The sequence below is a fragment of the Gordonia sp. 852002-50816_SCH5313054-c genome, from assembly GCF_001665925.1.
GTDB classification, from domain to species: Bacteria; Actinomycetota; Actinomycetes; order Mycobacteriales; family Mycobacteriaceae; genus Gordonia; species Gordonia jacobaea.
In genome coordinates this window covers 1-56803 of sequence record NZ_LZTE01000068.1, presented here as the reverse complement: position 1 = coordinate 56803, position 56803 = coordinate 1, and the positions used below count along the sequence as shown (strand labels likewise).

At 65.7% G+C, this 56803-nt stretch carries 55 protein-coding genes, 1 tRNA gene and 1 pseudogene (1 of these 57 cut by a window edge); 35 read left to right on the top strand and 22 right to left on the bottom strand.

Annotated elements, in window-relative coordinates; all coding sequences use genetic code 11:
- Positions 1-1131: the 5' portion of a prolyl oligopeptidase family serine peptidase gene (locus tag A5788_RS17835; RefSeq protein ID WP_064869011.1), read on the bottom strand. 927 nt of this gene lie to the left of the window's left edge; only the first 1131 of its 2058 coding nucleotides appear in the window; the start codon lies at positions 1129-1131; its stop codon lies off the left edge, out of view.
- 160 nt (positions 1132-1291) lie between these two features.
- Between A5788_RS17835 and A5788_RS17830 the strand changes: the two genes are divergently transcribed.
- Entirely contained in the window at positions 1292-3835 is a 2544-nt protein-coding gene (locus tag A5788_RS17830) for an AAA family ATPase (RefSeq protein WP_064869008.1), read from the top strand.
- 118 nt (positions 3836-3953) lie between these two features.
- On the opposite strand, the gene A5788_RS17825 is transcribed toward A5788_RS17830, so the two are convergent.
- Both A5788_RS17825 and A5788_RS17820 read right to left on the bottom strand, forming a co-directional pair.
- Positions 3954-5147 (bottom strand): oxidoreductase, encoded by a 1194-nt coding sequence (locus A5788_RS17825; protein WP_064869156.1) that lies wholly within the window; start codon positions 5145-5147, stop codon positions 3954-3956.
- Positions 5144-5746 carry a TetR/AcrR family transcriptional regulator gene (locus A5788_RS17820; protein ID WP_064869004.1) on the bottom strand — a complete coding sequence of 201 codons (603 nt, stop codon included), beginning with the start codon at positions 5744-5746 and terminating at the stop codon, positions 5144-5146. The genes A5788_RS17825 and A5788_RS17820 overlap by 4 nt, the downstream gene beginning before the upstream one ends.
- A 116-nt stretch (positions 5747-5862) precedes the next feature.
- Between A5788_RS17820 and lpdA the strand changes: the two genes are divergently transcribed.
- On the top strand, positions 5863-7248 hold the full coding sequence (lpdA, locus tag A5788_RS17815; RefSeq protein WP_082937874.1) for a dihydrolipoyl dehydrogenase: 1386 nt from the start codon (positions 5863-5865) through the stop codon (positions 7246-7248).
- A gap of 84 nt (positions 7249-7332) precedes the next feature.
- Here the strand turns inward: lpdA and A5788_RS17810 are convergent, their stop codons facing one another.
- Complete coding sequence (locus A5788_RS17810) at positions 7333-8187, bottom strand: universal stress protein (protein WP_049697622.1); 855 nt, start codon at positions 8185-8187, stop codon at positions 7333-7335.
- A 150-nt stretch (positions 8188-8337) separates the two neighbouring features.
- Between A5788_RS17810 and A5788_RS17805 the strand changes: the two genes are divergently transcribed.
- Complete coding sequence (locus tag A5788_RS17805) at positions 8338-9222, top strand: DNA-3-methyladenine glycosylase family protein (RefSeq protein WP_064869154.1); 885 nt, start codon at positions 8338-8340, stop codon at positions 9220-9222.
- A 44-nt stretch (positions 9223-9266) separates the two neighbouring features.
- On the opposite strand, the gene A5788_RS17800 is transcribed toward A5788_RS17805, so the two are convergent.
- The gene (locus tag A5788_RS17800) at positions 9267-9959 is read right to left on the bottom strand and encodes a DUF2848 domain-containing protein (protein ID WP_064869001.1); all 693 of its coding nucleotides are present in this window, start codon (positions 9957-9959) and stop codon (positions 9267-9269) included.
- Between the two features lie 130 nt (positions 9960-10089).
- Between A5788_RS17800 and A5788_RS17795 the strand changes: the two genes are divergently transcribed.
- A complete protein-coding gene (locus A5788_RS17795) occupies positions 10090-11421 on the top strand; it encodes an MFS transporter (protein ID WP_064868998.1) in 1332 nt (443 codons plus the stop codon).
- On the opposite strand, the gene A5788_RS17790 is transcribed toward A5788_RS17795, so the two are convergent.
- Entirely contained in the window at positions 11393-12034 is a 642-nt protein-coding gene (locus tag A5788_RS17790; protein ID WP_049697625.1) for a GntR family transcriptional regulator, read from the bottom strand. The two genes, A5788_RS17795 and A5788_RS17790, sit on opposite strands and share 29 nt — an antisense overlap.
- Before the next feature lie 80 nt (positions 12035-12114).
- Between A5788_RS17790 and A5788_RS17785 the strand changes: the two genes are divergently transcribed.
- From A5788_RS17785 to A5788_RS17765, 5 genes are all read left to right on the top strand, one after another.
- A complete protein-coding gene (locus tag A5788_RS17785; RefSeq protein ID WP_197494484.1) occupies positions 12115-12942 on the top strand; it encodes a carbon-nitrogen hydrolase family protein in 828 nt (275 codons plus the stop codon).
- A gap of 173 nt (positions 12943-13115) precedes the next feature.
- A complete protein-coding gene (locus tag A5788_RS17780; protein ID WP_064868992.1) occupies positions 13116-14114 on the top strand; it encodes an ABC transporter substrate-binding protein in 999 nt (332 codons plus the stop codon).
- The gene (locus A5788_RS17775) at positions 14114-14956 is read left to right on the top strand and encodes an ABC transporter permease (RefSeq protein ID WP_064868989.1); all 843 of its coding nucleotides are present in this window, start codon (positions 14114-14116) and stop codon (positions 14954-14956) included. Before A5788_RS17780 ends, A5788_RS17775 begins: the two co-directional genes overlap by 1 nt.
- On the top strand, positions 14953-15693 hold the full coding sequence (locus tag A5788_RS17770) for an ABC transporter ATP-binding protein (protein ID WP_156525547.1): 741 nt from the start codon (positions 14953-14955) through the stop codon (positions 15691-15693). Before A5788_RS17775 ends, A5788_RS17770 begins: the two co-directional genes overlap by 4 nt.
- Complete coding sequence (locus A5788_RS17765; RefSeq protein WP_064868983.1) at positions 15690-16793, top strand: LLM class flavin-dependent oxidoreductase; 1104 nt, start codon at positions 15690-15692, stop codon at positions 16791-16793. Before A5788_RS17770 ends, A5788_RS17765 begins: the two co-directional genes overlap by 4 nt.
- 78 nt (positions 16794-16871) lie before the next feature.
- Here A5788_RS17765 and A5788_RS17760 read toward each other — a convergent pair whose 3' ends face one another.
- Both A5788_RS17760 and A5788_RS17755 read right to left on the bottom strand, forming a co-directional pair.
- Positions 16872-17528: a class I SAM-dependent methyltransferase gene (locus A5788_RS17760; protein WP_064868980.1), complete on the bottom strand. Its 657-nt coding sequence runs from the start codon at positions 17526-17528 to the stop codon at positions 16872-16874.
- Between the two features lie 9 nt (positions 17529-17537).
- Entirely contained in the window at positions 17538-18098 is a 561-nt protein-coding gene (locus tag A5788_RS17755; RefSeq protein WP_064868978.1) for a carboxymuconolactone decarboxylase family protein, read from the bottom strand.
- A gap of 26 nt (positions 18099-18124) precedes the next feature.
- Here A5788_RS17755 and A5788_RS17750 point away from each other — a divergent pair, with 26 nt between their 5' ends.
- On the top strand, positions 18125-18592 hold the full coding sequence (locus A5788_RS17750; RefSeq protein ID WP_064868975.1) for a MaoC family dehydratase: 468 nt from the start codon (positions 18125-18127) through the stop codon (positions 18590-18592).
- A 17-nt stretch (positions 18593-18609) separates the two neighbouring features.
- Here the strand turns inward: A5788_RS17750 and A5788_RS17745 are convergent, their stop codons facing one another.
- Both A5788_RS17745 and ramB read right to left on the bottom strand, forming a co-directional pair.
- Entirely contained in the window at positions 18610-20007 is a 1398-nt protein-coding gene (locus tag A5788_RS17745) for a lipase family protein (RefSeq protein WP_082937873.1), read from the bottom strand.
- Positions 20008-20249: 242 nt separating this feature from the next.
- Positions 20250-21671 carry an acetate metabolism transcriptional regulator RamB gene (gene ramB / locus A5788_RS17740; RefSeq protein ID WP_049697635.1) on the bottom strand — a complete coding sequence of 474 codons (1422 nt, stop codon included), beginning with the start codon at positions 21669-21671 and terminating at the stop codon, positions 20250-20252.
- Between the two features lie 59 nt (positions 21672-21730).
- Between ramB and A5788_RS17735 the strand changes: the two genes are divergently transcribed.
- From A5788_RS17735 to A5788_RS17720, 4 genes are all read left to right on the top strand, one after another.
- Complete coding sequence (locus A5788_RS17735; RefSeq protein ID WP_064868972.1) at positions 21731-22498, top strand: hypothetical protein; 768 nt, start codon at positions 21731-21733, stop codon at positions 22496-22498.
- A gap of 513 nt (positions 22499-23011) precedes the next feature.
- Positions 23012-24298, top strand: coding sequence for an isocitrate lyase (gene aceA, locus A5788_RS17730; protein WP_005209419.1), 1287 nt, complete (start codon positions 23012-23014; stop codon positions 24296-24298).
- A 177-nt stretch (positions 24299-24475) separates the two neighbouring features.
- Complete coding sequence (locus A5788_RS17725) at positions 24476-25369, top strand: 3-hydroxybutyryl-CoA dehydrogenase (protein WP_064868969.1); 894 nt, start codon at positions 24476-24478, stop codon at positions 25367-25369.
- Between the two features lie 201 nt (positions 25370-25570).
- Positions 25571-26392 (top strand): hypothetical protein, encoded by an 822-nt coding sequence (locus A5788_RS17720; protein WP_049698014.1) that lies wholly within the window; start codon positions 25571-25573, stop codon positions 26390-26392.
- 117 nt (positions 26393-26509) lie between these two features.
- Here the strand turns inward: A5788_RS17720 and A5788_RS17715 are convergent, their stop codons facing one another.
- Positions 26510-27043 carry a helix-turn-helix domain-containing protein gene (locus tag A5788_RS17715; RefSeq protein WP_064869150.1) on the bottom strand — a complete coding sequence of 178 codons (534 nt, stop codon included), beginning with the start codon at positions 27041-27043 and terminating at the stop codon, positions 26510-26512.
- A gap of 102 nt (positions 27044-27145) precedes the next feature.
- Here A5788_RS17715 and A5788_RS17710 point away from each other — a divergent pair, with 102 nt between their 5' ends.
- Positions 27146-28357 carry a benzoate/H(+) symporter BenE family transporter gene (locus A5788_RS17710; protein WP_064869149.1) on the top strand — a complete coding sequence of 404 codons (1212 nt, stop codon included), beginning with the start codon at positions 27146-27148 and terminating at the stop codon, positions 28355-28357.
- 36 nt (positions 28358-28393) lie between these two features.
- On the opposite strand, the gene A5788_RS17705 is transcribed toward A5788_RS17710, so the two are convergent.
- Together A5788_RS17705 and A5788_RS17700 are read right to left on the bottom strand one after the other, a co-directional pair.
- Positions 28394-29251, bottom strand: a complete 858-nt coding sequence (locus A5788_RS17705) for a polyphosphate kinase 2 family protein (RefSeq protein ID WP_064868966.1) — start codon at positions 29249-29251, stop codon at positions 28394-28396.
- Positions 29244-30041 carry a TetR/AcrR family transcriptional regulator gene (locus tag A5788_RS17700; RefSeq protein ID WP_231894135.1) on the bottom strand — a complete coding sequence of 266 codons (798 nt, stop codon included), beginning with the start codon at positions 30039-30041 and terminating at the stop codon, positions 29244-29246. The genes A5788_RS17705 and A5788_RS17700 overlap by 8 nt, the downstream gene beginning before the upstream one ends.
- Positions 30042-30093: 52 nt before the next feature.
- Here A5788_RS17700 and A5788_RS17695 point away from each other — a divergent pair, with 52 nt between their 5' ends.
- The 5 genes from A5788_RS17695 to A5788_RS17675 all read left to right on the top strand — a co-directional run bounded on the left by A5788_RS17695 (position 30094) and on the right by A5788_RS17675 (position 34403).
- The gene (locus A5788_RS17695; RefSeq protein ID WP_152930014.1) at positions 30094-31434 is read left to right on the top strand and encodes a DUF445 domain-containing protein; all 1341 of its coding nucleotides are present in this window, start codon (positions 30094-30096) and stop codon (positions 31432-31434) included.
- Between the two features lie 72 nt (positions 31435-31506).
- On the top strand, positions 31507-32037 hold the full coding sequence (locus A5788_RS17690) for a helix-turn-helix domain-containing protein (protein ID WP_064868964.1): 531 nt from the start codon (positions 31507-31509) through the stop codon (positions 32035-32037).
- Positions 32038-32047: 10 nt separating this feature from the next.
- Positions 32048-32365, top strand: a complete 318-nt coding sequence (locus tag A5788_RS17685) for a DUF2516 family protein (RefSeq protein ID WP_064868961.1) — start codon at positions 32048-32050, stop codon at positions 32363-32365.
- 94 nt (positions 32366-32459) lie between these two features.
- The gene (locus A5788_RS17680; RefSeq protein ID WP_064868958.1) at positions 32460-33293 is read left to right on the top strand and encodes a MerR family transcriptional regulator; all 834 of its coding nucleotides are present in this window, start codon (positions 32460-32462) and stop codon (positions 33291-33293) included.
- A gap of 30 nt (positions 33294-33323) precedes the next feature.
- Positions 33324-34403: an alpha/beta fold hydrolase gene (locus tag A5788_RS17675; RefSeq protein ID WP_064868955.1), complete on the top strand. Its 1080-nt coding sequence runs from the start codon at positions 33324-33326 to the stop codon at positions 34401-34403.
- A 24-nt stretch (positions 34404-34427) separates the two neighbouring features.
- Here A5788_RS17675 and A5788_RS17670 read toward each other — a convergent pair whose 3' ends face one another.
- Complete coding sequence (locus A5788_RS17670; protein WP_197494482.1) at positions 34428-35510, bottom strand: UDP-N-acetylmuramate dehydrogenase; 1083 nt, start codon at positions 35508-35510, stop codon at positions 34428-34430.
- 70 nt (positions 35511-35580) lie between these two features.
- Here A5788_RS17670 and A5788_RS17665 point away from each other — a divergent pair, with 70 nt between their 5' ends.
- The 6 genes from A5788_RS17665 to A5788_RS17640 all read left to right on the top strand — a co-directional run bounded on the left by A5788_RS17665 (position 35581) and on the right by A5788_RS17640 (position 40510).
- Positions 35581-36075: a DUF2505 domain-containing protein gene (locus A5788_RS17665; RefSeq protein WP_049697646.1), complete on the top strand. Its 495-nt coding sequence runs from the start codon at positions 35581-35583 to the stop codon at positions 36073-36075.
- A gap of 87 nt (positions 36076-36162) precedes the next feature.
- Positions 36163-36672 carry a DUF2505 domain-containing protein gene (locus A5788_RS17660; protein WP_005209386.1) on the top strand — a complete coding sequence of 170 codons (510 nt, stop codon included), beginning with the start codon at positions 36163-36165 and terminating at the stop codon, positions 36670-36672.
- 91 nt (positions 36673-36763) lie between these two features.
- Positions 36764-37465: a class I SAM-dependent methyltransferase gene (locus A5788_RS17655; RefSeq protein ID WP_231894134.1), complete on the top strand. Its 702-nt coding sequence runs from the start codon at positions 36764-36766 to the stop codon at positions 37463-37465.
- Between the two features lie 44 nt (positions 37466-37509).
- On the top strand, positions 37510-38304 hold the full coding sequence (locus A5788_RS17650; RefSeq protein ID WP_064869147.1) for a carbon-nitrogen hydrolase family protein: 795 nt from the start codon (positions 37510-37512) through the stop codon (positions 38302-38304).
- A gap of 76 nt (positions 38305-38380) precedes the next feature.
- The gene (locus tag A5788_RS17645) at positions 38381-39556 is read left to right on the top strand and encodes an LmeA family phospholipid-binding protein (RefSeq protein ID WP_064868951.1); all 1176 of its coding nucleotides are present in this window, start codon (positions 38381-38383) and stop codon (positions 39554-39556) included.
- A gap of 150 nt (positions 39557-39706) precedes the next feature.
- Entirely contained in the window at positions 39707-40510 is an 804-nt protein-coding gene (locus tag A5788_RS17640; protein WP_064868948.1) for a hypothetical protein, read from the top strand.
- A 61-nt stretch (positions 40511-40571) separates the two neighbouring features.
- On the opposite strand, the gene purU is transcribed toward A5788_RS17640, so the two are convergent.
- Entirely contained in the window at positions 40572-41465 is an 894-nt protein-coding gene (gene purU / locus A5788_RS17635; protein WP_064869143.1) for a formyltetrahydrofolate deformylase, read from the bottom strand.
- 27 nt (positions 41466-41492) lie between these two features.
- Here purU and deoC point away from each other — a divergent pair, with 27 nt between their 5' ends.
- Positions 41493-42170 carry a deoxyribose-phosphate aldolase gene (deoC, locus tag A5788_RS17630; RefSeq protein ID WP_064868945.1) on the top strand — a complete coding sequence of 226 codons (678 nt, stop codon included), beginning with the start codon at positions 41493-41495 and terminating at the stop codon, positions 42168-42170.
- Positions 42171-42327: 157 nt separating this feature from the next.
- Here the strand turns inward: deoC and A5788_RS17625 are convergent, their stop codons facing one another.
- Positions 42328-43305, bottom strand: coding sequence for an NAD(P)/FAD-dependent oxidoreductase (locus A5788_RS17625; protein ID WP_064868941.1), 978 nt, complete (start codon positions 43303-43305; stop codon positions 42328-42330).
- A 16-nt stretch (positions 43306-43321) separates the two neighbouring features.
- Complete coding sequence (locus A5788_RS17620; RefSeq protein WP_231894124.1) at positions 43322-44173, bottom strand: class I SAM-dependent methyltransferase; 852 nt, start codon at positions 44171-44173, stop codon at positions 43322-43324.
- 48 nt (positions 44174-44221) lie between these two features.
- Here A5788_RS17620 and A5788_RS17615 point away from each other — a divergent pair, with 48 nt between their 5' ends.
- Complete coding sequence (locus A5788_RS17615) at positions 44222-44827, top strand: helix-turn-helix domain-containing protein (RefSeq protein ID WP_064868934.1); 606 nt, start codon at positions 44222-44224, stop codon at positions 44825-44827.
- Positions 44828-44905: 78 nt separating this feature from the next.
- The gene (locus tag A5788_RS17610; RefSeq protein ID WP_156525553.1) at positions 44906-46150 is read left to right on the top strand and encodes a L,D-transpeptidase; all 1245 of its coding nucleotides are present in this window, start codon (positions 44906-44908) and stop codon (positions 46148-46150) included.
- Between the two features lie 21 nt (positions 46151-46171).
- Here the strand turns inward: A5788_RS17610 and A5788_RS17605 are convergent, their stop codons facing one another.
- Entirely contained in the window at positions 46172-46972 is an 801-nt protein-coding gene (locus A5788_RS17605) for an SDR family NAD(P)-dependent oxidoreductase (protein WP_231894123.1), read from the bottom strand.
- 90 nt (positions 46973-47062) lie between these two features.
- Here A5788_RS17605 and A5788_RS17600 point away from each other — a divergent pair, with 90 nt between their 5' ends.
- The 3 genes from A5788_RS17600 to A5788_RS17590 all read left to right on the top strand — a co-directional run bounded on the left by A5788_RS17600 (position 47063) and on the right by A5788_RS17590 (position 50230).
- Positions 47063-48181 (top strand): ROK family transcriptional regulator, encoded by a 1119-nt coding sequence (locus A5788_RS17600; RefSeq protein ID WP_049697654.1) that lies wholly within the window; start codon positions 47063-47065, stop codon positions 48179-48181.
- Positions 48182-48288: 107 nt separating this feature from the next.
- Entirely contained in the window at positions 48289-49113 is an 825-nt protein-coding gene (locus A5788_RS17595; RefSeq protein ID WP_197494476.1) for a transglutaminase-like domain-containing protein, read from the top strand.
- A 4-nt stretch (positions 49114-49117) separates the two neighbouring features.
- Positions 49118-50230 (top strand): zinc-binding metallopeptidase family protein, encoded by a 1113-nt coding sequence (locus tag A5788_RS17590; RefSeq protein ID WP_049697655.1) that lies wholly within the window; start codon positions 49118-49120, stop codon positions 50228-50230.
- Positions 50231-50237: 7 nt separating this feature from the next.
- On the opposite strand, the gene otsB is transcribed toward A5788_RS17590, so the two are convergent.
- From otsB to A5788_RS17575, 4 genes are all read right to left on the bottom strand, one after another.
- The gene (gene otsB, locus A5788_RS17585; protein WP_064868931.1) at positions 50238-51017 is read right to left on the bottom strand and encodes a trehalose-phosphatase; all 780 of its coding nucleotides are present in this window, start codon (positions 51015-51017) and stop codon (positions 50238-50240) included.
- Positions 51014-52537, bottom strand: coding sequence for an alpha,alpha-trehalose-phosphate synthase (UDP-forming) (locus tag A5788_RS17580; RefSeq protein WP_049698023.1), 1524 nt, complete (start codon positions 52535-52537; stop codon positions 51014-51016). Before A5788_RS17580 ends, otsB begins: the two co-directional genes overlap by 4 nt.
- Positions 52538-52660: 123 nt before the next feature.
- On the bottom strand, positions 52661-52822 hold the full coding sequence (locus A5788_RS24100; RefSeq protein ID WP_005172211.1) for a hypothetical protein: 162 nt from the start codon (positions 52820-52822) through the stop codon (positions 52661-52663).
- Between the two features lie 104 nt (positions 52823-52926).
- Entirely contained in the window at positions 52927-54366 is a 1440-nt protein-coding gene (locus tag A5788_RS17575; RefSeq protein WP_064868929.1) for a threonine/serine ThrE exporter family protein, read from the bottom strand.
- A gap of 4 nt (positions 54367-54370) precedes the next feature.
- On the opposite strand from A5788_RS17575, the gene A5788_RS17570 reads away from it, so the two are divergent.
- From A5788_RS17570 to A5788_RS17560, 3 genes and pseudogenes are all read left to right on the top strand, one after another.
- A tRNA-Thr gene (locus A5788_RS17570) sits at positions 54371-54445 on the top strand.
- Positions 54446-54583: 138 nt separating this feature from the next.
- Positions 54584-56170 carry a carboxylesterase/lipase family protein gene (locus A5788_RS17565; protein WP_231894122.1) on the top strand — a complete coding sequence of 529 codons (1587 nt, stop codon included), beginning with the start codon at positions 54584-54586 and terminating at the stop codon, positions 56168-56170.
- Positions 56171-56301: 131 nt separating this feature from the next.
- Positions 56302-56803 (top strand): annotated as a pseudogene (locus A5788_RS17560) (hypothetical protein); the annotation flags it as partial.

Here is a 56803-nt window from a genome sequence, read left to right as displayed (position 1 = left end):
ATCGGTGTCGAGCACGGAAATCGTTGCCAGGCCCGGTAATCCGGCTACCTCGACGGGCGACCACTCGCCTACGGTCAGCACCGTGATCGACGTGTGTACGTCGTGCAGCGTCGTGATGATCAGGTAGTTCTTGGTGAACGTGAAGTCGACGAGGCTGGTGTGGCCATCCGGCTCGAAGAGCACTGTGGCGTCGCGGTTGCCGTCGAGGTAGGCCTGATAGTCGAAAGTGAGGAGTGTGCCGGGCGCGTACGTCGGACCGTCGGGACCCGTCGGCGACCATTCCGAGCGCGTCATGACCAACAGCCAGTCGCGTCGTACGCCCGCGTACGCGTCGGTGGGGACGTCGATGAGGACGAGCTCGCCGTCACGGTTCTCGAAGAGCAGAGAGTTGAAGAAATCCGTTGCGCGAGAGACAAAATGACGTTCGAAGCCGGGGGTGTCGTCGTAGACGGCTCGAATCGAGATGTCTGACGGTTCGCCGGTGAAGACGGTGACGGCGTCATCGAGAGGGGTGCCGCGAGTCCAGCGTTTCGCGATGCGCGGGTATCCCGATTCGGTCAGCGAGCTGTGCCCGTCGGGTGCGGTACCGAAGTCGGTGCCGACGTAGACGTTGTCCTCGTCGATCCAACTCACCGTCGACTTGTTCTCGGGGAGCGTGAATCCGTCGGTGACCCAGGTGCGTGTGGTGAAGTCGAATTCGCGCACCACCGCGGCGTCGGCACCGCCGCGCGACAGCGAGATCAGCACTCGCCGATAATCGGGGCGCAGCGCCGTAGCGCCCTTCCACACCCAGTTCTCGTCCTCGGACTTGGCGAGTTCGTCGACGTCGATCAACACGTCCCACTCGGGATCGTCGGTGCCGTAGGAGTCGAGGGTCGTGCGGCGCCACAGGCCGCGCGTATTGGAGGCGTCGCGCCAGAAGTTGTAGAGGTAGTCGCCGCGGCGTCGAACGTAGGGGATGCGGTCGTCGGTATCGAGCGCCTCGAGAGTCTGTTCCTCGATCTCGGCGAACCGCTTCGACGCGGTCAGCCGGTCGACGGTCGGGGCGTTGTGCTCGCGCACCCAGTCGAGCGCGGAGTCGGAGGTGACCTCCTCGAGCCACAGGTAAGGGTCGGTGCTCTCGGATGTCATCGGTGCGCAACCTCTCGTCGGGGACGTCTGGCGTGGTCGATCGTCCGCTCTCACGGACCTACTGGCCAAAATAGCGCGCCCGTGTATTCGGATCGGCGCGCTGCTGGTCGGCGGTGTCGGCGGCGTGTCGATACGGTCGGGCGTGGATAGGCTCGAGAGGGTGAGCCGTTCCGTCGAGCACGTGTCTGCCCCTGTGCGTCGCAGTGCAGAGCCCGATCAGATCTCCGTGCGCGGGGCTCGGGTGAACAACCTGGCCGATCTCGACGTCGACATCCCGCTGCGCGCGCTGGTGGGAATCGCGGGGGTGTCCGGATCGGGCAAGTCGTCGCTGGCTCTCGGGGTGCTGTACGCGGAGGGGTCGCGGCGCTACATCGAGGCGCTGTCCACCTACACCCGACGCCGCATGGCGCAGGCAGCGCGCGCGAACGTCGACTCCGTCGAGCACGTACCGGCGGCGCTCGCGCTGCGACAGCGACCTGCGCCACCGGGAGTGCGTTCGACGTTCGGTACGTCGAGCGAGTTGCTCAACGTGCTGCGCCTGATGTTCTCGCGCCTGGCGTCGCACAGATGTCCCAACGGCCACTACGTGCCCCCGACGATCGACGTCGCAGCCGAACGGCCGTTCTTCTGCCCGGTCTGCGGCGCGCAGGTCGACGCTCCCGGCGCCGAGGATCTCGCCTTCAACTCGCGTGGCGCGTGCCCGACGTGCGGGGGGACCGGCGTCGTACGGACCGTCGACGACGACGCGCTCGTCCCCGACCCCGACAAGACCCTCGACGAGGGCGCGGTGGTGCCGTGGAACATGTTCGGGTTCAACGTGCAGCCTGCCATCGCCCGCGAGTTCGGGGTCCGCACCGACGTGCCCTGGCGCGACCTCACCGACGACGAACGCGAGATCGTGCTCGACGGACCGGAGGAGAAGAAGCACATCACCGTCACGTCGAAGAAGGGCGTGCACGATCTCGACTTCACCTTCCGCAATGCCCGGCTCACGGTCACCGAGGAGCTCAAGCGTGCTGACAACGAGAAGCGGCTGGCTCGGGTGAGCCGTTTCCTCACTGTCGGAACGTGTCCCGCATGTGACGGCACACGACTGAGCGACGCTGCGCGGGCACCACGGATCGGCGACGACAATCTGGCGGATATAACCGCGCTCTCGCTCGACGATGTACTCGCCTGGGCGCCAGGGGTTCCGGCAACACTGCCGTCCGAGATGCGGGAAATGGCACAGGGACTCGTCGACACGCTGTTCGGTATGGCGCGGCGGCTCGTCGAGTTGGGACTCGGCTATCTCACCCTCGATCGCGCGGGTGCCACGCTGTCGACGGGCGAACGGCAACGGGTACAACTCGCGCGGGCGGTGCGCAATCGGACCACCGGCGTGCTCTACGTGCTCGACGAGCCGTCGATCGGTCTGCATCCCGCGAACATCGAGGGTCTGCTCGGTGTGATGAACGACCTTCTCGCCGATGGTAATTCGGTGGTCTTCGTCGACCATGACGTGCAGATTCTGCGTCATGCGGAATGGCTCGTCGAGATCGGACCCGGATCGGGAAGTGACGGCGGCAGGGTCATCGCACATGGGACGGTGCCAGCGGTTTCCGACGACCCGGATTCGCGCCTGGCCGGATTCCTCACCGGCGCGGAGGAAGTGGTGGTTCGTGCGCAGAGTCCGCGCGACGAGGTGTTCGCGCTCGGGACATTCCATCTCGAGACGTCGGCGATCCACACCGTCGAACCGCTGGCCGTCGACATCCCGCGTGGTCGGCTCGTTGCCGTCACCGGGGTGTCGGGTTCGGGCAAGACCACGATGGTGCTCGAGTCGTTCGTGCCCGCGCTGGCGGCGTTGTCGACCGATCCTGCAGGGCGGCTCCCGCGCCACGTCGTCGAACTCGGTGTGCCGGAGCTGCCCTCGGGCAAGAGATTTCATCCCCAGGTGGTCGACGCGACGCCGATCGGAATCAACGTACGGTCAACTGTCGCAACTTATTCCGGTGTGATGGACGATCTCCGTCGGGCCTACGCCGACACCGACACCGCACGTGCTGCGGGTTTGACCGCTTCGGACTTCTCCTACAACACCGGATCGCTCTCGTGCCCGAGATGTGAAGGTACCGGCGAGGTCTCACTCGACGTACAGTTCCTGCCCGACATCGACATCGTGTGCCCCGAGTGCAAGGGGAGCCGGTTCGCGCCGCGCGCGAGGGAGTTCACCCGCGACGGAGTATCGCTTCCGGTGCTGCTCGGCTACACCATTCGCGACGCCGCCGACGCAGTATCGGGTCTGGCGCGAGTGACCAAGCGGCTCAAGGCTCTTGACGAACTGGGACTCGGCTACCTGACGCTCGGCGAATCAACCCCGGCGCTGTCCGGCGGCGAGGCGCAGCGTCTGAAACTGGTGAATCAGTTGCACCGCGACCAGTCCGACACGGTGTTCGTCCTCGACGAGCCGAGCGTCGGGCTGCATCCGCTGGACGTGCGCACGCTGCTACAGGTGCTGACCCGACTGACCGAGCGCGGCGCGACGGTCATCGTCATCGAGCACGACCTGGACGTGATCGCCAACGCCGACTACGTCATCGACATGGGTCCAGGGGGCGGCGAGGCGGGCGGTCGGATCGTCGCGGTCGGCACACCCGCAGAGGTGGCGAGCAGCTCCGCGTCGATCACCGGCCGCTACCTCGCCGAGCACCTGCGGGGCTGAGGGGTGGTCTCGACAAGCTCGACCAGCGGTGGGGCGCTCGGCCGGCGGTGGTCTCGACAGGCTCGACCAGCGGATAACGCTCGACCAGCGGTGGGCGCTCGATAAGCGGAGGGCGCGGTTACACGCGCAGCGGGCACCGCGTGCGCGAGTAGATGGTCGGCATGCACAGGTTGCAGTGCGTGCAATGCGAGCGCACGGTGGGGTCGTCGGCGATCCGCAGCGGTAGGTCGGGTTCGCGCAGCAGGGCGCGGCCCATCGCGAGAAAGTCGAAGCCCTCGCCCAGCGCGGCGTCCATCGTCGCGCGGTCGGTGATACCGCCGAGCAGGATTATCGGCAGGTCGATGCTCTCGCGCAGCCGGCGAGCGAGCGGCATCAGGTAGCCGGGGTGATAGTCGTAGTGCTTGAGGAAGAAGGGGCCCGCGGCCTTCAGTCCCCACCGCATCGCGCCGTGGAAGGCGTCGGCGAAAGCCTCGCGCGGTGCGTCGCCGTGGAAGAGGTACATCGGGTTCAGCAGTGAGCTGCCTGCCGTCGGCTCGATCGCGTCGAGGTGGCCGTCCGATTCCAGAAGTCGCGCGACCTCGCATGCCTCGTCGACGTCGAATCCGCGCCACCTCCCGACGCCGCCCACGCCGTCGTACATGTTGAGTTTCACCCAGACGGCTGCCGAGTCGCCGACCTCGTCACGCACCGACTCGACCACTTCGCGCGCGAGCCGCGCACGGTTGACCAGCGAGCCGCCGTACCCGTCGTGTCGATGGTTGAGCAGCGGTGAGAGAAAGCAACTGATGAGATAGTTGTGGCCGCAATGGATTTCGAGTCCGTCGAATCCCGAGTCGACCGCGATGCGCGCCGCCCTCCGGAACGATGTGCGGAGTTCGGCGATGCGGTCAGCCGAGATCTTTCGTGTCACCGACATCCCCATCGGCGCCGGAATGCGTGACGGACCAAGCGCTTTCGCGCGATTCGACGCCGAGTTCGCGACCGGCCCCGCGTGGCCGAGCTGTGCAGCGGCAAGCGCGCCTTCGGCGTGGATGGCGTCGGTGAGTCGACGCAAGCCAGGTTGCGCCTCGGGACGCATCCAGATCTGATGTCGATCGGTCCGACCCTCGGGGCTGACCGCGCAGTACGCAACCGTGCTCATGGCGACGCCGCCCGCCGCGACTTCGCGGTGGAACTCGACGAGATCGTCGGTGACGAGCGCGTCGGGCGTCGCGCCCTCGAACGTCGCACATTTGATGAGTCGGTTGCGCAGCGTCAGCGGCCCAAGGCGTGACGGCTCGAAGGGGCCGGAGGTCGACGACGAGCCGTTCACGAGCTGACCGCGGCCGGGTTGGTGACGGTTGCCGGTGTACACGGCTGACCGAGCCCGGCCACGACGAACTCGGTCAGCGACGTCACGGCGTCGTCGGACAGCGGACGTTCGGCGGAGAAGCTTGACAGGATCAGCTCGAAGGCGAGTGCCCAGCGTCGTCGAGCCTGGTTGTGGCCGAGGGCACCGACCATCGCGACCAGCATGTCGGCCCACCGGTCGAGGTCGAACCACGCACCGTGCCAGGGTGCCTCCGGATTCGCGTGGACGAACCGCGCGAGCAGCTGCAGATGCAGGTGGCCGGCGGGATCGTGTTGAATCTCGACAAACGGCGAGATCACGACGTCGACCAGTGCTGCCACCGAGGCGCGCGAGGTGTCGATCGACATGAGCTGATCTGCCCAGAGCGGCGTGAGGCGCGCCTCGAGCAGTGCCGTCGCGAGTTGATCCTTCGATCCGAAGTGGTAGTGAACGGCTGCCGGATTGGCTCCCGCGCCCGCGCAGATGGCGCGCGCCGAGACGGCGTCGTAGCCGTCGGTGAGGAAGAGGCGCTCGGCTGTCCGCAGCAATTGCTCGCGGGTGGGTGACGTGGACACGCTCATTCGGCGATTCAATCAATGATTGAACGACGCGGTGGCCGATTCGCCGGAACGGTCGATTCGGGTCAGTAAGGGGGACGTTCTGCGCGCAGGCTGGCCCTAGTCGTAGGCTGACAGTCGTGGCTGATCACTTTGAAACAGTTGTCCTGGGAGCAGGTCCAGGTGGGTACGTGGCCGCGATCCGGTCCGCCCAGTTGGGCATGAACACCGCCATCATCGAAGAGAAGTATTGGGGCGGTGTCTGTCTGAACGTTGGATGTATTCCGTCCAAGGCATTGCTGCGCAATGCCGAACTCGCCCATATCTTCAACCATGAGTCGAAGACGTTCGGGATGTCCGGGGATGTGACGTTCGACTTCGGCTCGGCATTCGACCGCAGTCGCAGCGTGGCCGACGCGAGCGCCAAGGGTGTGCACTACCTGAACAAAAAGAACAAGATCACCGAGATCGAGGGGTACGGCACCTTCGTCGACGCCAAGACCATCAAGGTCGGCGACCGCGAGATCACCTTCGACAACGTCATCATCGACACCGGCTCAGTGGTCAAGCTCCTGCCCGGCGTCGAGCTTTCCGACAACGTGGTCACCTACGAGACCCAGATCCTCACCCGCGATCTGCCGGGCTCGATCGTCATCGTCGGAGCAGGCGCGATCGGCATGGAGTTCGGCTACGTCCTCGCCAACTACGGCGTCGACGTGACGATCATCGAGTTCCTCGACCGCGTGCTCCCCAATGAGGACATCGACGTGTCCAAGGAGATCGCCAAGCAGTACAAGAAGCTCGGCGTGAAGGTCCTCACCTCCACCGGAGTGCAAACCGTCACCGACAACGGCAACGACGTCACCGTCACCTACAAGGACGCTAAGGGCAACGACGGCGAGGTCACCGTCGACCGCGTGCTGATGTCCGTCGGCTTCGCTCCCCGCGTCGAGGGCTTCGGCCTCGAGAACACCGGCGTCGAACTCACCGAACGCGGCGCCATTGCGATCGACGACTTCATGCGTACCAACGTCGACGGCATCTACGCGATTGGCGACGTCACCGCGAAGCTCCAGCTCGCACACGTCGCCGAGGCCCAGGGCGTCGTCGCTGCGGAGACCATCGCGGGCGCCGAGACCATGACCCTCGGCGACTACCGGTTCATGCCCCGCGCGACGTTCTGCCAGCCGCAGGTCGCCTCGTTCGGACTCACCGAACAGCAGGCCAAGGACGAGGGCTTCAACGTCAAGGCCACCACCTTCCCGTTCAGTGCGAACGGCAAGGCACGCGGCATGGGCGAGACCGCAGGCTTCGTCAAGCTCCTCACCAACGCCGACACCGACGAGCTCCTCGGCGCACACCTCGTGGGCGACAACGTCTCCGAGATGCTGCCCGAACTCACGCTCGCACAGAAGTGGGACCTGACCGCCAAGGAACTGGCCCGCAACGTCCACACCCACCCGACCATGAGCGAAGCAATGCAAGAAACGTTCCATGGCGCGATCGGGCACATGATCAACCTGTAGAAGACCTGCAGCACAACGGAATTCACGCGAGCCGGGACCGACGACGATGTCGGTCCCGGCTCGCGTCTCTTCAGCGACGAGACGTCACGGCACGATGATCAGCGGGCACTGGGCCGAATGCAGAACCCGTTGGCTCGTCGACCCCAATAGAAGCCCGGTGAATCCGCCGCGACCCCGGCTGCCCACGACGACGACATCCGAGTCGGCCGACGCCTTGGTGAGTGCGGCAACCGGAGCGTCGTTGACGATTTGCGTTGTCACCCGCAAGCCGGGCAGGCGTCGTCTGATCGCTTCGACGGGCACGGCGAGCGTGCCTTCGATCTGGTGTTCTGCGGTGGTGAACGCCTTGTGAGAGTGATCGAAACCCGTTGCGTCCCATGCCGAGAGTACGAGCAACTCGGCCGCTCGGTCGGTCGCCTCGTGCGCCGCCCAATCGAGTGCCTCGAGCGATTCGGGAGAACCGTCGACGCCGACGGTAACCCGACCGGTGGGTTCGACGTCGTTGCTGGTTTCGCGGATCACCGCGAGGGGGCACACCGAATGCGACGTCAGCGCTGACGCCGTGGACCCGATGAAAGCCGCTGTGAGACGGCCGGTTCCGGATGCGCCGACAGCGACCATCGACGACGTCCGTGAGCGCGAGAGCAACGCGCCACGTGGCGAACCGGTGACGATGTGCGTGCGCGGTGCGAGGTCGGGGTCCTCATGGAAGGCGACGTCTGTCGCCGCGTTGAGCGCGGCCTTGGCGCCGAGACGCGCGGCGTCGAAGAATGCCTCGGGCACCGCGAACTCGATCAGCGGGGGCGATGCAGGCTCGATCGCGAACACGATGTCGAGGGTGGTCTGATGGATAGATGCTGTGTGCGCTGCCCAGCGCGCCGCTGCCAATGCGCTCGACGATCCGTCGATGCCTACGGTGATGGGTTCCGAGTACCTCATACTTCGAGTGTGCGCTGGTCAGCGATGCCGATCGTGAGGCTTACGTCCCATCCGGATCGGGTCGCACGCCCCCGATGACGGGCAGTGCGCCCGCGCAGCGATGTCGGACCCGACGACTACAGTCGAGGTGGCGCAGGCGAGGAGAAACCGATGAGCAGGGGCGAGGCCACACGTTCGTGGACGCCGCAGCAGCCGGTCGACATCCGCGCCACGCTCGGACTCCACCGACGAGGTAGTGGCGACCCGGCTTTCCGGTACGGCGCCGACGGTTCCATCTGGCGCGCGGTGCACACTCCCGACGGCCCGGGCACGCTGGCGATCGCCTCCGACGGTTCGACGATCCGCGGGCGCGCCTGGGGACCTGGCGCCGCATGGCTACTGGAACAGATGCCGGACATGCTCGGCGCCTCAGATGACCCGGCCGCCCTGGTGCCGCGAGACGATGCCGTCGCTCGATTGGTCGCGGCGTCGACAGGTTTGCGCATCGGTAGCACCGGCCGCGTGTGGGAGGCGCTTGCAGCGGCGATCCTCGAGCAGAAAGTCGTCGGGACCGAGGCGTGGCGGGCGTGGCGGCACATACTTCGACGCTTCGGCGAACCAGCCCCGGGTCCCGTCCCGCGCGACATGCGCGTGCCACCCCCGCAAGCCGACTGGACCCGGATTCCGGTGTGGGAGTGGCATCGCAGTGGCGCAGAACCAGTGCGCATGCGCACCATCAGAGGTGCTACCGCCCTCGACGTCGAACGTCACCACGACAAGTTGGACGTGCTCCGCGGAGTCGGCCCGTGGACGGTTGCGGAAACCCGTGCGCGAGCCGTCGGCGACGTCGATGCCGTGCCGGTAGGCGACTACCACATCCCCGCTCTCATCGGCCATACGCTGATCGGCGAGAAAGTCGACGACGCCGGGATGTTGGAACTGCTGGAACCCTATGCGGGCCAACGCTATCGGATCGTGCGCATGGCAGAACTTCACGGCACGTATGCGCCGCGCCGAGGGAACCGGATGTCGGTCCGCGACTATCGGGAGCTGTGATCGGTTGTCAGGCAGTGAGTTTGGGGGTAAGCAGGGTTCGGGTGTCAGCCAATGGGTTCGGGCATGCGGGCAACGCGGTACCCGCACTCGATCGTCGCGCCCGTGGCCTCGTCGGTCATCGCGACCCGCCACGAATCGGCGAACTGGTCTATCCCCTCAACCATCGGAATGGTTCCCGAGATCACAATCGTGCCTTCGCGCAGCAACTTTCGTTCCGCGAGGACGTCGAGCCAGTAGTCCGGCGACAGCAGATCGCCGAGGGTGCCGGACTGGATCAGGGTGTCTGCGGTGTCGCTTCCGTGCCCGACCCACGCCGACAAGGTGATGTCATCTAAGTGGTCTGCGACGTCGGACAGGCGCCACGCCGCTGTACCGAGCACGTCTGGTGACGCGTTCTTGCTCCACGCGACTCCGTGAACTTCGAGTTCTCGGTCGGTGTGGTCGCATGCGACGGTGAGCAAGACGTCGTCACGGGTGTTGCCGGTGACGATCAGGGCCCACTCCGCTTCGCCGGAGGTGCGACCGTGCTGCACGGCGACCTCGTCGGTCTGCTGCGCGAGGTACGGCGAGATCGGGTACAGCGACGGAGTCACTGCGGGTGCAGGTACTCCGAGCTCGGCGAGTTCTGCGATGTGGCTGGCAACGGCGGCCTGGTCGCGGCCCGCGTAGCCGGCATTGCACACGACCTGCGGTTCTACGGCGACCGACGATCCATCGGGGAGCGTAAATGTGAGCATGTGGGTCGGAGTCCTTTCGTAAACAGCCTGTTTCGATAGCGCCGAAACACTTGCGCATACGTCTTGTATACAGCAAGTATGGGAGGCACGTCACACGACGACAGTCCGCGACAACGAATGGAAACTACCGATGACCGATGCTGTCACCGATAAGAAGTCGCTGGTCAAGGCGTTCGCTGCCAGTCTGACCGGCACCGCGCTCGAGTGGTACGACTTCGCTGTCTACTCCGCGGCGGCCGCGCTGGTGTTCCCGAAAGTCTTCTTTCCCGATAGCGATCCGCTGACCGGCACCCTGCTCGCGTTCTCGACGTACGCGGTTGGCTACGTGGCCAGGCCCGTCGGCGGTTTCGTCTTCGGCAGACTCGGCGACGTGATCGGGCGTAAACGCCTGCTCGTGATCACGCTGCTGCTGATCGGTGCGACCACCTTCGTGATCGGACTGATCCCCTCCTACGCGGCGATCGGGGTCGTCGCCCCGATCATCCTTGTCATCATGCGGTTCGCACAGGGAGTTGCGGTGGGCGGCGAATGGGGTGGTGCGGTGCTGCTCTCCAGCGAGTACGGCCCGCCGGAGAAAAGAGGCTTCTGGTCGTCGGCAGCACAGATCGGTCCGCCCGCGGGAAATCTCCTCGCCAACGGTGCACTCGCGCTATTGACCCTCACCCTCACCGAGTCCCAGTTCGAGTCGTGGGGCTGGCGAATCGCGTTTCTGCTCTCGGCGGTACTTGTCGCTTTCGGACTCTGGATTCGACTGCGTCTGGAAGACACACCGGTCTTCAAAGCGCTCCAGGACAGCGATGATCGTTCCGATGCCCCGGTGAGTGAAGTCTTCCGTACTCAGACCAAACCGCTTGTCTCGGCGATACTCTCGCGCATTGCGCCGGATGTGATGTACGCGTTGTTCACCGTCTTCTCCATCACCTATGGGGTCAACAAGCTGGGATTCGACCGTGGAGACGTGCTCATCGCGATTCTCATCGGATCGGCATTCCAGCTCGGCCTCATTCCGTTGGCAGGGGCGGCGTCCGATCGCGTGAACCGCCGACTGCTGTACGCCATCGCGGCCGTTGGCGGCGTCGCGTGGAGTGTTCTCTTCTTTGCGCTCGTCCGCGGAGACTCGCTGCCGTTGCTCATCCTCGGCGTGACGGTCGGACTGGTGTTCCACTCGTTCATGTACGGACCGCAGGCTGCGTTCGTGACCGAGCAGTTTCCGGTTCGGTTGAGGTCGACGGGAAGCTCGTTGGCGTACACGATCGCCGGAGTGTTCGGCGGCGCACTGGCGCCCCTGATCTTCACGTTCCTGCTCGACAAGACCGACAACTGGGTGCCGATCGTCGGGTACATCGGTCTCGTCGGTGTGCTGACTCTCATCGGACTGGCGATCGGGCGAGACCCGGACCGCGCTGAAGCCGAGGATGCGTCCCTGCGGAGAATCAACCCCGCAGCAGTGCCTGCAGAGTGATCTCCAGATGCGCGTCTATGGCATTTCCGACGGCCGATTCGTCTCCGGATTCAAGCGCGTCGACGATCGCGCCGTGTTCTCGGCAGACCGACTGTTGCCGATCCGGCGTCGTGGACAACGCCGTCAGGCCGGCACGGAGCTGACGCGACCGCAGCCCGGCGTAGGTCGTCGACAGCAGCTCGCTTCCGGCTGCGTCGATGAGTGCCATGTGGAACGAACCGTCGAGATCGATGAATTGTTTCGCCGCTTCATCGCTCGGCGCGTCGGCAAGTTGATGCTGGTCAGCCAGGATCGCGCGCATCTGAGCAACCGGCGCCGACTTCGCGCGCAGTGCGATCGACGCCGCGTGGCGCTCCAGCACGCCGCGCAGATCCATCAATTCGCGCAACTGGCGGCCGGACATCGGCGGGACGTGCGCGCCACGTTTCGGCACCAACTCGACGAGGCCCTGGGCCTGCAGCATCAGCAATGCCTCACGGACCGGCGTGCGGGAGACCCCGATCTGCGTCGCCAGGTCTTGTTCATTGAGAAATGCACCAGCGGCCGCGGGCGACGTGAGTACGACGTCGCGCACGTACTCGTATGCCTTGTCCCGGCCGGACGGACTTTGCATACCTCATGTATACCCCATCTATAACCCGTGGTCGCGGACCTATCCAGGAGGATCCAATGAGAACAACATCAAACCCGCAACTGCGCATCGGACTCGCACAGGTCAACAGTGGCACCGACCCGGCCGCGAATTTGAGGATCATAAAACGTCACGTCAGCGATGCCGCAGCACGCGGAGTTGATGTCGTCGTCTTTCCGGAGGCCATGATGTGCCGATTCGGGGTCCCCCTTGCCGAGATTGCAGAGCCGATCTCCGGGGACTGGGCGCGTGCTGTCGACGAGATCGCGTCGGAGGCAGGGGTCACGGTCGTCGCAGGCATGTTCACGCCGGGCGACGGGCCGAGAGTGCGCAACACCCTGTTGATCACGGGACCCGAAAACCGCACCCACTACGACAAGATCCACCTCTACGATGCGTTCGGATACTCGGAATCCGACACCGTGTCGGCCGGTGATCACCTGGTCACCGCGCAGGTGAAAGGCGTGACCATCGGATTCGCGACCTGCTACGACATTCGGTTCCCGGCGATGTTCCAAGAGCTTGCGGCCGCGGGGGCCGACCTCGTGGTCGTGTCGGCGTCCTGGGGTGCGGGCGAGGGCAAGGTCGATCAATGGACGCTCCTGGCACGGGCAAGGGCGCTGGACTCTACGACGTTCGTCGCGGCATGCGGACAGGCCGACCCGGCGGCAAGCGGCGAAATCATCACCGGCACTGCGCCTTTAGGTGTCGGACACAGCGTGGTCTGTGACCCTTCCGGGGCGGTGATCGGTCAGCTCGGCAGCGGCCCCGACCTGTTGGTTGCCGATATCGATACGGCGGCAGTCCGACGCGTGCGCGAGGCGCTGCCCGTCCTGCGCAACCGCCGACGCATTGATGCCTCGATGATCGGCAGTGCTGTGCCGAGCTGAACCAACGGTTCTTTCGGTCGCGGTGAGTGAAAATGTTTGCGGCGCAGCTGAGCTGGGCCGATGCGACCGGCCTCCGTGTCCGGCAGCGGCGGTGATTGGTGTGATCGCTACACCGGCGCCGACAATTCTTCCCAACATCGACGCCCACGGGGGTGGTCTGGGAAGGAAGAACTGTGTCGAGGAAACGTTGGGGCGCACTGGCCGTCGGACTCATAGCTGCGCTGTCGCTGTCGGTGAGCGCGTGCTCGTCCGACGATTCAGGAAGCGGTACGCAATCGGCGTCGGCGCAACGCATCACGCTGACCGTCGGCGATCAGGTCAAGCAGACGCAGTCGCTCCTGGAGGCGTCTGGTGAGCTGAAAGACCTGCCCTACGACATCGACTGGGCCTCGTTCGAGTCGGGTCCGCCACTGCTCGAAGCCGCGGCTGCAGGCAAGGTCGACATCGGTGGAACCGGCGATGTGCCACCGGTTTTCGCGCAGGCCAGCGGCGCTCCCCTGAAGATCGTCGCCGTCCAGGCACGCGAGAAGCCCGGAGACTTCCTGCTGGTTCCGAGCGGTTCGTCGGTGAAGTCGATCGCCGACCTCAAGGGCAAGAAGGTCGCATTCACCAAGGGATCGAGCTCCAACGGACTCGTGCTGGCGCTCCTCGACAAGGCGGGCCTCAAGCCCAGTGACATCCAACAGACCTACCTGACGCCCACCGAGGGTCTTTCGGCATTCACCAACGGCCAGGTCGACGCCTGGGCGGTCTGGAATCCGTTTGCTCAAGTGGCGATCTCGCAGCACGGCGCAAAGGCCGTCTCCGACGGTGCGGGTTTGGTCACCCAGCAGGCCTACTACCTCGCCTCGTCGGCATCGCTCGGCGACTCGGCGAAGCAGAAGGCCATCAGCGACCTGATCGGCCGTCTCGCGCGAGCCAACAAGTGGTCCGTGACCCATGAGGACCAGTGGATCCCGATCTACAGCAAGCTCACCAAGCTCCCCGAACCCGTTGCGCGAGCAACGTTCTCGACGTCGTCCGGTTCTCTGGTCCCGATCGGTGACGCGCAGATCGCCAAGCATCAGCGACTCCTCGACCTGTTCGCCGACGCCAAGGTGATCCCGAACAAGCCCAAGGCCGCCGACTACTTCGACAACCAGTTCAACGGCGCACTCTCGGGCACGAACTGATGACGGGGGCAGTCGCGGGCTCGGCCACAGCGGTCCGGGGTGACACCGAAGCAGGCAGTCGACGTGCGTCGGGCGGACGACGTCATCGCCTGTCGGTCGGCCCGTGGCTGCGCCTCGTCTCGCCGCTGGTCTTGCTGATCGCCTGGCAGGTGCTGTCGACCAACGGAGTCATTCCGGCCAGCAAGCTGTCTCCGCCGACACAGGTGTGGGCGGCAGCACGTGAGCTGTGGGGGACAGGAGAACTGCAAGCGGCGCTGGGGGTTTCGCTGCAGCGTGTCGGCATCGGCCTGACGCTCGGTGTGGTGCTTGCGGTCGCGCTCGGTCTGCTCGTCGGCTTCTTCCGGATCGCAGATCTGGCCATCGACCCACCACTACAGATGCTCCGCACCGTGCCATTCCTCGGGCTGATTCCGTTGTTCGTCGTGTGGTTCGGCATCGGCGAAGAGCCCAAGGTCTACATGGTGGCGCTCGGCGTGCTGTTCCCGCTGTACCTCAACCTGGTGTCGGGTATCCACGGAGTCGATGCGAAACTGATCGAGGCGGGACGCTCGGTGGGACTCGGCCGAATCGGATTGGCTCGCACCGTGATTCTTCCCGGGGCGATGCCCAGTGCCCTCACCGGGTTTCGACTGTCGCTCGGTGTGGCATGGCTATCGCTGATCGTCGCGGAGCAGATCAACGCCGACGCCGGACTCGGCTACCTCGTCATGAATGCGCGCACCTACTTCCGCAACGACATCATCGTGCTCGGTTTGGTGATCTACGCATTGCTGGGCTTGTTCAGCGATTCGATTGTCCGCGGCCTCGAGGCTTGGCTGCTCCGATGGAGGGTGAGTCGATGAGTGGGAAGACAGTTGTTCGTGCACAGGGGATTACACGTTCCTTCGGCAACGTCGAGGTGTTGCACGGCATCGATCTGACACTGCACAGCGGCGAGATCGTGGCACTCGTCGGCAGATCGGGATCGGGAAAGTCGACGCTGCTGCGGATCATCGCCGGGCTCGACGACCAGCACGGCGGCCGACTCGAGGTCGACGGATCGCGCGCGGTGGCATTCCAGGAACCGAGGCTGCTGCCCTGGCGGAGCGTCCGAAAGAACGTGTCGCTCAACCTCTCCGGTGGCAATGCCGCAGCGCGGGCCGTGACGGCGCTCGACGAGGTGGGACTGTCGCATCGCGTCGACGCCTGGCCGCTGACGCTCTCCGGTGGAGAAGCCCAGCGCGCGTCACTCGCTCGCGCGCTGGTGCGCAATCCAGAAGTACTACTGCTCGACGAACCGTTCGGCGCACTCGATGCGCTCACCCGGATCGAAGCGCACTCGTTACTCACGAGACTGTGGAGCACACACGGTTTCGCCGCGCTGCTCGTCACTCACGACGTCGAGGAGGCCGTCGTACTGGCCGACCGTGTGCTCGTCCTCGAGGACGGCGCCATCGCCTACGACGTCGCGGTCGACGTCGAGCGTCCCCGCCATCGAGACGATCAGCGCGTCGTCGAACTGCGTGAACGAGTGCTCGGCCACCTCGGCGTCGGAAGCCGGGATACCACTGCGACATCTGTTGAGGAGCCTGCCCGATGAGTGCGTCATTCCACTGGTTTCTGCCGACGTCGGGCGACGGTCGTGAGGTATTCGGTGCGCTGCAGTCGTCGGGCGTCCTCGGCACCGCGTCGGCACACCGCGCACCCGACCTCGAGTACCTGACCCTCGTCGCCAAGACCGCCGAGAAGCTGGGATTCGAGTCGGTGCTCACTCCGACCGGAACCTGGTGCCTTGATGCGTGGGTGACCACCGCGGCGCTCATCCAGGAGACGAGCAGGCTGAAGTTCCTCGTCGCGTTCCGGCCGGGATTGATCACGCCGACGCTGGCTGCCCAGCAGGCCGCGACGTTCGCCGAACTGTCCGGTGGGCGACTGGCATTGAACATCGTGACCGGTGGTGATCGCGAAGAGCAGGAGCGCTTCGGTGATCACCTCGGCAAGGAGGAACGGTACGCCCGTACCGCAGAGTTCTTGCAGATCGTGCGCGGGGCGTGGTCGGGGACACCGTACGACTTCGTCGGCGAGTACCTCGACGTCACCGGCGCCACCGTGGCACGGCCTCCGTCACCAGCGCCCGCCGTATTCTTCGGTGGCGCAAGCGAAGCCGCACGGGAGGTTGCCGCTGCACACGTCGACACGTACCTCACGTGGACCGAACCGCCCGAGAAGGTGGCCGCCCTGATCGACGATGTGCGTGCCCGGGCGGCGAGGCACGGCAGGACGCTCTCCTTCGGCATCCGTGCGCACGTGATCACCCGCGACACGCGCGAAGAGGCATGGGCAGAAGCCCGCAAGCTGGTCGACCGCATGGACCCGAACGTGATTGCCATTGCGCGAGAACGGCTTCTGCAGTCCGAGTCCGAGGGGCAGCGTCGACAACTCGCGTTGAACGCCGACCTCGCGAATCTCGAGGTGTACCCGGGCTTGTGGGCAGGCTACGGACTGGTGCGTCCCGGTGCCGGCACCGCTTTTGTGGGCAGCCACGCCGAGGTGGCCGACCTCATCGGTCAGTATCGTGCGCTCGGCGTCGACCACTTCATCCTGTCCGGTCAGCCGCACATCGAGGAGGCGTACTGGTTCGCGGAGGGCGTTGCGCCGCTGGTGCGTGCTGCCGAAGCCCGCGCGCCCCAGGTGATCTGAGGTTCGCGGCGTCTGGATGTGTGTCGTATCGGAGGATGTGGGTGCTGCAGCGCACACATCCTTCGATACGACACACATTCAGGGACAGTCCTCTTCGGCGGGCAGCCGGGCGAGGACGAATTGCCCCTGCCCGGTGATGGTCTGCTCGACGTCGACCGCGCCGGCCGCCCGCAGGCGATCAACGATCTCGGTGCGGCCGAAGATCCGATACCCGGTGAGCGCGGTGACGGTTCGGACTCCCGGCAGTCCGGTCAGGTTGGTGACCACGGAGGTGAACACCGCGACCTCGCCACCTGGTTTGGCAACCCGGACCAGCTCGTCGATCACCGGCAGCGGGTCGGGGATCAGGTACAGCGCGGCCAGGCAGACGACGGAGTCGAAGGTGTTGTCGCCGAACGGAATCGAATGCGCGTCGGCGCGGATGTAGGCGACCCGTTCGCCACTGTTCGTGGCCACGGCCTTGGCCAGCATCGTCGGCGAGAAGTCGATACCGACGCATCGGCCGTCGCCGGTCAATCCCGTCGACAGCCTGCGCGTGTAATTGCCCGGGCCGCACGCGACGTCGAGGATGCTGCGCTCACCGGGCCGCGCCAGATGCGCAACCAGTTCGCGGTCGGCGACCGCGGTCGACGACCCGCCGAAACTGAACAGTCGGGTGAACGCCGGTCGCCACAATCGCTCGTAGACCTCGCTGAACAGTCGGTTGTTCATGGCCCGCTGGGCCAGCGAGGTCATGGGTGAACCTCAGACGCGTTCGTCGCGCGCGACGCGCAGGGTGTGCAGCGTGGTGGCCAGCGAGTCGTACTGCATGGCGAGCAGGACGAAGGCGATGGCACGGCGTTCGTCGAGATGGCGACGCAGCGACGTCCAGGTGGTGTCGCTGATGTCCTTGTCGGCGATCAATTCGTCGACGGCCTGCAGCATCCACTTCTCCCGATCACCCCAGCCCGCGTCGTGGCCGGAGATGATCTGGGCGAACTCGGCGTCGTCGATACCTGCACGTTTGCCCAGGCGGCGATGGTGGTCGAGTTCGTAGTCGCTGCCACGCAGATGCGCGACCCGGATGATCACCATCTCCGACTCGCGGCGCGACAGTGAGCCGAAGGGCATCAGCCTGCTCGAGAAGTAGAGCCACGCGCGGAAGAGCCCGCGCGTGCGGCCCAGGGTGGAGAAGACGTGAGCGTCGCGGACGCCGATGACGCGTGCCGCGCCCCTCGCGAACACCCAGTTGATGAGTCCGAGGTCGCTCAACGTTCCCGGAGCAACACGCGGGCCGGTTGCCACGTCACCTTCGCTGGTCGTCATGAACGCAACGGTAGACTACAGAATTCATGACGGACATCACACCACGGACGTTCAACAGCATCTCAGAGCTGACCGCAGCGATCGGCGAGGACCTCGGCTACGGGGACTGGTTGGAGGTCACCCAGGACCGCATCGACGCCTTTGCCGACGCGACCGGCGATCACCAGTGGATTCACGTCGACCCCGAGCGCGCGAAGGACGGACCCTTCGGTGCGACGATCGCACATGGCTACCTGACTCTGTCGCTGCTCCCGCTACTGGCGGGCGACATCTTCACCGTGAACGGACCCAAGCTGGTGATCAATTACGGACTCAACAAGGTCCGCTTTCCCAGCCCGGTCAAGGTCGGGTCGCGAATCCGCGCCAACGCCGAGATCGTGTCGATCGACGACAGTCCGGCCGGGGTGACCATGGTGGTGCGCAGCACGGTGCAGATCGACGGTGTGGAGAAACCCGCCTGCGTCGCCGAGAACGTGCGCGTGCTCGTCTACTGAAATCACCGCCTGACTCATCACCGATGAGGGCAGCCGCTGCGTGCAGGTGAGCCGCGTAAACGAGCGTCGAGCCAACTCATCGCGTCAGGAAAGCCGATCACGGCGGCGGTGACGTGTTCGCCGACGACGTCACGGTATTGAGCGTTCGCGCCGAGTCGGCACTGTTCGAGGAACAGGTTGCGCGCCCCGGCGGCCGGTATCCACCACTCCTGGGCGCCGTTGTAGATGTAGAGCGGAACCGCCGATCGGGTGTCGGACATCTTTGTCACGCGGTAGATGTGTTCTGCGATGGGCGAATGGAACGGATCACCGACGTTCGCCATCAACTGCATCGGCATGAATGTGGCGCCCGCGAGGGCCTCGGGTATCACGCACACGTTCTTCAACGGCGACGGCGCAATCCACTGAGCAGGGTTGTTGGCCATGGTGAGGATCTCGGGCCGCTCACGGGCAATACCGAACGTCGCGGCATGGAACAGTCCCGTCGCGAGGTTGGCGTTCATACTGCCGACGAGCATGCGGAAGTCGGCAGGCACACCGCCCAGTGCCGCCCCGACGACGCGCGGCGCGAGTTCAGGCGCGTACCCGGCCAGGAGTTTCGCCGCGCCGGCGGTGGCGATCGAGCCGCCGGAGTATCCGCTCATCGCAATTGCGCTTTGCCCGAACATCTTCGGCTTCAGGTTCGACGCGGCGCGGATAGAGTCGAGCACGATATGACCTGCGACGACGGGCTCTGCATATGCCATCCGCGGGCCCTGGTGGTCGGGGATCAGCACGCCATAGCCGTGGGCAAGCGCGAGCTGCGTCGTCGGAGGCAGTAGGTCTGTCACACCACTTGCGATCGAAAAGCCATGGGCAAGCGTGTAACCCGGGTTGCACGCGGTCCCGAGTGAATCGATGGGGAGGTTGTTCAGGAGGATCGGTCGGGGTCCGCGCACCGGTGCGGACGCGGTAGGAGTTATCAGCGTCGCGGTACCGAAGCTCGGTTTTCCGACGGCGTCGGTGCTGCGGAACTTGATGAGCGTCGCCGACGCAATCGGCACGGTGACCACCGGCGCGGCCGGCGCGGTCACGTCGCGGGTCGCGATGACGGTGCCGGGCTGGAGGGAGCCGAGGTTCGACGGCCACCGGTCGAACATGGGATCCCCGGTCGGGGTAGGCAACGTCGCCTCGCGCAATTCTTGTGTCCGCCAAGACAACCCGGGTGACTGTGCGCGCAACGGGATGGTCGACAGATGTGGAAAGGGTGGTGCGGGGACGACGCGGTCGATGGTATCGGGGACCTGTTGGGGGATACCCATCATGTTCGGCGGATCCGCTGCGGCGACGCCCGGGGCAATCGCGGCGACAACACACGCCAGCAGGAAGACGGCGGCGGAGTTTCGCCGCGATGGGTGTCGCCGTGACGAACGCATGGCGCCTTGCCTCCAGACCGGGAGAAGGGAAGCACCCCCGACGGCTGCTTCCCCTCTCCCGCGCCCACCATAGGGCTGCATCCTGATCGTTCGACCCACAAATGGCTACGCCGTATGACATGTGATTGATCTGTAACCCTCGGACCGGGGTCCGCTTGTGCGACAAGAAGAGTTGTCGAGAATGCGTCGACTGCGTCATAGCGACTGCGTCGACTACGTCAAAGGCGACTGCGTCGACTGCGTCAGAGCGACATGTAGGGCGACACGCTGCTGCGATGCGAGTCGATGCGCAGGCTCGAGCCGAGCGGCGGGAATGCGCGCTGTGCACAGTGCTGGCGTTCGCACACGCGACATCCCGCGCCGATTGGGGTGATTCGCGCCTGCGGGCCGATTTCGAGGCCGTCCGAGTAGATCACTCGAGCGGCGTGGCGCAGTTCGCAGCCAAGTCCCAGCGCGAACGTCTTGCCCGGCTGGCCGTATCGCACCGCCCGCCTCTCCACTGTGCGTGCGACCCAGAAGTAGTCACGGCCGTCGGGCATTTCGGCGATCTGCGTGATGATCTTTCCCGGATAGGCGAACGTCTCGTAGACATTCCACAGTGGACACGTGCCGCCGCTCGACGAGAAGTGAAATCCCGTGGCGGACTGTCGTTTCGACATGTTTCCCGCGCGGTCGACGCGGACGAACGACCACGGCACACCACGGAGATTCGGGCGTTGCAGCGTCGAAAGTCGGTGGCAGATGGTCTCGTAGGAGACCGCGTAGAACGCCGACAGGCGTTCGATGTCGTAGCGAAAATCCTCTGCCGCACCGTGAAACTGCGTGTAGGGCAACAACACTGCGGCCGCGAAGTAGTTGGCCAGTCCGGTCTTCGCGAGCGCCTGCGCCTCGGTGTTGGTGAAATTCGCCTCGTCGACCAATTCGGTGAGGAGATCGTCGAATTCGACGAGCGCGAGTTCTGCGGCAAGTTTGAACGCCCGCTGGCCGGCCGACAGCGCGGCCGAGACCTCGAGACGTCGTGTCGTGGGGTCGAATCGGTGCAGGAGGTAGTCGCCGAGGTCGACGCGCGGCGCGATCGTCACCCCGTGGACGCGTTCGAGCCGGTCGGCGATCTCCCGTCGGACGTCGCCCGAGTGCATCCGCATGCGTGCGTTGAGCTCTTCTGCCGCGACGTCGAGTGCGTGAATGTAGTTGCGGCGCTGGTAGAAATAGTCGCGCACCTCCTCATGGGGTGCGGTTATCGATCCGCGCATGGCGCGGTCGCTGCGTTCGTCGGTCGCCGCGGCGAGCTGGTCGATCGCAATCCGATACCGGCGATGCAGATTCACCATCGCCTGCGCCATGTCGGGGTGAGCCGAGACCATCGCCGCGATCTCCTGCGGGTCGGCGGTCGTCGGCGCGGCCTCGATGTCGTCGTCGAGCAGCGCCTCGCGCAGTTCTGCGACGAGTCGGACGTCGTCTTGCGAGTCGAAGAACCCGCCGTCGACTCCGAAAGCCTCGGTGATCCGCGCCAGCACCGACGCGGTGAGCGGGCGGGCGTCGTGTTCGATCTGGTTGAGGTACGACGCGGAGATGCGCAGCGTCTGCGCCAACGCCACCTGCGACAGCCCGCGTTCGGAGCGGAGTTGCCGCAAACGCGATCCGACATAGGCCCTGTTGTTCATAGGTCGCCGCAGTTCATAGGTCGCCATTTCGTCGGACCCGCTCAGGGTACGGTGACCCGATGCGTGGGCGGTGGGTTCGACGGTGGGTGGCAGCGACGCTGCTCGGCTGCGTCGCTGCCACGCTCGCGGGCTGCGGCGACGATGACGCGGTCGTGACCGCCACGGCCGTCGCTCCCGCCGATCTGCTGCTTCGGCCCGCGCAGTTGCCTTCCGGCTTCGCGACGACGCAACTGACCGTCTCCGACCTCGTCGACTCCGACCGGGCCCAACTGGCCGCGGCACGCGCCGACGGTGTGGTGCCGCAGGAGTGCCGCCCAACCGCCGATACGAGCTTCACCGAGAAGGTCAGCGAGTCGAACTCAGCGGTGTTGGCGGCGAGCGCGGCCGACGTCGGGCTCGTCGAGCTGGTGTCCACCGTTCGACGCGACATCGACGACGACATCCGCACGAGGAGCGGGCAGTGCCGAACGACGCGAACCACCGTTGCGTCGGGAAGCCTCGCGGGTGCGACGGTCACCACCGAGTCGACGACGCTGCCCGACCCGCCGGAGGTCGCCAACGGTCCCGACGGACTCAGCGTCGAACGTGCTTTTCTCTCGCGGTCGGATGTGTCGACGGCACTGCCGGATTCGACGATCCGCAAGCAGGTCGGATATGTCGGATATGCGCTCGTGAAGCGCGCCGGAGGAGCGGTATTCACGGTCGCTCTCACGGTGAACGGCCCTGCCGGACGGGCGCAGAACCCGCCAGCCGACGCGGTGGAGCCGATGCCGTCGTCGGCCTTCGTTGATCTCTTCGGCACAGCCCTGAGCGCGGCCGCGCGGTGACGAGGAGTGGCGTCGGCGCCCGGGAGTACCTCGAACCGCAGTGTGAAACACGCCACATGTGAGGTGTCGGGAGTCTTTCCGGCGAGCGTCGACGCGGTGTGCCGCCGTGGGCGGGCCACCGCTGAGGCGTATCGAGAAAACGCAGTACGCGCGTACTTTTTAACGTCCTGCTGACGACTCTTCACATCTCCAGATTTGCAAAATTTGCAAATCTTCGCCACATGGTTGGCGCATTTTTGCAGTCAAAGGGGATTGGACCTGCGCGTTTCCGTTGTGGCACCCTTGAGTCAGGCGTTTCCGGGAAGTGCCGAAGAGTTCGCAAACTACGATCACACGCTGTGATGGTCGTCACACATGTGAGCTCGACGCGCGCCCGGAGGCCTGACACCACCCGGCCTGGATGCATTCCCTGGCAGCCTCGGCCGGGCCCATATAGGCCCCGGTCTCTGTGAGCCGGACAAGCATTCGTCCCGGGAGATCGGGACGAGCAGCACAACGAAAGCGAAGTGGCTAATGAGCAACGTCGGAAAGCCCCGCACCGCCGCGGAAATCCAGCAGGACTGGGACACCAACCCGCGGTGGAAGGGCATCACGCGCGAATACACTGCCGAGCAGGTTGCCGAGCTCCAGGGCACCGTCGTCGAGGAGCACACCCTCGCTCGTCGTGGCGCCGAGATCCTGTGGGAAGGCGTCAACAGCGACAACTACATCAACGCCCTCGGCGCGCTGACCGGTAACCAGGCCGTGCAGCAGGTGCGCGCGGGCCTCAAGGCCATCTACCTCTCGGGTTGGCAGGTCGCCGGTGACGCGAACCTCTCCGGCCACACCTACCCCGACCAGTCGCTCTACCCGGCCAACTCGGTGCCGGCCGTCGTGCAGCGCATCAACAACGCGATGCTGCGCGCCGACGAGATCGCCCGCGTCGAGGGTGACAACTCGGTCGACAACTGGGTCGTGCCGATCGTGGCCGACGGCGAAGCCGGCTTCGGTGGCGCCCTCAACGTCTACGAGCTCCAGAAGGCCATGATCAAGGCCGGCGCCGCCGGTACCCACTGGGAAGATCAGCTCGCCTCGGAGAAGAAGTGCGGCCACCTCGGTGGCAAGGTGCTCATCCCCACCCAGCAGCACATCCGCACCCTGACCTCGGCTCGCCTGGCTGCCGACGTTGCCAACACCCCGACCGTCGTCGTCGCTCGTACCGACGCCGAGGCCGCAACCCTCATCACCTCCGACGTCGACGAGCGCGACAAGCCGTTCGTGACCGGTGAGCGCACCACCGAGGGCTTCTACAACGTGAAGAAGGGCATCGAGCCCTGCATCGCGCGTGCCAAGGCCTACGCTCCCTACGCCGACCTCATCTGGATGGAGACCGGCAAGCCCGACCTGGAGCTGGCTCGCCAGTTCGCCGAGGCCGTCAAGAGCGAGTTCCCTGACCAGCTGCTGGCTTACAACTGCTCGCCTTCCTTCAACTGGAAGCAGCACCTGGACGACGCGACCATCGCGAAGTTCCAGAACGAGCTCGGCGCGATGGGCTTCAAGTTCCAGTTCATCACCCTGGCAGGCTTCCACGCCCTCAACTACTCGATGTTCGATCTCGCTTACGGCTACGCCCGCGAGCAGATGACCGCTTACGTCGACCTGCAGGAGCGCGAGTTCGCTGCTGAGGCTCGTGGCTACACCGCCACCAAGCACCAGCGCGAGGTCGGTGCGGGCTACTTCGACCGCATCGCCACCACGGTCGACCCCAACACCTCGACCGCAGCTCTGAAGGGCTCCACCGAGGAAGGCCAGTTCCACTAGGAACCAGCCCGCCTCTCTGAGGTTTTGCGCATCAGGCGGCTCGCAGCGTTACGTTGCGGGCCGCCTGTTGGCATATCTGGGGGCTTCCGGGCGTGCACCGGAGCTGCTCGTGTGCTCGCCAAATACGTTGTCGCGCATAGGTTATGGGCAGAGTGGATCGGGTCGGCGTTGATCTGAATGGAGGCAGTGGTGGCGGACGCATGGCGTGTCGGCGTGGTCGGTGCGGGCCAGATGGGCGCGGGGATCGCCGAAGTGTGTGCTCGGTCGGACGCAGACGTACTGGTCTACGAACCGACGCGTGAGCTCGTCGCCGGTGGCCGGTCGCGGATACTGCGCTCGCTCGAGCGGGGAGTGTCGAGCGGCAAGCTCACCGAGCGTGAACGCGAACAGGCGGCGTTGCGACTGCGATTCACCACCGAACTCGACGGTTTCGCCGACCGGCACGTCGTCTGCGAGGCCGTCGTCGAGGACGAGGCCGTCAAGACCGAGCTCTTCGCCGTCCTCGACAAGACCGTGTCGGATCCCGGTGCCGTTCTGGCGTCCAACACGTCGTCGATTCCGATCATCACGCTGGGCATGGCGACCCAGAACCCCGCGCGTGTGGTCGGCCTTCACTTCTTCAATCCTGTCCCGGTGCTACCGCTCGTCGAATTGGTGTCAACGCTGCACACGGGTGCCGACATCGTCACGCGCGCAGAGTCTTTCGCCAACGCGGTGCTCGGCAAGCAGGTCATCGCGTCTGCCGATCGGTCGGGGTTTGTGGTGAACGCGATGCTCGTACCGTACCTACTCTCGGCAATTCGATTGGTGGAGAACGGATTTGCCGACATCGAAGACGTCGACCGAGGCATGGTTCTCGGCTGTGCGCACCCCATGGGTCCGCTGCGGCTTGCGGACATGGTCGGACTCGACACCGTCACGGCGATCGCCGACCGCATGTATGCGGAGACAAAAGAGGCGCTGTACGCACCGACGCCGTTGCTGTTGCGCATGGTGGAGGCCGGACACCTCGGCAAGAAGTCGGGGCGTGGCTTTTATCAATACGCCGACGACCAGCAGGCACGATTCTGACTGTGTGCGGTATCACAGCGATTCGACAATTAGTGCTAGCAGATTGCTTGCAATAGCTAGCAAACGTGGCATACTGGTTTACGGAACCACTACAAGTGCTGGTGCGGCACCTATCGAGAGCAGAAGCGACAAAGTGGTTTGCCTCCTCGATATGCCTTGTGCCGCAACCTTTTTTGGTGACCAATGACTAAGGAGATCGCCATGACCACCACCGAACGCAATCTGCCCAGCCCGTTCTATGCCGTGGTTGGCGCGGGAGACCTTGCACTCAAGCAGGTGAGCGACGCTGTCACGCAGATCAAGGAGCGCACCGAGGCTGCGGGCGAGACCGCTCAGACCCGCTTCGAGGAGACCCGCGGCCGCCTGAACGCGCTGCCCGAGGAGCTCCCCGGCACCATCGAGTCGACCATCGACGACCTGCGCACCAAGCTGTCGCCCGAGGAACTGCGCAAGGTTGCCGACGGCTACGTCGAGTTCGCCACGACCATCTACACCTCGCTCGCCGAGCGCGGCGAAGAGGCCGTCGGCCGCCTCTGGCAGCAGCCGATCGTGCAGGAGGGCCTGACCCGCGCGGAGAAGACCTACAACGACGCCGTCGACCTGACCGAGGACGCACTCGGCGTGGTCTCGCATCAGACTCGCGCCGTCGGTGAGCAGGCTTCGAAGCTCGCCACGCTGGTCAGCACCCGCGTCGGCGAAGCGGGCGATGCCCTCGATGACGCCGTCGACGATCTCAGCGGCAAGGTCGAAGAGGCCGCCCTCGAGGTGAACGAGAAACTCGACGAGGCAAGTGCAGCGGTCACCGAGGCCGGCAAGACCGCCAAGGCCCGTAGCGCGACCGCAGCGTCGAAGATCGACGGTGCCGCAGGCGCGGTCGAGGGCAAGGCGCGCACCGCAAATGCGTCGCCCGCCAAGAAGATTGCCGCCAAGCGGACCACCACGGCTGCTCCGGCAAAGTCGACCACCGCGACCAAGTCGACCACCGCCAAGAAGTCGACCACGGCCAAGAAGAGCACCAGCTAACCCATTTCGGGTAGCAGAGTTCGCGTCCCGCGTACTCGGACCTCACGATCGATGATTCGATCGTGCAGCGTCCGAGTCGCGGGACGCTCTGCGTTGACGAGACCATCCACGTGGCCGCTAGCCGGGTGAGTCGATGGTGAGTACGGCGAGGACGTCGTCGTCGGTGCTGTAGGTGTGCGGGCGGTCGCTGATCCATTGCAGTGATTCGCCTGCGCCCGCGGGCTTTTCGTCGCCTACGGGTCCAGCGACCAGGTTTCCGCGCACCACCCGGACATGTTCGACGACGCCTGCGCCGTGTGCGGGGGAGCGTCGGACTCCTCCGGAGGAGACGTGGAGCCAGAAGACCTCCGTCGTCGAACCGTCGTCGTGATGTTCGACTTGGAGTAACCGTGCGGTGAGGTGCGTGCCGTCGCCTTCGGTTCCCGACGCCTCGCCGAGGAGTGCCGTCAGTGGCACGCCGAGCGGGCCTGCCACGGCATAGAGCGTGTCGAGGGTGGGGTTGCGTTGTCCCGCTTCGAGTTCGGAGAGTGAGCCCTTGCCGATCCCGGCGGCGCGGGCGAGTGCGGACAGGCTGAGGTTGCGTTCGATGCGTAGCGCGGAGATCCGCTCACCGACGTCTCGTCGTCGATCATCACGCTTCGAGTCGCTCACAACTCCGTCGACCACGTGCCTGCCTTCCGCTTCATTCGTCGGTCGCGGTGGGCACCGCTCCCGAGTGTTCTGTTTACAGAACGATACCGCTATGCTGGCATCGTGACCACACAGCAGCGGGTGTCGAACACCGAGCCGATCGTCGCAGGCATCGTCACCGCGCTCGTCGGTTTCACCTCGTCCTTTGTGGTCGTTGTCTCCGGGCTCCGCGCTGTCGGCGCGTCGTCGACGCAAGCCGCCTCGGGTCTGTTGGCGCTGACGGTGACGTTCGCGCTCGGCATCATCGTGCTGTGTCTGCGCTATCGGATGCCGATCACCCTGGCATGGTCGACCCCGGGCGCAGCCCTCCTCGCGGCGATGGGCGCGAGCTACCACGCGGGCTGGCCAGCCGCCGTCGGAGCATTTCTCGTCGTCGGAGTTCTCGTCCTCGCAACGGGATTGATCCCGGCGCTCGGCGATCTCATAGCGAGAATTCCGACTCCCATTGCACAGGCGATGCTCGCGGGCGTGCTGCTGACCCTCTGTCTGGCGCCGATCAAATCCCTTGCGGTGCAACCGTTGCTGACCATTCCGATTCTCGTCGTGTGGTTGTGTGCCACTCGCTGGTTGCCGCGCTGGGCGTTGCCGCTCGCTCTGATCACGGCACTCGTCGTGATCGGAATCTATCTCGCGGTGCACGGCGTCGACTCCGCGGCGCACACCGAGTGGTGGCCGCAGATCACTTGGACCACACCGCATTTCGACGCCTCGGCGATCGTCGGGATCGCGATCCCGCTCTACGTGGTCACGATGGCATCGCAGAACGTGCCAGGCGTTGCGGTGTTGAAGTCGTTCGGCTACCAGACCCCGTGGCGGGCTTCGATGTTCGTCACGGGTACCGGAACGGTCATCGGCGCGCCGTTCGGTGGCCACGCGATCAATCTGGCGGCGTTGTCGGCAGCGCTCGCCGCAGGTGACGAGGCCGGACCGGATCGTTCTCGACGCTGGATCGCCGGGATCTCGGCGGGCGTGTCGTACCTGATCCTCGCAGCACTGTCGGGGGTGCTGGTCACGATCACGGCGATCGCGCCGCACGGTCTGCTCGAAACTGTTGCGGGACTGGCGCTACTCGGCACCTTCGCCTCGGCGCTCGTCGGTGCGCTGGCGCAGGAGGAGTATCGGATTCCCGCCGCACTCACGTTTGTGACCGCGGCCGCGGGAATCTCGTTCTGGGGCATCGGTGGAGCGTTCTGGGCGCTCGTCGTCGGACTCGTGGCGCACACGGTGCTTCGACGCCGCGACGAGTCGGGCGCCGGATCGGCTACGCGGGACTGAACCTTGCGCGACCTAACTGACGTAGAACCAACGCGCTCAGACGGATTCGGCGAGCCGCTTCTTCTGGGCCTCGATGTCGAAGTCGGCCTTCGGCCATTCGAGGTCGAGCCCTTGCAGTGCGGAGATCAGCAGTTCGCAGATCGCGAGGCGCGAGAACCACTTCTTGTTCGCGGGAATCACGTACCAGGGTGCGGCGTCGGAGTCGCAGCGATCGAAGATCGCCTGGTATGCCGCGAGGTAGTCGTCCCAGAACGGGCGTTCGTCGATGTCGGCCGGATTGAACTTCCAGTATTTGTCCGGCCGTTCGAGGCGCTCGGCGAGACGCGTGCGCTGCTCCTCCTTGGAAACGACGAGCGCACACTTCACGATGGTCGTTCCGGTCGCGACGAGGTCGTCCTCGAACTCGTTGATCGTCGCGTAGCGCCCTTCCCATTCCGATTGCGGCACAAGGTTGTGCACTCGCACGGGCAGCACGTCCTCGTAGTGGGAGCGATCGAAGATGCCGATGCGTCCCGCAGGCGGCACGGCCTTGCGGATGCGCCACAGGAAGTCGTGTTCGAGCTCTTCGGGCGTCGGCTTGCCGAAACCCTTGATGGACAAGCCCTGTGGGTCGACGAGGCCGCCGACGTGACGCACGATCCCGCCCTTGCCCGCAGTGTCCATCCCCTGCAGCACGAGCAGGACCGATCGGTGATCGCCCGACCGGCCGTTGGCGAACAGCAACTCCTGGAGGTCGGCGAGCACCTCCCCACGCTCGGTGAGCAACTCCGCACCGCGGTCACGGTCGCCGTCGAAGCCGGGGGTCGAGTCGGGATCGAAGTCGGCGATCGGCCCGAGCGTCGATGCCCGCAGCGACTCGGTCGCGGGCGTCGTCCATCCAGCCTTCTTAGCCATCGAAGCTGACCTCCTCAGGTCTCGTCGGTTGTGTCAGCACGGGAGGGTCGGCGATGAACGCTTCGCGTGATCCGTTGACGCGTGCGATCCCGGTGACCGAACTCCAGACCATCATCGTCAGGTAGTCGATCAGGTCGTCGACGGGAAGCTCGCGGTCGGTCATCCACCAGTCGACGGCGCGCTGCATGCCGCCAACCAGAACGTGCGACCAGACCATGGCGCCCGACGTGTCCGCGGCGCGCTCCTCCATCCGCGCGACGATGGTCGCGGTGAGCAACTGCGCGACCAGACGTTCCGATTCGACGGTCCCGACAGACGACGTCGGAGAGTTCGTCAGGGCGAAGCGGTAGAGGCCGGGATCGTCGGCGACGGCTCGCACGTAGACGCCGATGACGGTTCTGGTCAGGGTGTACTCGTCGGCGTCGTCGGAGATCGCCTCCGCCAATCGAGGGAGGAGCGTTGTCTCGAAGAAGCGCACCGTGACCGCTGTGCCGAGGTCGTTCTTGTCGCTGAAGTATCGGTAGAGCACGGTCTTGGAGACGCCGATGTGCGTGGCGATCTCGTCCATGCCGGCGTCGGCTCCGAGTGCCCGCACGGCCTCGATGGTGCCGTCGGTCAACTCGCTGCGGCGTTCCTGTTTGTGCTTTTCCCAGCGCTGTCTGCGACCGTCCGGCTTGACCGCGTCGTCGGTGACCGCACCCAACAGGGCCTGTTCGACCCCGCGTGTCACATGTGCGGCAGCCGAAAGCGCAGTACGTGCCGCGGCCGCAGGGCTTGGCCGGTTGGGTATCACTCGGCCAGCCTAATCCCCGGGAGAGGGTAGAACTTATTGAGTGTCGACAGTGATTCCGGACGTATCCGGCCAACCGGGGCAGACGCCCGCGCGGGCGAAGGGGTCGTCGCCGGGATTCGGTGCCGCCGACGGACCGGGTGATCAGCGCCGCCGACGTGACCTCCGCAAGATGAAAGTGGTCTCGACCGGCTTCCTCGTGGTGGCCGCGATCGTCTACCTCTGCATGCGCTACCTCGAGCATCGCGACGGCGCCGACGTGGCGGCATGGGTGGGTTACGTGCGAGCGGCGTCGGAAGCGGGCATGGTCGGCGGACTCGCCGACTGGTTCGCGGTGACCGCGCTGTTCAAGCATCCGCTGGGCATTCCGGTACCGCACACGGCTCTGATCAGGAAGAAGAAGGACGAGATCGGAGACCAGCTCGGCGAGTTCATCGAAGAGAACTTCATGACGCCCGCCGTCGTCGTCGAACGTGCGGAACAGCTCGACATGCCGCGCAGAGTCTCGACGTGGCTCGCCGATCCCGCGAACCGTCCGCGGATCTCCGACGAGGCGGCACGCGCGATCAAGCTGGCCTCGGAGATGCTCGGCGACGAGGACATCGAGCAGTTCATCCAGGCCGTGCTGAAATGGGCGGCAGAGCCGGAATGGGCGCCCCCGATCGGCCGAATTCTGGAACAACTCGTCGACGAGGACCGGCTCGATCCGGTCTTCCAGTTGCTCTGCGACCGCGCCTACGACTGGGCCGTCGGAAGCCAGGACCTCATTGAGCGTGTCGTCGACCGCGACGTCGGACCGTCGTGGAAACCGAAGTTCGTCTCGACGCTCGTCGGCGACAAGATCTACCGAGAACTCGTCGACTTCACCTACAAGGTCAAGACCGATCCCGATCACGAGATGCGACGGTCGATGCATCAGTTCGTCGAACAGTTCTCACACGACCTCCAGCACGACCCCGTGATGATCGAGCGTTTCGAGGGCATCAAGCACGACCTCGTCGGTAGTGCCGAGGTCGCCGACGCGGCGTCGACCGCATGGAACACCGGCAAGGCGGTCATCGAGCAGATGCTCGAAGACCCCAACAGCACGCTGCGCAACACCCTGACCGACGCCGTCATCCGACTCGGAACGCGCATCCGCGACGACCGCCCGCTGCAGGAGAAGATGAACGGCTGGGTTGCTCGGGTGGCTCAGCACGTCGCGACGAACTACTCCCGCGAGATCATCTCCGTGATCACCGAGACCGTGCGGGGCTGGGATGCCGACGACACCAGCCGGAAGATCGAACTGCAGGTGGGGCGCGATCTTCAGTTCATCAGGATCAACGGCACCGTGGTCGGTTCGCTGGCCGGACTCGCGATCTACACGGTGTCGGTTCTGATCTTCGGGTGACGTGACTGCTTGCACGAGCTAGCACGCACCCCGATACTGGCATGGGGCAGCGAGTATCGGGAGTGAGAAGCAGTGCAGAGCAAACCAATCCCATCGAACGACGACGCGAACACCGGGTCCGACGACGCGGGCGAGGTCGTCGAGCAGACGGTTGACGAGGCTGTCGAGGCGGCAGGGGATGAGGGTTCGAGCAACCCCGTCGAGACGGTCGCCAACGCGGCACAGGACGTAGTCGCGACGGCGGCGCAGGACATCGGTTCGTTCATCCGCTCACAGCGTGTGGCAGCGGAGGTCTCGCTGCGTCAGCTTGCCGACCGTGCGGGAGTGTCGAATCCGTATCTGAGTCAGATCGAGCGCGGGCTGCGCAAACCGTCTGCGGATGTCCTGGCGCAAATCGCCAAGGGACTGCGTGTGTCCGCCGAGGTGCTCTACGTGCGCGCGGGCATCCTCGAGGAACGCCCCGCGAGCCCCGTCCGTGATGCGCTGCTGATCGACACGTCGATCAGTGAACGGCAGAAGCAGATGCTGCTGGAGATCTACGAGTCCTTCCAGCGCGAGAACCGCGAGAACGACGCAGACCCGACCGTCGGCAAGCACGACTAGAGTGTGATTCGTGAACTTTGTGAGCTTCATGGCTGCGGGCCAAAACCTGATCCTGTGGGTGCTGACCGTCGTCGCAGGTGTTGCGGCGATCGTGTCGCTGATCCACGCGTCGATCCAGCGCTCCGACGCCTTCCCTGCCGTCGATCGGCAGAAGAAGGTCATCTGGGTGGCGATCCTTGCCGCTGCAACGGTGTTCATCTGGTTCTTTCAGGCGCCGTCGCTGTTCTATCTGATCGGCGTCGTGGCCGTCCTGGTGTACATCGTCGATGTGCGGCCCCGCGTCGACTCGATTCAAGGGAAGTCCTGGTTTCGGAAGGTCGGGCGCTAGTGACGTTGGGGGCCCGAACTGCCTGAATCGCTACGTGTCGATCCCCTGCAGGGAGTGGCGGGAGCCACGATGGGTGGCGAATACACTCTGATTCATGGCTGAGTATCGGATCAACGAGCTCGCGGACGCGTCGGGAGTCAGTGTTCGCAACATCCGCGTGTATCAGGACCGCGGACTGCTCCCGCCTCCGACGATCCGCGGCCGCACCGGTTGGTACTCCGAAGAGCATCTGGTCCGCCTCAACCTGATCTCCCGCATGCTCGAGCGTGGCTACACCTTCGCGACGATCAGTGAACTCCTGCATGCCGCCCACTACGGGATGAAGGTCGAGCACGTGCTGCGCGGCGAGCCCAAGGGCGGCCGCTTCCGAAACTTCAAACGCGCCGCGACCATCACGATCACCGAACTGCGCAAGACGCTCAATGCCTCGGACAAATCGATCGCGCTCGGCCAGAAACTCGGTCTGTTGGTCAAGGACGGCGCCCACTACGCAATCAAGAATCCCGAGGTCCTCGAGGGTGCCGAAGTTCTGGTCAAGAGCGGCATCGACATCGATGTCCTGCTCGATCGGTTCGTCCGTGTGCAAGACGACCTCGAAGACGCGGCGCGCAGTTTCGTCTCGATCATCACCGACAAGTACTTCGACGAGAAGCTGCCAGAACTCGGCGAGGCCAACGTCAGCAAGATGGCCGAACTCATCCAGACGGTCCGACCGATGGCCCACGACATCGTCGAGACCACGTTCCGCAAAGCCCTCGACGACGAGATCTCCAAGGCCATCGGCGAGGCGTCGACCTACTTCGACGCCGCGTCAGGCGGGCCCGAGGCAGACACTGACGGGGAACCGGCCGAGGCGTCGACCTATGAGCCATCGCCGTCGAATCTGACAACGGGTAGTGTTACATCGGAAGATGTCATTCGCGAGTAGCGAGCACCACACGGGGCGGAGTGGAGACGTATGAAGACTCGGAACTGGGCGCTCGGCGCCGCAGCGCTCGGCCTCGGCGGAGTGGCCGTCGGCGCAGGCACCAACCTCGCTGGAATCGCGCGCGGCGTGATGGCGTCGGCTCCGGCCCTCGACGATGGACCCGACGACCTGCTGGCCGACCCGACGGCACCTCGAGTGCAGCGCAGCGTGGAGAGCATCGACGGAACCAGGCTGAACGTCGAGTTGTACGGGCCCGATCCGGGTGCGGCCGACACCGGCGACGTGATCGTCGCGGTACACGGGTGGACCTGCAACACCCACTACTGGAATCCGCAGATCAACCACTTCGCGGGTGAGCGGACCGTCGTCGCGTACGACCAGCGCGGGCACGGGCTCAGCGAACTCGGACGCCGCAGACCAACCGTCGACACCCTTGGTCACGACCTCGACGCCGTGCTCGGTGCGGTTGTCCCGCCCGGCCGCAAGGCGATCCTCATCGGCCACAGCATGGGTGGCATGACCATCATGTCGTGGGCCAAGCAGCACCCGGAGAAGGTGTCGACGACGGTGTCGGCGGTGGTGCTCGCGTCAACGGCGGCGCGCGGCGTGATGCAGAACCATCTGCTCATCCCCGAGGGGCTGCCGCGATACAGCAGGCCGTTCGTGCCCGCGGTCAGTCGGCTCGTCACCAGTGCGTCGACGCCATTGCCGCACGGCCAGTTCACTTCTCGCGTTTCCCAGTACGTGACGCTCGGCTCGGCGGCGCGCGCATCGCATGTGGAGTTCGTCGACACGATGATCATGGCGTGTCCGCCTCGCGCGCGTGGGCGCTGGGGTGCGGCGATGGGCCGCCTCGACGTCGAGGCCGGACTCGAGGCCCTGAGTGTTCCGACAACCGTGATCGTGGGCACCGACGACCGACTCACCCCTCGCCGACACGCCGATGAGATGGCAGACATCTTGCGCCGCAACGGTTCTCTGCGCGACCAGGTCATCTTCGACGGCGTCGGGCACATGTCGACGATCGAGGCGGCGCAGCGCGTCAACGAGCTGCTCGACGACGTCGTCGGCGAGGTGTCGCGCACGCAGGTGCAGGCCGCTCACCTCTGAGGTGTGTTGATCGAGCCGTCCCGGTCAGAGTGAGCAGTTCACCAGGACCGGCTCGGGGTGCAGCGTGACGCCGAACGCCTCGCGCACGCCATTGCGTACGTCGCGCGCGAGGTCGAGGAGTTCGTCGGCGGTCGCGCCGCCCCGATTGGTCACTGCCAGTGTGTGTTTGGTCGACAGGCGCGCGGGGGAGGCCGGTCCCGGGTAGCCCTTGGCGTAACCCGCGCGTTCGATCAGCCAGCCCGCCGAGAGTTTGACCCCATCGGTGACGGGGAACGAGGGCATCGAGATGTCTGCGCCGACGCGGTCGCGGATGCGCGCAATGACGGCAGGCGCGTCGTCGGATCCGATGATCGGGTTGGTGAAAAACGAACCGGCACTCCAGGTGTCGTGATCGTCGGCGTCGAGCACCATGCCCTTGCTGCGGCGCAGTCCGAGGACCGTGTCGCGAACAAGCGACGCGTCGACTCGTGAATCCCGCGCGACGTCGAGCCGGTCGGCGAGGTCGCGGTAGCGCAGCGGTGCGCTGAGCCGATCGTCGTTGAGCCAGAACGAGACGGCGACGACGACGAAATCGTCGCGGTACTTCAAGTTGCTCGTCCGATAGCCCAGTCCGAGTTCGCCAGGCGACACCCAGCGCAGCGTTCGAGCTCGCCTGTCGAGCACCTGCACGCTTCGCAAGATGTCGGCGACCTCGACCCCGTACGCGCCGACGTTCTGTACCGGTGTGGCGCCCGCAGCGCCCGGGATTCCCGAAAGACATTCCAGCCCACCGAATCCCGCGTCGATCGTTGCTTCGACGAGAGCGTCCCACGCCACCCCGGCGTCGGCGGTCACGTGCGCGCGGCCCGATTCGCGTCCGGTACCGAAATCGACGTGTCCGCTCTCGATCACGACGGCGGTGCCCTCGAATCCGTCGTCGGAGATCAACAGATTCGATCCGCCGCCGATGATGAGGACCCGTTCGGACTCGGCGTCGAGCGCGGTGATCTCCTCGACGACGCTGCGAGTATCCGGGCAGTGCACGATCGCGTGCGCCGGGCCGCCGACCCGCAACGTGGTCAGATCGGCGAGCGGCGCGGACTGCAGGGCGGAGGGGTTGTCGATCACGGTGTAACGGTAACCGAGCGGGCGCTGTCGTGGCCGATGGTGCACGGCGGCTCGGGTAGTCTCCTCAGTCATGGCGAGCACGCTGAATCACACCGTGACCTACACGTTCTCCACCGCGCGGTACTGGGAGATCATCACCAACGAGCAGTACTGGCGTGATCTGCTCCAGATCATCAACTCGAGTCACGGCGTGCTCGAGTCGTTCTCCCTCGACGGCGACACCGTGACCGTCGAGATGAAGCAGGGCATCCCCGAGGACAAACTGCCGTCGATGATCACCAAGGTTCGCCCCGGCGACCTGGAGATCCCACGCCGCAACGTGTTCACCCGCAACGGCGAGACCATCAGCGGGACCATGACCGCGTCGGTCACCGGCGCACCCGCGACGGTCGAGGCCACGGTGTCGGTCACAGGCGATCCCGCGTCGATGCAGTACAGCGGCAGCGCAACCGTCTCGATCCCATTCGTCGGCAGCAAGATCGAGAAGGCCGTCATCGACGAGCTGACCAAGTTGCTCGACGCCGAGCACGACGAGACCGTCACCTGGGAGCAGTCCAACCACTGAGCTCGACGTCGAGTCAGCACGGTGCGGGCAGGTCGGCGCCGGTCCCAGTTTTTGATGGCCGTACCGTGCTCGGTTAGCCTGAAACCCATGGCACGACGGCTTAGTTACTCAGCGCGCTACTCGCACCCCGTGGAGAAGCTCTACGAAGCGCAGAGCACAAAGCAGTACTGGGACGACATGATGGCGGGGTTCCAGATGATCTCGCCGCACTGCGAGGTCGAGGATTTCCGATCCGACGAGACCGGCATGAGTGTTGTCCTCAAGCAGACCATCGGACGTGATCAGCTCCCGGCACTGGCGCAGACAGTGCTGATGAAGGACATGGTCATCACCCGCGAGGAGTCGTTCGGTCCGTTCGACCCCGACAACACCAAGGGCGACTACAACGCGTCGATTCCCGCCGGTCCCGGCAGCCTCAACGGCTGGCAGGAACTGTTTCCCACCGAGACGGGCTGCACGATCCGCAAGACCACCGAGGTCAAGGTGTACATCCCGTTCGTCAACGGCAAGCTCGAGCAGCTGATGCTGGTCAACCTCGTCGACCTGTTCCGCGCCGAGGCCGAGTACGCCGCAGACTGGATCACGAAGAACCTCTAGCGCGTTGCCCCAGCGCGGCTCCGACAAGCCGACCGGCCGAATCACCCGCGGCACGACGAACATCAACCGTCTGCGCCGCGTCGACCGTTGGATGGCGACCGATCCGTCGGTCCTCGCCGCGCTCGACGAGGTGAGCGCACCGCTCGTCGTCGACCTCGGCTACGGAGCGCGACCCGACACCACCGTCGAGATGGCGCAGCGGCTACGAGCCGTGGCGCCCGATCTGGAGATGGTGGGTCTCGAGATCGATCCCGAGCGCGTCGTCGAACCTCGTGACGGCGTGCGTTTCGGTCTCGGCGGTTTCGAACTCGCGGGACTGCGACCGCAGGTCGTCCGAGCGTTCAACGTGCTGAGGCAGTACGACGAAGACGAGGTGTGGCCCGCATGGCGTCGGTTGATGAATCGGCTCGGGCCGAGCGGCGTGATCGTCGAGGGCACCTGCGATGAACTCGGTCGACGCTGCACGTGGGTCTTGCTCGACGCCGACGGCCCCCGCAGCCTCACCCTGAGCTGGGCTCCCGCGCACACGAGCCGACCGTCGGAGGTCGCCGAACGACTACCCAAGGCGCTCATCCACCGCAACGTGCCCGGCGAGCCCGTGCACGATCTGCTCGTCGCCGCCGACCGGTGCTGGGATATCGCCGCTCCGCACGCCGCGTTCGGGCCGCGTGCGCGGTGGCGCGAGACGCTACGGCTCTTGTCCGAGTCGGGTGTTCCGGTCGAGCCGGTCCGTAGACGCAGCGTCGACAACGTGCTGACGGTTCCGTGGTCCGTCGTTGCACCGACGAGCTAGCCGAGACAGTCTCGACGGTCGGGGCCGGCAACTACGCTTGCCACATGCGCATCGCAATGGCACAGATCAACTCCAGCGATGACCCGGGCGCCAATCTCGTCGTCGTAGCCGACGCCGCGGCGCGGGCCGCTGCCGACGGAGCCGACCTCGTCGTGTTCCCGGAGGCGACGATGTGCCGGTTCGGGGTTCCGCTGGGCCCGATCGCCGAACCGCTCGACTGGCCGTGGGCCTCGCGGGTCTCGCAGATCGCCGTCGACCAGCAGATCGCGATCATCGCGGGCATGTTCACCCCCGCCGACGACGGCCGGGTGTTCAACACCCTGCTGATCGCGCATCCCGATGGTCGTCGGGAGTCGTACGACAAGATCCACCTCTACGACGCATTCGGGTTTCTCGAGTCCCGGACCGTGGCCGCCGGCGACAAACCGGTGATCGTCGACGTCGCAGGCACCGCGGTCGGCGTCGCCACCTGCTACGACATCCGATTCCCCGACCTGTTCACAACCCTTGCCGAGCGCGGCGCGCAAGTCATCGCGGTGCCCGCGTCATGGGGTGCGGGGCCGGGGAAGGTCGCGCAGTGGGAAGTGCTCGCGACGGCGAGGGCACTCGATTCTTCGTGCTACGTGGTCGCGGTCGGGCAGGCAGAACCCGAGGATCCGGACCTTGCGCGGGGCAGTACACCAACCGGTGTAGGCCACAGCCAAATCACAGATCCCTTGGGTACGGTGGTCGCCGCGTACGGGTCCGGAAAATGTGTCCGGGCTCACGACATCGACCTAGCGGCGGTGGAGACGGCACGGACGCGCATCGCCGTCCTCGCCAACCGGAAATCCATCTGACCGATCTCGGCCCAAGCCATCACCACCGAGCTTGCGCGCCACAGATCGACGACCACGGACCGGAGGTGCTCTGACCATGACCGACAACGAGAAGGAACCCCAGGCGCGGCCAGGCGACGCCGACCCATCGGCAACCCCCGACAGCGAATGGGCGCCGGTGGCCGACTCGACTTCGTCGTCGACGACCGGTGGGGCCTCATCAACTGATCAACCGTCAGCTCATCACGCGTCATCTGATGACGCGCCAACCGATCACGCTCCCGCCTATCACGCCCCGACCGAGCAGTTCGCCGCGGCACCGACCGAGCCCGGACCGCGGGCGTACTCGGCGACCGACGGTGGTACCCGGTCATTCGAGCAGGGGACGGCGACGACTGTCATCGATCCGGCCGACCCCGCAGGCGAGCCGGTCCTTACGTCACCTGTGCGTCGGCGTCGCACCGCCAAGATCATCGGCATCACTGCGGCTGCGCTCGTCCTGGTGCTCGTGATCGGCGCGGTGGCGTCGGAGCTGATCCTGCGTAAGCGGGTGACCGACTGTCTCGAACAGCAGTTCAGCAGCCTCACCGGGGTGCCGACGAGCGTCTCGCTCAGCAAGAAGCCGATGCTGCTGCAGGCCACGGGAAGTGAGATCCCCTGGGTGCAGGTCGACACCGCGAACGACTCGGGCGCGACCAGGTTGCACATCCGCGCGGACCGGATCGACGCCGATGGCGACAAGACCACCGTCGGCTCGCTCGACGGCAACGGATACGTCCCGTTCTCTCGGGTCGTCGAACTCGGTAAGCAGGAGACCGGCGGGAACGGCACGGGCACGGGCACAGGCGGCACCGGCACGAACGGCACCGGAACCGATCAGAGTGGTGCCGGTGGGATCGTCTCGGGCGCGAACATCGAGTCGATCACCGGCAACGAGGCAGACGGCACCGTCGACGTCAGTACGTCGTTCAACCTGGGATTCATCCCGATCCCGGTGAGCGCGACGATCAAACCCACGACAGAGAACGGTCACATCAAGTTCGAGGTCGTCAAGGCCAACGCCTTCGTCTTCGGCATCCCCTCCGACTACGCCCAGCAGATCGTCGACGGTGTGTCCAAGTCGATGTTCGGCCCGTTCTTCGATCAGGTGAACGTCAAGAACCTCAAGGTGACCAACGACGGCGTCGACTTCGCTGTCGACGGCGACAACCTCACGCTGACCAGTTCCGCCACGGGCGGCAACGAGAACTCGGGCGGCTGCAACGTCATGTGATCTTCCGCGACCGATCCGGGACCAATCCCTGGCCAACCGGGCCAGTCGACGACGTTGTCGCAGGCCGGACTCGCGCGGCATCGGTACCCTCGAAGGGGGATGTCCGATTTTCTGCCACGATGTCCACTCGCCCCCGTGTTGGAGGAGAACATGACCGCGCTGCTCTTGATCATCATTGTCGTCGTCCTCGTTGTTGGGGTGGTGGTGGTGTCGCAGCAGCGTTCTGGCGCGAGCAAAGCCCGCAGCCTCGACGACGCCAAGGCCGATGCCCGACAGGTCATCGAACGTCTCGGCGGCCAGGTGTACATGCTGGTCGGCGACTCACCTGCGTCGAAGCAGGCGCTCGCCGATGCCGGGGAGCGCTACACGGCGGCAGGCTCGCAGATCGATCAGGCCAACTCACCCGCGCAGGCCCGCCTCGCGAAGCAGACCGCGATCGAGGGGCTCTACTACATCCGCGCCGCGCGCACCGCGATGAACATGGACCCCGGTCCGGCGATTCCTGAGCTCGACGGCCAGCGCAGCGCGGGCGCGGTGACCGAAGACCGCACCGTCGAGTTCGACGGACGCCAGGTCGAGGCCTCACCCGCCCCGTCGTCGCGGACCCCGAACTACTACCCGGGCGGCCGCGTCGCCGGACGACCCGTGCCTGCCGGGTGGTACTCCGAACCATGGTGGAAGCCTGCTCTGGTGGCAGGTGCCTGGGGCGTCGGCTCCATGCTGCTCTTCTCGACGCTGTTCTCGGGTATGCACGGAGTGCCCTACGACGCCACCGCATTCGAGAACGGTGCGGGCGACGGCTCCGACATGGCAGGCATCGACGGTGGCGGCGACTCCGGCGATTGGGGCGGCGACTCGGGCGACGGTGGCGGCGACTGGGGCAGCGGCGATTCCGGTGGCGACTTCGGCGGCGGAGATTTCGGTGGCGGCGACTTCGGCGGGTTCGACTTCTGACCGTCGACTGTGCGCTCTATCCCGCCGACTGTGCGCACTATTTAGCCGACTGTGCGCGAATCTAGTTGAACACCACGGTCTTTCGCCCGTGAACGAGGACGCGATCCTCGAGGTGCCAGCGCAGTCCGCGTGACAGAACGAGCGTTTCGATGTCTCGGCCCTGACGCACCATGTCGTTCACGGAGTCGTTGTGGTCGATGCGGCTGACGTCCTGCTCGATGATCGGCCCGGCGTCGAGGTCGGCGGTGACGTAGTGGCACGTCGCGCCGATGAGTTTCACACCGCGCGCGAACGCCTGATGGTAGGGGCGCGCTCCGACGAAGCTCGGCAGGAAGCTGTGGTGGATGTTGATGGCCTTGCCTGCCCACCGATCGCACAGCTGCGGCGGCACGATCTGCATGAAACGCGCCAGGACGACGGCATCGGGGTCGAGGTCGTCGACGATCGACGCCACCTTCGCGAACGCTCCCTGCTTGTCGCCCGCGGGGAACGGCACGTAATGGAACGGCACGCCGAACCGCGTCGTGAGGCCCTCGAGGTCACGATGGTTGCCGACGACGGCCTCGACGCGTGCGGGTAGTTCGCCCCGATCGGCGCGGCCGAGCAGATCGGTGAGGCAGTGCCCCTCCTTGCTGACGAGCAGCACCACCGACTTCTGCACTCCGCTGTCGGTGAGTCGCCACACGGTGTCCGGCCCGAAGTCGGCGATGGCTTCGGCAAAGCGCTCGCGCAATTCGTCGACGCCGGTCGAGACGGAGTCGGCGCGGACGGCTTGGCGGGTGAAGAACCAGCCGGTGTCGGGGTCGGAGTGGTATGCGGCCTCGGTGATCCAGCCGCCGACGTCGGCGAGGAACGTCGAGATCCGCGCGACGATACCGGTCCGGTCCGGACATCCGAGGGTCAGCACATACCTTCGGCTGGAGGAGTCTGGGTTGGAGGTGTCTGCGAGGGTCACGCCACTCAGTGTGCCAAGCTCGCCTATGTGACCAACACCGACCTGAGGCGCGCCGACGTCGCCGCGATCGTCGACCACACACTCCTCAAACCAGAAGCCACCCGCGCCGATGCCGAAGCGACGGTCGCCGAAGCTGCCGACCTCGGCGTCTACGCCGTCTGCCTCTCACCGTCGATGCTGCCGATCGCGACGGGAGCTCAGAAGTCCTGCGTCGTTGCGGGCTTTCCGTCGGGTAAGCACCACTCGCTGGTCAAGGCTGCGGAGGCGCGGCTGGCCGTCGACTCCGGCGCCGACGAGGTCGACATGGTCATCGACGTCGGGGCAGCGCTCGCGGGCAGCTTCGAAGAGGTATTCGTCGACGTGCTGACCGTGCACGAAGCGATCGGTGAGGCGGCGGTGCTCAAGGTGATCGTCGAGTCGGCCGTACTCCTCGACGTGGCGGGCCCCGAGACCCTCGCCGAGGTGTGCCGTCGCGCAGTGGCGGCAGGCGCAGGATTCGTCAAGACGTCGACGGGTTTCCATCCGGCGGGCGGCGCGTCGATCGAAGCGGTGCGCATCATGCGTGACACCGTCGGCCCGACGGTCGGCGTCAAGGCCAGCGGGGGCATCCGCACCGCCGACTTCGCGGCAGAACTCATCGAGGCCGGGGCCAGCAGGCTCGGACTGTCCGGCAGCCGCGCGGTGCTCGACGGCTTCCCCGAGTAGCGTTCTGGAGCCTGCGGCCGGCCTGCGTGAGTAAATGTGTGCCGTATCGAAGGAATTGGGTGCTGCAGCACACACATCCTTCAATACGACACACATCCTCCGGTCAGCCGAGCGCGTGCTGCGCTGAATCGGCGAACGACTCCCACACGATCGACGACTACGCGGCTGCGCTGCCGACTGTCCTACGTGCATCGGTCATGGCGAGGTCGGCGTTGATCATCGCGCCGGCCTGCGTGCCCGCTGCGGCCGCTGCGCCGACCATGGCCATCGGATCTGCGCAGTTCCCCGCGGCCCACACGCCCGCGAGTGGGGTCCGACCGCCCATCTCCGTCGGAATGAACACACCCGTCGGCGTCGCGGTCGGTTCGCCGCCCAACGACTCGTACAGTGCGGTTCTCGCGACGAAACGCGGTGCGACGACCAGCGCGTCGAGTTCCACTTCGCTGCCGTCGGCAAAGACCGCGGCGCGAAGACGTCCCGATGTATCCGTGTCCAGCCGGGCCACCGGCCCTGCGGCGTGCTCGACGCCGAGTGCGTCGAACATCGCGCGGTCGTCGTCGGACAGCTGCGGCATGCCGTGATCGATCACCGTGATGTGCGGACTCAGCTGCCTGAACAACAGTGTCTGATGCAGCGTGGCCGGTCCCGTACCGAGGATTCCGATACGCCTTCCACGAACCTCGTACCCGTGGCAGAAGGGGCAGTGCAACACGTCTGTGCCCCATAGTGATTCGATGCCCGCGATGTCGGGTAGTTCGTCTACCAGTCCGGATGCCAGCAGCAATCGGCGGGCGCACAGCGTCGTTCCATCGGTCAGAGTTGCGTCGAAGGTGGTGTCTCTGTAGGGCTCTGCGCGGTCGAATTCTGTGCGCGTGACCGACTGTACCTCTCCCGAGATGATCTGTGCGCCATAGGATTGCGCTTCTTCGCGACCGATGGCGACGAGCTGCAACGGCGAGATTCCCTCGCGGCCGAGGAGGTTGTGTGCTCCCTCGGCGGGCGCGTTGCGGGGCTTGCCCGCGTCGATGACCGCGACCGAGCGTAAGGACCGGGCCAGCGCGACGGCGGCAGCCAAACCTGCTGCGCCACCGCCGATCACGAGCGCGTCATACGTGACAGCCGATGTCTGTGGCATGACAGTGCCTCCGTTCTCAGAGAGTTGTGTCAGTTGTGCTGTGCGGCTTGGTGATCCACATCCTGCGGCCGCTGCGGACGTTCAGGTCGGTGCGCCGAGCGAGTGACGACGGCGACTCGTCGTCCACGAGTGCATCGATGGCGGCGAGGTCGTCGGCGGTCAGGTCGTCGGCCAGGCCTGCTCGTATCCGCGACAGCCACGACGTGCCGTACCGGAGCACCGTCGGCGTGATCTCGGAGATCTCCACAGACAGGTCGAGGCCCTCGACGACGTCGAGATCCGCCTGTGAAAACGCCTGCGTCCAGTCCGCGAACGGGTCCATCTCCTGTGCACTCATCGCCGCGGCGATGCGCTCTTCGAGCGGGTTGCCGCTCGGCAAAAACATTGGGGGAGAAGTCATCTCGATGATGGCGAGAACCCCACCCGGCTTCAGATGTGCTGCCGCCGTGCGTAAGAAGGAGTCGGGGTCGGCGATGTGATGCAGAGACGACGACGCCCAGATGACGTCGGCGTCGGGGAGCGCTGCCGGCCAGCCGTCGTCGAGGTCGGCGATCGCGGTACGCACGCTCGGGTGGCCCGCCGCGTCGATGTGGGCGGTCATCTCGGGAGAAGCGTCGACGCCGATGATCTCCGCGGTCGGAAATGCGCGTACGAGGGCGCGAGCCCCGACGCCCGTGCCTGCGCCTACGTCGACGATCACCGACGGCTCACGCCCTAGCGTCGCGCGGATGTGGCCGGTTGCTGTGTCGAGGTATGCGCCCATGACGGCGGCGTCGAGTTCGAGCATCTCGACCATGTCCTCGCCCTGGTGCTCGTGCTGGTGCTGGTGTCCATGGCCGTGCCCGTGCGGGTGTGAATCGTGTCCCATGGCTCCGAGGTTAGCCAGCTCGTGCGCTTGAGGCATACAATTTTGCGTATGGAGCAAGAACTCGACGACGTCGTCCGGCAGCGCATCCGCGGCCTCCGACTCGCGAAGGGCTGGACGCTCGACTCGCTTGCCTCGCGTTGCGAGATGAGTCCGTCCACGTTGAGCAGGATCGAGACCGGTGGTCGACGCGTCGCCCTCGACCAGATCGTGGCCATCGCGCGCGCACTCGGCACGTCCGTCGACCAACTCGTCGAGCCGGCGTCCGACGAGGACGTGGTGATCCGGCCGCAGCCGCACGACAGCGAAGGCGTGACAGTGTGGCCGCTCTCCGGGTCGGACACGCCGGGCGGGGTGTCGGTCGCCAAGATGAGGATCGTCCCGGGGGCGCCCGTCGACCCCAAGAACCTCGGGGTGCATCCCGGGCGCGAATGGTTCACGGTGCTCTCGGGGACCGTCGAGCTCTGGCTCGGCGACCGCGTGATATTGGTTCCTGCAGGTCAGGCGGCCGAATTCGCAACCATGATCCCGCATGCGATCCGGGCCCGCGACGGTGCGGTCGAGATCTTGTCGATCTTCGACCATGACGGCGAGCGCGCCCACCTCGGTCCTGTGCGTCAGGCGTGGTCGACGAAAAGGGGCCAAGCAGCGAAGTGAGTCGAAGGTTCCTCACAGGTCTTCGACGGCACTAACACATATGCGATCGCTATTGTGTATTCGATGTCCGAGAATGTAATGCCCAGTCGCCGCACGGTGCTCGCCACCGGCGGTTTGGCGACGCTTGCGGCAGTTGTGCTCGCGGCGTGCGGTAAGTCGAACGACACCCAGGCGGCGAGCGGTCCCAAGAAGCCGACGGTCCGCGTCGAGTTCACGCCGTCGCTGACCGATGAGGCTGCGCCGAATCCGACCGCAAAGGTCGAGGTCAAGGCCGTTGACGGGGTGCTCAACCCCGACGTGAAGCTCCTCAACCCCTCGGGCAAGGCCATCGCGGGCACCATGTCCGACGACCGCACGACATTCATGGTCACAGAGCCGCTCGGTTACGGCACCACCTACACGTGGCAGGGCAGTGCGACCGGATTCGACCGGATGAGCGGCCCGGTAGAAGGCAAATTCACCACTCTGGACCCGAAGACGCAGCTCAACGTCGTCGTCAACATCGCAGACGGTCAGGAAGTCGGCATTGCGGCGCCGCTCATCCTGAAGTTCGACGGCACGGTCGACAACAAAGAGGCTGTCGAGAAGGCGCTCACGCTCACCACCGAGCCGCCCACAGAGGGAAGCTGGGCATGGCTCGGCGAGGACAACGGTTCGCGCGTGCATTGGCGGTCCAAGGAGTACATGGCTCCCGGCACCAAGATCCACATGTCGGCCAAGCTCTACGGGCTCGACCACGGCGACGGCGCTTACGGCGCGGCCGACGTCACCAGCGACTACGTGGTCGGGCGTTCGCAGATCGTCAAGGCCGAGGCGTCGAGTCACCAGATCGTCGTCGTGCGCGATGGCGCGACGCTGATGACGCTGCCGTGTAGCTACGGTCAGGGCGACGTCGACCGCAACGTCACGCGCTCGGGCATCCATGTGGTCAGCGAGAAGCACGAAGATTTCTACATGAGCAACCCGGCCGCCGGGTACTTCAACATCCGCGAGCGATGGGCCGTACGTATCTCCAACAACGGCGAGTTCATCCATGCCAACCCGCAAACCGTTGGCGTGCAAGGCGCGTCGAATGTCACCAACGGGTGTATCAACCTGTCGCTCGAGAATGCGCAGCAGTACTTCAACACCGCGATCTACGGCGACCCCGTCGAGGTGACCGGCACGCGGATCGACCTGTCGGAGGCCGACGGCGACATCTTCGACTGGATCTTCGACTGGCCGACCTGGAAGTCGATGTCGGCCATCAAGGGTGAGCCGCGCACGGCGTCGGCCCCCGCCACACCCAAGGGCGCCCCGACGTCCGTGGGCGCCCCCAACTGAGCCGAGACGGACTGATCGGTCCTACCCGGTACGCACGTTGCGGCGCGACGACGCCTGATCGCGTGGCCGGATGACGATCTGGTCGAGGTCGACGTGCGCGGGCCGGGAGGCGACGAATCCGACGACCTCGGCGATGTCGCCCGCGGTCAGCGGGGTCACTCCCGAGTAGACGGCGTCGGCGCGGTCTTTGTCGCCGCCGAAACGTACCAGCGAGAAGTCGGTCTCGACCATCCCCGGGCAGATCTCGGTGAGCCGAATCGGCTTGCCCAACAACTCGAAACGCAGCGTGCGGTGAAGCACGCCCTCTGCGTGCTTCGCCGAGGTGTAGCCGGCGCCGTTGTCGTAGACCTCGAGCGCTGCGGTTGAGGTGATCGTGACGATCAGTCCGTCGCCCGACGCCTCCAGCGCGGGCAGCAGGGCTTTGGTGACGCGCAGCGTCCCGAGGACGTTGGTCTCCCACATCCAGCGCCAGTCGTCGAGGTCTGCTGTCGCGACCGGGTCGAGTCCTTTCGCGCCTCCCGCGTTGTTGACGAGCAGGTCGACGCGGTCGAGACCGTCGACGAATCGGGCGACCGACTCGTCGTCTGTGATGTCGAGTTGCCTTCCGGTGCCGCCGATTTCGGCCGCGAGCTCGGTGATGCGGTCGACGCGACGCGCACCGACGACCACGTGGTAGCCCTGCGCTGCGAGCGTGCGCGCGATGGCCTCGCCGATACCTGAGCTGGCTCCGGTCACCACGGCGACCTTCGCGCCGTCGATGTGCGCTGCGAGGGGCTCGACGTCGGGCGAGGTCGTGGTCGGGTCGTCGGAAGGTGTGGTCATGGGCTTCACTTTATCGAGTCCGAGTCGTCCGACCGACGTCGCTGCGCGGGGTGCTGCTGTCAGTCGTCGGTGCGCTGCTACATTCAGCGCATGTTGCGTGGAGTCGTCCCGGCGACATTGCAGATAGGCTCGACGCCTGCTGCAGCCGTGCTGCACGCAATCCGGGTCAGTGCGCCGATCACCCGTGACCGACTGGCCGACATCACAGGGTTGTCCCCGGCAACCATCAACCGCCAGGTCACAGCCCTGGCGGGTCAGGGTTTGGTCACCGAGCGGCCAGACCTCGTCAGCCCCGGCAGCATCGGGCGCCCCAAGAATCCACTCACCCTCGACCGCGACACGCTGTGCGCTGCCGGCATGCACATCGGAGCGCGGCGCACCCTTTTAACCATCGTGGATCTGGGCGGGCGACCCCTCTACAGCCATGCGGTCCTCACCCCGCACGGCGACGCCGACACCGCCCTCGCCGAACTCTGCGGACAACTTCGCGAACTCGCCGACCGCTTCTCGGGTCGACGCCTGCTCTGGGGTGGGGCGGCCGTCGGCGGTTCGGTCGACGCGGCGTCGGGCACGGTCGATCATCCGATACTCGGGTGGCACCGCGCACGTCTCGGACCGGCGCTGGCAGACGCACTGGGTGTGCCGGTGTCGGTCTGCGAACATGTCGAGGCCATGGCGGCCGCCGAACTGCTGCTCGGGCAGACGATCGTCGACGCCGCGTCCGGCCTGTTCTTCTATGCGCGCGAGACCACCGGCATGGCCATGACGCTCAACGGGCGCGTCCACATCCCCGCACGGGGTGCGGGCAGCATCGCGCATGTGAGGGTCGACGCCCCGGTGCTGTGTCCTGGGCGAGCCGCGACGCTATCCGACGTCATCGGCAGCGAGCCGACGTTGCGGGCGGCGCGGCGATTGGGGATCTCGCCGGACGCATCACCGATCGTCGACGAACGCGCACGCATTCTCGGCGAGGTTGTCGCGACGTTCCGTGATGCGCTCAATCCGGATTCGGTCGTCGTCGCGGGCGACGCCTTCGCCGCGCATCCCCACGGCCTCGCGCCGGTGCAGGCGGCGTTCGACGCCGCGTCGAAGACGGACTGGCCGATGGAACTCACGCCGTCCCTGTTCGGGGTCACGGTGCCCGAGGGCGCGGCAATTGTGGTGGCGCTCAGCGTGATCTACGCAGATCCGGTGGCCTCGCTCTCGTAGCGGTTCATCCCGACCCGACGCCCAAACGGCGTGCGGTGCGCAGGGCCAGAGCGCAGATGTGACGCTCGATTACGCGTGATGGGCAATTCGCCCTTACAGTGAGCGATATGTCGAGCTCCCCCCTGACGCTGCCGCGTGACGTCTCCGCAACCATGTCGATTTCTGTGACCGCACCGACCGAACTCGAGATGCAGATTGCCGTGGCGAAAATGCCCGGCATCGAGCTCGACGAAAAGCTCGTCGTAGCCGTCAACGGCGACGAGATCACCCCGGAGGAGATCATCGATCCGCACGGCGGTCGAATCCATCGGCTGAACGTGGAGTCGGGTGTCGTCGCCGTCAACTACACCGCGTCCGTGACCGCACCGGCCGATCCGGTGGCGGTCGCACCGACGGACCGCTCGATGTACCTGCGCCCCAGCCGATATGCCGAGTGCGACAAGTTCTTCGGTTTTGCCGCCGGACAGTTCGACGCCTCGCTCCCCGCCGGTGAACTCCTCGATCAGGTGACCGCATTCGTCGAAGACCGCCTCGACTACATTCCGGGTGCCAGCGACCCGATCGACGGCGCCGTCGACACGCTGCTCGCGGGTGCGGGTGTGTGCCGCGACTACGCGCACCTCGTCGTCGCGCTGTTGCGCGCGTTGAACATTCCCGCCCGGTTGGTCGCCGTGTACGCGCCCGGGTGCGACCCGATGGACTTCCACGCTGTCGCCGAGGCGCTGATCGAGGGGCAGTGGGTCGTGGTCGATGCGACAAAGCTGTCGCCGCGACAGAGCCTCGTGCGCATCGCCACCGGCCGCGACGCCGCCGACACCGCTTTCCTCGACAACCACAACGGCTCGATCTCGCTGGACAACTACCAGGTCATGGCGACAGTCCGTGGCGAGCTGCCCATTGACAGTGGAAAAGAGCGCATCAGCATACGATGAACCCATGCATGCACTGACATGTCCCATCTGTAATGCGCTGTCGGGCTTTCTCGGACAGCAATGCCCCAACTGCGGCACGACGGTCGGCATCCACCTGCCGAGTCGATCACTGGTCGTCGCCTCTGACGACGGCGTCGACATCGACGGCGCACGCTGGGTGCGCTGCATCAATTGGGACAGCGGCTGCAACTGGATGACCCCTGCCGAGTTCTCCGAGGAGGACGCGGGGATGCGCGGCCGGTGCTTCCCGGATTCGTTGCTGCGCAAGATTCCTGACGCCGACGACCCGATCGGTCGCGAGAAGCTGCCATCTGCGCTGTCGGATCTGCGCATGCTGGTCTATCAGCTCGTCGATCTCGGGCTGCCGGTCGAACCCTTCTGGCGAACCGACGGCGGGCTGGCCTTCGATCTGCTGTCGAGCCAGACGCTCGGCAGGCCGGTGACGATCGGGCACGCCAACGGCGTCGTCACCATCGACCTCTCCGAGACCCTTGACGCGTATCGCGAGCGGCTGCGCGTGGATCTGGGCGAGGCGTACCGGACGATGCTCGGACACTTCCGGCACGAGGTGGGCCACTACTACGAGAGCATTCTCGTCGAGAACGGCGAGGGCGCCGACCTATACCTCGAGAAGTGCCGTGAACTCTTCGGCGACGAACGTGCGAGCTACAGCGACGCCATCGACCGTCACTACAAGTTCGGCGCGCCTGCCGACTGGGCCGAGTCCTACATCTCCGAGTACGCGACGATGCACCCGTGGGAAGACTTCGCGGAATGCTTCGCCCACTATCTGCACATCACCGGAACCATCGACACCGCACGGGAATCGGGCGTTCGGCTCGACAACGACCAGGTGCGTTTCGCGATGGACCGCGACATCATCCCGCTGGAGTCCTACGCCGACCAACCCATCGAACGTCTGCTGTACGACTGGAAGTGGTTGGGCACCATGTTCAACCGTGTCAATCAGGCGATGGGTGCGCGGCCGCTGTACCCGTTCGTCATCCCGCAACCGGTTGTCAGCAAGCTAGGCTTTGTCCACAAGGTGATCCGCGAAACAGACAAGCGCTCCGCGCACGACGACCCGCTGATCGACCCGGTCGCCGCACCGGCGTAAGTCGAGCCTAGAGGGCTTGCTTACGTAACTCGACGACGAGCGCGAGAAGTGTTGCGACGTCGTCGGTGTCGGCGATCCGGTAGCGGGCGCCGGTATCGCCGTCGCCCACCTTGACGCTGATGTCGTGCTCGCCGGTGAGGTGCGCGAACGCCTTCTCGTCTGTCACGTCGTCGCCGATGTAGACCGTTGCGTCCGAACCGAACTGGGTCTCCAATATGTCGAGCGCGTGACCCTTGCTGGTCTCGATGACCGCGAGCTCGATGACCATCTTGCCCTCGGTGACCTGAACCCCCGGCCACGACGCGGGCCCGGACCGCGCCTTCGCGAGGGCGTCGTCGGCGACGTCGGGTTCCGCGTTGCGCACATGCAGCGCGGCGCTGATCGGCTTCACCTCGACCGTCGTGCCCGGATGGGTGTCGGCGATTTCATTGAACGCCTTGACGATTCGATCGAGGAGGGCTCGCTCGTCGTCGGTGACCTGCTCGCCGAACCCGGTGGTGAACTCGGTGCCGTGGCTGCCGACCAGGGTGACCGAGTCGTCGTCGAGACCCGACAGTGCGCGTAGGTCGTGAAGCGATCGGCCAGAGATGACCGCGGCCTCGGTGTCGCGTAGCGCACCCGCGGCGCGGATCGCCGAGATCGACGCGGTGTTGGGCTTGGCGTCTTGCGGACGCGACACGATGGGCGCGATGCAGCCGTCGTAGTCGCTCGACACCAAGAGTCGAGACACGGTGACCGTGTGTGCGACGGCGTCACGCAGGTCGTCGGGAATTCCCGTGTCGCTCACGAATTCTCGTCCCCGCGGTCGGTGTCGTCTGTGCTGCCGCTGGAGACGAGCTGGACTCCGCGATTGGCCGACGACGTGGTCTCCGTTGTCGACGTGAGGGTGTCGAGGAAGCTCTTCGCCCATTTCTCGACGTCGTGGGTGAGTACTTGCCTGCGTAGTGCCCGCATGCGACGCTTGCCTTCGGCCTGTGTCTGCTCGACGGCTGCGACGATCGCGTCCTTCACCCCGTCGAGGTCGTACGGGTTCGCCTGATATGCGGTGCGCAATTCCGCTGCGGCACCGGTGAATTCACTCAGTACCAGCGCACCACCCAGGTCGCTGCGGCATGCGACGTACTCCTTGGCGACGAGGTTCATCCCGTCGCGCAACGGCGTGACGAGCATGACGTCTGCCACCACGTAGTAGGCGAGTAGGTCGTTGCGGGGCACCGACCGATTGAGGTACTCCACCACCGGATGGCCCACTTCGCCGTACTGTCCGTTGATGTTTCCGACGAGCTGCTCGATTCCTGCCCGCATGCGGACGTAGCTCTCGACGCGTTCGCGGCTCGGGGTCGCGAGCTGAATCATGACGGTGTCGTGTGGATCGATACGACCCTCGTCGAGCAGTTCCGACAGCGCGCGCAGCCGGACATCGATGCCCTTGGTGTAGTCGAGTCGGTCGACGCCGAGCAGGATGGTCTTGGGATTGCCGAGTTCCTTGCGGATGTCGCGGGCGCGAGATCGGATGTCCTTGGACTTCGACTGGGTGTCGAGTTCTCCGGAGTCGATCGAGATCGGGAAAGCGCCGACGCGAACGGTCCGGAAACCGACCTGCACCACGCCGAAGCGCGACCGGACGCCGACAGTGCCCTTGCTCGTGGCCTGGCCGGCGAGGCGTCGGGCCAGGTAGAGGAAGTTCTGTGCGCCGCCCGGCAGATGGAACCCGATGAGGTCGGCCCCGAGGAGGCCTTCGATGATCTCGGTGCGCCACGGCAACTGCATGAACAGTTCCACCGGCGGGAACGGGATGTGGAGGAAGAAGCCGATGCGCAGATCGGGGCGCAGCATGCGCAGCATCTTCGGGACGAGCTGAAGCTGATAGTCCTGCACCCACACGATTGCCCCGTGCGCCGCAGCCTTCGACGTCGCCTCCGCGAATCGGCGATTGATCTCGACGTAGGCGTTCCACCACTCGCGGTGGTACTCGGGCTTGACGATCACGTCGTGGTAGAGCGGCCAGAGTGTGGCGTTGGAGAAGCCCTCGTAGTATTCGGCGATCTCCTCGGCCGAGAGCGGGACCGAGCGGATGCTGATGCCGTCGACCTCGGCTTCCTCGGTGTCGGATTCGGCAGCTCCCGACCATCCGACCCATGCGCCCTTGTGCTTGCGCAGGATCGGCTCGAGCGCCGTGACCAGGCCGCCGGGACTGCGCTTCCAGGTGACGTTGCCGTCGGCGTCGACCACCTTGTCTACGGGCAGTCGATTGGCGACGACGACGAACTCAGAACCCGGGTCGTCGGATGAACCGGCCGGACCCAAGCGGGAATCGCCGGGTTCGGGGAGGCGTGCGCCGAAGGTGGCCTCCGTGTTGTGCACGCCCGACGTTGCGGGTGCGTCGGTGTCGGAACGCTCGGATACCTCTTCGGATCCCGGGTTCACGACTCAGGCGTTCTCGCCCGGAGCGATCCCCAACATGGACAGCAGCATCCGGCACTCGTCGGCGTCGGTGGCGTAGGCGGCGACAACGCGGCGTGCGGAGTTGGCGGTCTCGTCGGCCACCGGCTCCAGCTCTTCGTCGGCGATGTCAGTGGTCTTGGGGGGCATCTCGTCCTCTCGGCTTGCTGTTGCGCGAGGTTGTGCTGTGCGCAACACCCGATCTTACCCGCTGGCGATGGGCTGTACTTCAAGACCTCGTCGGGCCCGACACCTCACCAGCGTCGTCGTGCGGCGCGTGCTTCGCGACGGCGGCGCGCCCAGTCGGGTGCGACGGGCAGGCGGGGGCGTCGCAGCGTGCGTGCGACGAACTCGCCGAGCGTGACGCCCGCGGCCAGTGCGCAGCCGACGCCGAGCGCCGCGGCCATCCAGGTGAGTCCGGTGAGCGTCTGGTCGTTGAGCACGCCGTAGAGCGCGCGGTAGACGGCGAGACCGGGAAGCAGGGGAGTGATGCCCGCGATCGCGACGACCAGCGGCGGAACCAGCGCGCGGCGGGCCAGCAGACCGCCGACGAGGCCGACGCAGGTGGCGGCGAGTCCCGCGGCGATGACGTCGCCGACCGGTAGGAACGACGCCGCTGCCGCGACGCCTGCGCCGATGAGACCGCCCAGGAACGCGATGGGCAGCGCACGACGCTCCGCATAACTGGCGAGCGCGAACGCGAAGGCCGCGATTGCGCCTGACACGACGCGGATGGGGACGTCGACAGGTGCGAACTCTGTCGACGACGTGATCGTCGGCAGGTAGATGCCGACCGAACTCATCAGGCGCAATCCGATACCGACTCCCGCGATGATGCCGCCGGTCATGAGCAGCAGTTCGAAGAAGCGCGCGACGCCGGTGATCGGCGCGCCGGTGATGGCGTCCTGCACCGAGCCGACCAGCGAGAGTCCACTCAGCAGCACGACGATCCCCGCGGCGATGACCTGTGACGGGGTGATCGACAGGCTTTGCCACCCGGTCTTCTCGCCGAGTTCGTACACGAGCGCGGCGGGTACGACGGCGATGAAACCGCCTGCGACCTGCTGGAAGAAGATCGGTGTGCCGATCCTGTTGAGTCGGCGGTTGAACGTGACCGTGACGACGGTGGTGAGCCAAGCGAGGACCGCCACGACCACGTCACCGCCGAGGAGCACCGAGATGCCCGACGCCATGAGGCCCCACGCGAAGGTCGAGACCCAGTACGGGTAGGGGTGTTTGGCCGCGATGATCTGGTCGACGATCCGGTGTGCCGTCGACGGTGTGATCGCCGAGTCGCGAATGCGACGGACCAGCCGGTCGACGGCTGCGAGACGCGTGAAGTCGAGCGAGCGGTAGTGCACCGTCTGCATCGTTGTGATCGGGGGAAGGGTCGCACCACGTCGGGCGACGACGACGATCGTGTTGTACGTGACGTCGACGTCGACATCCTCGACGCCGTAGATGCTCGCGACGAACCGGATCTGCGAAGAGGTGTCTATCGCGCCGGTTCCCGAGTCGAGGAGCACGGCACCGATCTTGGTCGCGAGGTCGAGCACCTCGGTGATCGCGCCGACGTCGAACCGGTCGATCGGGCGGCGCGGTGCCACCATGATGCTGCCCGGTTCGATCGTGTCGATCGTCGCCTGCCTCGTCCCGGTGAGGCGGCGGACAGCGCGCCCGATATACTCACGCACGCATGCCTCCTTAGCTCAGTGGTAGAGCACTCGCCTTGTAAGCGAGCGGTCGTCGGTTCAATCCCGACAGGGGGCTCCACCCGTCCCGGTTGTGTCTCGCGACGCCTGATTCCCCACACCGGGCCCCGTATCCGATGTCCCGCGTAAGTGTGGGGTCGGATGATCCTTTGGCACAAACCAGCAGGCCGAACCGCCAATGGCTCCCTATCATTGCGGCGTGAACAGTGCAGCCGACGCAGTGGCCGGCCAGACGGTCTACCGGGGTCAGACGACCGGCAACGTCGATGTCTGGCGTGGCATCCGATACGCAACACCGCCGACGGGCGATCTACGGTGGCGCCGCGCGCGACCGCTCGAGCCGACGTCGGGAACCGTCGACGCGACGACATTCGGGTCTGTGGCGCCCCAGCAAGTGAACCCGGGCGTCCCCTTGTCACCCGACGCGGTCAAGAGCGAGGACTGCCTGTTCCTCAATGTCTGGGCGCCGCAGGGAGCGGCAGGCGATGGTCGTCGACTGCCGGTCATGGTGTGGATTCACGGTGGCGCATACGTTTTCGGCGCGGGCACACAGCCCATCTACGACGGCGCGAATCTCGCGTCGACGCAGAACATCGTGGTGGTGACGCTGAACTACCGTCTCGGTGCTCTCGGCTTTGCCGATCTCGGCGCTCCGGAACCCGGTACGGCTGGTGCTGCCGATCCCACTGCCTCCGCCGGTGGACGATACGAATCCAACGCGGGCCTCAGCGATGTCCTCACCGCGCTGCGCTGGGTGGCCGACACCATCGACGCGTTCGGCGGCGATCCGGACAATGTCACGGTCGCGGGCGAGTCCGCGGGCGGCGGAATGGTGACGACGCTGCTGACGATGCCGCTCGCTCGGGGACTCTTTCACCGCGCCGTCGCGCAGAGCTCGCCGGTGACGTCGGTGTATGACCGCGCACGCGCACGGTTCGTCGTCGAGCGGTTGACCGCCGCCGTCGGAGGAACGTGCGGCGACATCGAGAGCTTTGCTGAGTTGGACACCGACAAGTTGGTCGCCGCCACGATGAAGGCATTCACCGGGGTGCCTGCCGCACATCCGGGCACCATCCCCTTCTCGCCGGTGGTCGACGGCGATCTGGTGCCGCGACATCCGATCGACGTCTACCGAGAAGGCGAGTCGCTGCCGATTCCACTTCTCATCGGCACCAATCGCGACGAGGCCGCGCTCTTCAAGTTCATGAAATCGCCATTGCTGCCCATCAGTGAGCCCGCGATCGTGCAGATGTTCACCGCGATCGCGTCGGAGTATCCGGAGGTCTCGATCCCCACGGCCGAGCGCGTCGCGGCAGCCTATCCGGGCACGAAGGCGAAGTCCATGGGCCTCGACGTCGCGCGCGACATGGCGTTCCGGATGCCGACGGTGTGGGCCGCGGAGGGGCACGCGGGAGTCGCTCCGGTGCATCTCTATCGGTTCGACTGGTCGACAAGGCTGTTGCGGGCCATCGGGATTCGTGCGTCGCACGCCACCGAGGTGCCGTATCTGTTCGGCTACTTTCCGAGCGGCAAGGCCGGCTTCCAGTTCTGGCTCGGCGGCAGACGGATCGGTGAGCGGATCGCCGCGGACATGCAGGCTCGGTGGGGTTCGTTCATCCGCGACGGCGACCCGAACTCCCGTCTCGACTCGGCAGCGCCCTCGTGGCCGACGTTCGCCACCGACCGTCGCGCGACGCTGGTCATCGACGCTCACGACAGCGTCGTCGACGATCTCGACGGACCGCTGCGTGAAGCATGGGGCGACGAGGTTCTCGGGTTTCGCTGAGCAACCGTGTCCCGCAGGCGAAAGATCAACCTGAGCGCAGCAGATTTGCGTTCTCGAATGAGACGGCATTAACCTCGCGTCTCAGACTCTTCTTACTTGCAAGTAAGTAGGGGATGACGTGGAGGGGAACAATGCGCAGATTCTTGGGGACATCTCTGCTCGCAGCAGTGGTTGTCACGCTCGGATTCGTCGGAGTGGTCGCGGCGACGCCGCAGGCGTCGGCGAGTGATCGACTCGACAGAGTTCTGAACCTGCCGCTCGTCAACCGGGACGCGTCGAACGGGCCCGGTGGTGTGAACCCCGCGTTGCCCACCGATCCGACTGTGCTCCGCTCGCTGCTCGACGAGGCGCGCAGTCGCTCGATCGCGCCGTCGTCGTATCGCGCGCTGCTCTTCCAGTACTGGCTCGCCGACACCACGAAGGCCGCGGGGATCGATCTCGCGTCGTGGAACCCGCGGGCAGGTGTGAGCGCCAATCGGCAGAATCTGGTTCGCTCGTACCGGTTCTACGAGAACCTGCAACTGTCGCATCGCGAACTGCAGTGGGCGGGCATGGGTCGGTCTCTTATACACATCTCCGAGCCCACGAGACCGATCAGTATCGGGTATGGCGGGTTGTTCTTGAAAAAAAAAA

What these genes read in the sequence shown, in the direction of transcription:
- aceA (WP_005209419.1), top strand. Translation starts at nt 23,012, where the DNA reads ATGAGCAACGTCGGAAAGCCCCGCACCGCCGCGGAAATCCAGCAGGAC.
- A5788_RS17620 (WP_231894124.1), bottom strand. Translation starts at nt 44,173, where the DNA reads ATGGGACACGATTCACACCCGCACGGGCACGGCCATGGACACCAGCAC.
- A5788_RS17600 (WP_049697654.1), top strand. Translation starts at nt 47,063, where the DNA reads ATGTTGCGTGGAGTCGTCCCGGCGACATTGCAGATAGGCTCGACGCCT.
- A5788_RS24100 (WP_005172211.1), bottom strand. Translation starts at nt 52,822, where the DNA reads ATGCCCCCCAAGACCACTGACATCGCCGACGAAGAGCTGGAGCCGGTG.
- A5788_RS17610 (WP_156525553.1), top strand. Translation starts at nt 44,906, where the DNA reads ATGCCCAGTCGCCGCACGGTGCTCGCCACCGGCGGTTTGGCGACGCTT.
- ramB (WP_049697635.1), bottom strand. Translation starts at nt 21,671, where the DNA reads ATGAACAACAGGGCCTATGTCGGATCGCGTTTGCGGCAACTCCGCTCC.
- A5788_RS17675 (WP_064868955.1), top strand. Translation starts at nt 33,324, where the DNA reads ATGAAGACTCGGAACTGGGCGCTCGGCGCCGCAGCGCTCGGCCTCGGC.
- A5788_RS17680 (WP_064868958.1), top strand. Translation starts at nt 32,460, where the DNA reads ATGGCTGAGTATCGGATCAACGAGCTCGCGGACGCGTCGGGAGTCAGT.
- A5788_RS17820 (WP_064869004.1), bottom strand. Translation starts at nt 5,746, where the DNA reads ATGAGCGTGTCCACGTCACCCACCCGCGAGCAATTGCTGCGGACAGCC.
- A5788_RS17775 (WP_064868989.1), top strand. Translation starts at nt 14,114, where the DNA reads ATGACGGGGGCAGTCGCGGGCTCGGCCACAGCGGTCCGGGGTGACACC.
- A5788_RS17655 (WP_231894134.1), top strand. Translation starts at nt 36,764, where the DNA reads ATGGCGACCGATCCGTCGGTCCTCGCCGCGCTCGACGAGGTGAGCGCA.
- A5788_RS17625 (WP_064868941.1), bottom strand. Translation starts at nt 43,305, where the DNA reads ATGCCACAGACATCGGCTGTCACGTATGACGCGCTCGTGATCGGCGGT.
- A5788_RS17790 (WP_049697625.1), bottom strand. Translation starts at nt 12,034, where the DNA reads ATGCAAAGTCCGTCCGGCCGGGACAAGGCATACGAGTACGTGCGCGAC.
- A5788_RS17805 (WP_064869154.1), top strand. Translation starts at nt 8,338, where the DNA reads ATGAGCAGGGGCGAGGCCACACGTTCGTGGACGCCGCAGCAGCCGGTC.
- A5788_RS17640 (WP_064868948.1), top strand. Translation starts at nt 39,707, where the DNA reads ATGACCGCGCTGCTCTTGATCATCATTGTCGTCGTCCTCGTTGTTGGG.
- A5788_RS17590 (WP_049697655.1), top strand. Translation starts at nt 49,118, where the DNA reads ATGCATGCACTGACATGTCCCATCTGTAATGCGCTGTCGGGCTTTCTC.
- A5788_RS17705 (WP_064868966.1), bottom strand. Translation starts at nt 29,251, where the DNA reads ATGGCTAAGAAGGCTGGATGGACGACGCCCGCGACCGAGTCGCTGCGG.
- A5788_RS17615 (WP_064868934.1), top strand. Translation starts at nt 44,222, where the DNA reads ATGGAGCAAGAACTCGACGACGTCGTCCGGCAGCGCATCCGCGGCCTC.
- A5788_RS17770 (WP_156525547.1), top strand. Translation starts at nt 14,953, where the DNA reads ATGAGTGGGAAGACAGTTGTTCGTGCACAGGGGATTACACGTTCCTTC.
- A5788_RS17665 (WP_049697646.1), top strand. Translation starts at nt 35,581, where the DNA reads ATGGCGAGCACGCTGAATCACACCGTGACCTACACGTTCTCCACCGCG.
- A5788_RS17605 (WP_231894123.1), bottom strand. Translation starts at nt 46,972, where the DNA reads ATGACCACACCTTCCGACGACCCGACCACGACCTCGCCCGACGTCGAG.
- A5788_RS17595 (WP_197494476.1), top strand. Translation starts at nt 48,289, where the DNA reads ATGTCGAGCTCCCCCCTGACGCTGCCGCGTGACGTCTCCGCAACCATG.
- A5788_RS17755 (WP_064868978.1), bottom strand. Translation starts at nt 18,098, where the DNA reads ATGACGACCAGCGAAGGTGACGTGGCAACCGGCCCGCGTGTTGCTCCG.
- A5788_RS17650 (WP_064869147.1), top strand. Translation starts at nt 37,510, where the DNA reads ATGCGCATCGCAATGGCACAGATCAACTCCAGCGATGACCCGGGCGCC.
- A5788_RS17795 (WP_064868998.1), top strand. Translation starts at nt 10,090, where the DNA reads ATGACCGATGCTGTCACCGATAAGAAGTCGCTGGTCAAGGCGTTCGCT.
- A5788_RS17745 (WP_082937873.1), bottom strand. Translation starts at nt 20,007, where the DNA reads ATGCGTTCGTCACGGCGACACCCATCGCGGCGAAACTCCGCCGCCGTC.
- A5788_RS17725 (WP_064868969.1), top strand. Translation starts at nt 24,476, where the DNA reads ATGGAGGCAGTGGTGGCGGACGCATGGCGTGTCGGCGTGGTCGGTGCG.
- A5788_RS17645 (WP_064868951.1), top strand. Translation starts at nt 38,381, where the DNA reads ATGACCGACAACGAGAAGGAACCCCAGGCGCGGCCAGGCGACGCCGAC.
- A5788_RS17765 (WP_064868983.1), top strand. Translation starts at nt 15,690, where the DNA reads ATGAGTGCGTCATTCCACTGGTTTCTGCCGACGTCGGGCGACGGTCGT.
- A5788_RS17750 (WP_064868975.1), top strand. Translation starts at nt 18,125, where the DNA reads ATGACGGACATCACACCACGGACGTTCAACAGCATCTCAGAGCTGACC.
- A5788_RS17735 (WP_064868972.1), top strand. Translation starts at nt 21,731, where the DNA reads ATGCGTGGGCGGTGGGTTCGACGGTGGGTGGCAGCGACGCTGCTCGGC.
- A5788_RS17810 (WP_049697622.1), bottom strand. Translation starts at nt 8,187, where the DNA reads ATGAGGTACTCGGAACCCATCACCGTAGGCATCGACGGATCGTCGAGC.
- A5788_RS17760 (WP_064868980.1), bottom strand. Translation starts at nt 17,528, where the DNA reads ATGACCTCGCTGGCCCAGCGGGCCATGAACAACCGACTGTTCAGCGAG.
- A5788_RS17800 (WP_064869001.1), bottom strand. Translation starts at nt 9,959, where the DNA reads ATGCTCACATTTACGCTCCCCGATGGATCGTCGGTCGCCGTAGAACCG.
- A5788_RS17660 (WP_005209386.1), top strand. Translation starts at nt 36,163, where the DNA reads ATGGCACGACGGCTTAGTTACTCAGCGCGCTACTCGCACCCCGTGGAG.
- A5788_RS17720 (WP_049698014.1), top strand. Translation starts at nt 25,571, where the DNA reads ATGACCACCACCGAACGCAATCTGCCCAGCCCGTTCTATGCCGTGGTT.